The 43,675-nt window shown below is 43.2% G+C and carries 33 protein-coding genes; 19 read left to right on the top strand and 14 right to left on the bottom strand.

The window, feature by feature from the left end:
* Positions 1-602: 602 nt before the first annotated feature.
* From trpE to V7K41_RS10340, 3 genes are all read right to left on the bottom strand, one after another.
* Positions 603-2,132 (bottom strand): anthranilate synthase component I, encoded by a 1,530-nt coding sequence (trpE, locus tag V7K41_RS10350; protein WP_334847789.1) that lies wholly within the window; start codon positions 2,130-2,132, stop codon positions 603-605.
* A 99-nt stretch (positions 2,133-2,231) separates the two neighbouring features.
* Positions 2,232-2,657 carry a photosystem I reaction center subunit II PsaD gene (locus tag V7K41_RS10345; protein ID WP_334847788.1) on the bottom strand — a complete coding sequence of 142 codons (426 nt, stop codon included), beginning with the start codon at positions 2,655-2,657 and terminating at the stop codon, positions 2,232-2,234.
* A gap of 214 nt (positions 2,658-2,871) precedes the next feature.
* Entirely contained in the window at positions 2,872-4,881 is a 2,010-nt protein-coding gene (locus tag V7K41_RS10340) for a DICT sensory domain-containing protein (protein ID WP_334847786.1), read from the bottom strand.
* Positions 4,882-6,105: 1,224 nt separating this feature from the next.
* Between V7K41_RS10340 and V7K41_RS10335 the strand changes: the two genes are divergently transcribed.
* Positions 6,106-8,397: an amylo-alpha-1,6-glucosidase gene (locus tag V7K41_RS10335; protein WP_334847784.1), complete on the top strand. Its 2,292-nt coding sequence runs from the start codon at positions 6,106-6,108 to the stop codon at positions 8,395-8,397.
* A 73-nt stretch (positions 8,398-8,470) separates the two neighbouring features.
* Here V7K41_RS10335 and V7K41_RS10330 read toward each other — a convergent pair whose 3' ends face one another.
* The 4 genes from V7K41_RS10330 to V7K41_RS10315 all read right to left on the bottom strand — a co-directional run bounded on the left by V7K41_RS10330 (position 8,471) and on the right by V7K41_RS10315 (position 10,245).
* On the bottom strand, positions 8,471-9,151 hold the full coding sequence (locus tag V7K41_RS10330) for a hypothetical protein (protein WP_334847782.1): 681 nt from the start codon (positions 9,149-9,151) through the stop codon (positions 8,471-8,473).
* Positions 9,151-9,564 carry a RusA family crossover junction endodeoxyribonuclease gene (locus tag V7K41_RS10325; RefSeq protein WP_334847780.1) on the bottom strand — a complete coding sequence of 138 codons (414 nt, stop codon included), beginning with the start codon at positions 9,562-9,564 and terminating at the stop codon, positions 9,151-9,153. Before V7K41_RS10325 ends, V7K41_RS10330 begins: the two co-directional genes overlap by 1 nt.
* Before the next feature lie 98 nt (positions 9,565-9,662).
* Positions 9,663-9,959: a hypothetical protein gene (locus V7K41_RS10320; protein ID WP_334847779.1), complete on the bottom strand. Its 297-nt coding sequence runs from the start codon at positions 9,957-9,959 to the stop codon at positions 9,663-9,665.
* On the bottom strand, positions 9,949-10,245 hold the full coding sequence (locus V7K41_RS10315; protein ID WP_334847777.1) for a BrnT family toxin: 297 nt from the start codon (positions 10,243-10,245) through the stop codon (positions 9,949-9,951). The genes V7K41_RS10320 and V7K41_RS10315 overlap by 11 nt, the downstream gene beginning before the upstream one ends.
* A 386-nt stretch (positions 10,246-10,631) precedes the next feature.
* Here V7K41_RS10315 and V7K41_RS10310 point away from each other — a divergent pair, with 386 nt between their 5' ends.
* The 4 genes from V7K41_RS10310 to V7K41_RS10295 all read left to right on the top strand — a co-directional run bounded on the left by V7K41_RS10310 (position 10,632) and on the right by V7K41_RS10295 (position 14,425).
* Positions 10,632-11,690 carry a chlorophyll a/b binding light-harvesting protein gene (locus tag V7K41_RS10310; protein ID WP_334847775.1) on the top strand — a complete coding sequence of 353 codons (1,059 nt, stop codon included), beginning with the start codon at positions 10,632-10,634 and terminating at the stop codon, positions 11,688-11,690.
* An 83-nt stretch (positions 11,691-11,773) separates the two neighbouring features.
* Positions 11,774-13,297: a chlorophyll a/b binding light-harvesting protein gene (locus V7K41_RS10305; RefSeq protein WP_334847773.1), complete on the top strand. Its 1,524-nt coding sequence runs from the start codon at positions 11,774-11,776 to the stop codon at positions 13,295-13,297.
* Between the two features lie 605 nt (positions 13,298-13,902).
* Positions 13,903-14,178 carry a hypothetical protein gene (locus V7K41_RS10300; protein ID WP_104905417.1) on the top strand — a complete coding sequence of 92 codons (276 nt, stop codon included), beginning with the start codon at positions 13,903-13,905 and terminating at the stop codon, positions 14,176-14,178.
* A 46-nt stretch (positions 14,179-14,224) separates the two neighbouring features.
* Entirely contained in the window at positions 14,225-14,425 is a 201-nt protein-coding gene (locus V7K41_RS10295) for a DUF7219 family protein (protein WP_334847771.1), read from the top strand.
* A gap of 260 nt (positions 14,426-14,685) precedes the next feature.
* On the opposite strand, the gene V7K41_RS10290 is transcribed toward V7K41_RS10295, so the two are convergent.
* Positions 14,686-15,015, bottom strand: coding sequence for a DUF2973 domain-containing protein (locus V7K41_RS10290; protein WP_104905415.1), 330 nt, complete (start codon positions 15,013-15,015; stop codon positions 14,686-14,688).
* 307 nt (positions 15,016-15,322) lie between these two features.
* Positions 15,323-15,640 (bottom strand): DUF2605 domain-containing protein, encoded by a 318-nt coding sequence (locus V7K41_RS10285; RefSeq protein WP_334847770.1) that lies wholly within the window; start codon positions 15,638-15,640, stop codon positions 15,323-15,325.
* A 549-nt stretch (positions 15,641-16,189) separates the two neighbouring features.
* On the opposite strand from V7K41_RS10285, the gene thrS reads away from it, so the two are divergent.
* Positions 16,190-18,025: a threonine--tRNA ligase gene (gene thrS / locus V7K41_RS10280; protein WP_334847790.1), complete on the top strand. Its 1,836-nt coding sequence runs from the start codon at positions 16,190-16,192 to the stop codon at positions 18,023-18,025.
* Positions 18,026-18,492: 467 nt separating this feature from the next.
* Positions 18,493-18,990, top strand: a complete 498-nt coding sequence (locus V7K41_RS10275) for a hypothetical protein (protein ID WP_334847768.1) — start codon at positions 18,493-18,495, stop codon at positions 18,988-18,990.
* 499 nt (positions 18,991-19,489) lie between these two features.
* On the opposite strand, the gene V7K41_RS10270 is transcribed toward V7K41_RS10275, so the two are convergent.
* Positions 19,490-22,804, bottom strand: coding sequence for a HEAT repeat domain-containing protein (locus V7K41_RS10270; protein ID WP_334847767.1), 3,315 nt, complete (start codon positions 22,802-22,804; stop codon positions 19,490-19,492).
* Positions 22,805-23,117: 313 nt separating this feature from the next.
* Here V7K41_RS10270 and V7K41_RS10265 point away from each other — a divergent pair, with 313 nt between their 5' ends.
* A complete protein-coding gene (locus V7K41_RS10265; RefSeq protein ID WP_334847766.1) occupies positions 23,118-23,738 on the top strand; it encodes a DUF4351 domain-containing protein in 621 nt (206 codons plus the stop codon).
* A gap of 165 nt (positions 23,739-23,903) precedes the next feature.
* Here the strand turns inward: V7K41_RS10265 and V7K41_RS10260 are convergent, their stop codons facing one another.
* The gene (locus V7K41_RS10260; protein ID WP_334847764.1) at positions 23,904-24,242 is read right to left on the bottom strand and encodes a hypothetical protein; all 339 of its coding nucleotides are present in this window, start codon (positions 24,240-24,242) and stop codon (positions 23,904-23,906) included.
* A 230-nt stretch (positions 24,243-24,472) separates the two neighbouring features.
* Positions 24,473-27,022 (bottom strand): sigma 54-interacting transcriptional regulator, encoded by a 2,550-nt coding sequence (locus V7K41_RS10255; RefSeq protein WP_334847762.1) that lies wholly within the window; start codon positions 27,020-27,022, stop codon positions 24,473-24,475.
* A 614-nt stretch (positions 27,023-27,636) separates the two neighbouring features.
* Here V7K41_RS10255 and V7K41_RS10250 point away from each other — a divergent pair.
* Positions 27,637-27,852: a hypothetical protein gene (locus V7K41_RS10250; protein WP_334847760.1), complete on the top strand. Its 216-nt coding sequence runs from the start codon at positions 27,637-27,639 to the stop codon at positions 27,850-27,852.
* On the opposite strand, the gene V7K41_RS10245 is transcribed toward V7K41_RS10250, so the two are convergent.
* On the bottom strand, positions 27,845-28,492 hold the full coding sequence (locus tag V7K41_RS10245) for a response regulator transcription factor (RefSeq protein WP_334847758.1): 648 nt from the start codon (positions 28,490-28,492) through the stop codon (positions 27,845-27,847). The genes V7K41_RS10250 and V7K41_RS10245 overlap by 8 nt on opposite strands.
* A 3-nt stretch (positions 28,493-28,495) precedes the next feature.
* Complete coding sequence (locus V7K41_RS10240; RefSeq protein WP_334847757.1) at positions 28,496-29,716, bottom strand: sensor histidine kinase; 1,221 nt, start codon at positions 29,714-29,716, stop codon at positions 28,496-28,498.
* A 543-nt stretch (positions 29,717-30,259) separates the two neighbouring features.
* On the opposite strand from V7K41_RS10240, the gene V7K41_RS10235 reads away from it, so the two are divergent.
* The 10 genes from V7K41_RS10235 (at position 30,260) to V7K41_RS10190 (ending at position 43,461) form a co-directional block, all read left to right on the top strand.
* Positions 30,260-30,643 carry a hypothetical protein gene (locus tag V7K41_RS10235; RefSeq protein WP_334847755.1) on the top strand — a complete coding sequence of 128 codons (384 nt, stop codon included), beginning with the start codon at positions 30,260-30,262 and terminating at the stop codon, positions 30,641-30,643.
* A 104-nt stretch (positions 30,644-30,747) separates the two neighbouring features.
* Complete coding sequence (locus tag V7K41_RS10230; RefSeq protein ID WP_334847753.1) at positions 30,748-32,028, top strand: S41 family peptidase; 1,281 nt, start codon at positions 30,748-30,750, stop codon at positions 32,026-32,028.
* A gap of 110 nt (positions 32,029-32,138) precedes the next feature.
* A complete protein-coding gene (locus V7K41_RS10225) occupies positions 32,139-33,047 on the top strand; it encodes a hypothetical protein (protein WP_334847751.1) in 909 nt (302 codons plus the stop codon).
* A gap of 20 nt (positions 33,048-33,067) precedes the next feature.
* On the top strand, positions 33,068-34,051 hold the full coding sequence (locus V7K41_RS10220; RefSeq protein ID WP_334847749.1) for an RNA polymerase sigma factor, RpoD/SigA family: 984 nt from the start codon (positions 33,068-33,070) through the stop codon (positions 34,049-34,051).
* Between the two features lie 339 nt (positions 34,052-34,390).
* Complete coding sequence (locus V7K41_RS10215; RefSeq protein ID WP_334847748.1) at positions 34,391-35,947, top strand: efflux RND transporter periplasmic adaptor subunit; 1,557 nt, start codon at positions 34,391-34,393, stop codon at positions 35,945-35,947.
* On the top strand, positions 35,944-39,066 hold the full coding sequence (locus V7K41_RS10210) for an efflux RND transporter permease subunit (protein ID WP_334847746.1): 3,123 nt from the start codon (positions 35,944-35,946) through the stop codon (positions 39,064-39,066). Before V7K41_RS10215 ends, V7K41_RS10210 begins: the two co-directional genes overlap by 4 nt.
* A gap of 92 nt (positions 39,067-39,158) precedes the next feature.
* On the top strand, positions 39,159-39,482 hold the full coding sequence (locus V7K41_RS10205) for a DUF433 domain-containing protein (protein WP_334847745.1): 324 nt from the start codon (positions 39,159-39,161) through the stop codon (positions 39,480-39,482).
* A gap of 14 nt (positions 39,483-39,496) precedes the next feature.
* Positions 39,497-39,805, top strand: coding sequence for a DUF5615 family PIN-like protein (locus V7K41_RS10200; RefSeq protein WP_334847743.1), 309 nt, complete (start codon positions 39,497-39,499; stop codon positions 39,803-39,805).
* 107 nt (positions 39,806-39,912) lie between these two features.
* Positions 39,913-43,035, top strand: coding sequence for an efflux RND transporter permease subunit (locus tag V7K41_RS10195; RefSeq protein ID WP_334847741.1), 3,123 nt, complete (start codon positions 39,913-39,915; stop codon positions 43,033-43,035).
* Positions 43,036-43,311: 276 nt separating this feature from the next.
* Entirely contained in the window at positions 43,312-43,461 is a 150-nt protein-coding gene (locus V7K41_RS10190; protein ID WP_334847287.1) for a hypothetical protein, read from the top strand.
* The last annotated feature ends 214 nt before the right edge of the window (positions 43,462-43,675 follow it).

Raw genomic sequence — 43,675 nt, 5'->3', positions numbered from 1 at the left:
CAGTATATGGTTTCTGTTTTGGCGGCGGCTCTCCCTAACTCAACTCTCTCATAGAATCCATTTGTCAATAGGGTTTGAGACGCGCTAACCCTGAGCCAATTAGGATGAGCAAGTTTGTTCATTTCTAGTGTGTAGTAACTTCAACAGAGGTCTTGGATTTGCATACCAGGACTTATTTGAAATTTTCAATAAGTTTAAAAAACTCTATTTAGCTTTGGAAAAAGTTTGATGTTAATTGGATTTATAAAGCTTCCCAATTTGTCACGGTATTGTGGATACGTGGGCTTAGAAGTAGCACAAATTGTTTCCAAACATCTTGCTGTTCAAAGTAAAACCTATGTAATTCAAAATAGGAGGGTATTGGTACATCAACTTTTAAAGTCTGGTCTGGATGCTCATACCGCAGATCGAACTGTTACTGTACTTATATCAAGCCCGATTTTACAATTAAGCAACAAAAACCAGTGTGCAATTAATTGTATGCCAGAGTAACTATACAGGCAGAAAAAGGGACTAGGGATTGAGGATTAGGGACTGGAGATGAGGGAGTAGGGGAGAATAATTACTGACTACTAACTATTGACCATTTCCCAGTCCCCAGTTCAACGCAAACAACGAATCGCCTCTAATAGACCTCTAGCTTTATTCAGCGTCTCTTCGTATTCTTTTTCTGGCTCAGAATCAGCTACCAAACCTGCACCAGCTTGTACGCTGACCGTATTATCATGTACTACCATTGTGCGAATTGCGATCGCAGTATTTAATTGTCCTTCAAAATCGTAATATCCATACACACCCGAATAAACACCCCGACGACTAGACTCTAACTCATGGATAATTTCCATCGCCCTAATCTTGGGTGCGCCGCTTACCGTACCTGCTGGGAAGGAAGCTTTCAGTAAATCCCATGCTGTTTTACCAACTGCTAATTTACCCACAACATTGCTAACAATGTGCATCACATGGGAGTAGCGTTCAACCACCATTAATTCATCAACTTTGACGCTACCACTTTGACAAACACGCCCCAAATCATTCCGCCCTAAATCTACAAGCATCACGTGTTCGGCAATTTCTTTGGGGTCTTGGAGTAAATCTTCAGCAAAGGCCGCATCTTCCTTAGTGGTTTTACCTCGTGGACGCGTCCCAGCAATTGGGCGTACCGTCGCTATTATTCCACCATCTGAATCGGTTTCGGCTTTCACCATCACTTCAGGACTGGAACCGATGATTTGCCAATCTTGGAAGTTAAAGTAAGCCATGTAAGGCGAAGGATTTATCTGACGTAGGGAGCGATAAAGGGCAAAAGGATCGCCTGTGTATGTTGTTGATAGTCGCTGAGAAATTACTACTTGAAAAATATCACCTGCTTTAATATGGTCTTTCGCCTTTTCAACACTGGCACAAAAATCAGAACGGGTAAAATTACTCTTATACTCCTCTGCTCCTCTGCTTTCCTGCTCCTCTGCTCCTCTGCTCCCTGGCGGTTTCCATTCCAATCGAGTTTTTTCCGGCGATAAAGGTAGAGATAGCTTTTCGAGCATTTGGGTGACGCGATCGCCAGCTTGTTGATATGCTGCTTTTAAATCTACATTCGGGTCGCGTAAATCAGCATAAGCGATCGCCCAAATTTTTCGCTTCACCTGGTCAAAAATCAACAGGTGGTCTACCTGCATCCACAAACCATCAGGTATATTTCGCTCATCTGGTGGATAAATTGGCACACGCGGCTCAATCCACTGAATCAATTCATAGCCCCAAAACCCAAATAAACCGCCAATTCCTGGCGGTAGCTGTGGTAATTTTACTGGGTGATAAGGTGCTAAACATTCGGCTAAAGCTGTAAAAGGGTCGCCTGCAAAAACCACCTGCGAACCATCGCGGTTTTTCTGAGTCGTGCGATCGCCCCTTGCTTCCAAAACCCACACCGGATCGCAGCCCACTAAACTATAGCGTCCCAGCTTTTCACCACCTTCTATCGATTCCAACAAAAAGCTATAGGGCTGACCTGCACAGACCTTATACCAAGCAGATACGGGCGTATCTAGGTCTGCTACCCATTCTTGATATACCGGCACGAAGTTGCCTTGTTGGGCTAGGGTGCAAAACTGGGAGAAATCCGGAAAAATCATTATTTTTCAAAGATAATTGCTAATTGGTAATGGGTAATAGGTAATTATTTTTATTACCAATTACCCATTACTAATTACCCATTAGGTAGTAACAGTTAGTTAGGGAGCGTCGTAGGTAGTAACACCACTAAACTTAAGTTTAGCTGGACTGAGGTTTTGTCCGATCCGACGGTCTACATAACGTACTTTGTCACGACCTGGATTCACCTTTTCGGGGAATACACCGTCGGCTGGGTGAAGTAAAGTGGTTTCTCCGTTGGGTAAAATCCGGTAAATTTTGTAATCTGTAATTTTGAGTTTACGGAGTTGCTGACCGCCCAAAAAGATGCCATATTCTTTACGAGCTATATACAGCAGGTTTTCACCTTTCCGCATAGTAGCAGCACCACCTGTAGGCAATTCAAATACTTGCTCTTTCGGGCTAGTCCAAGTGATAGCGTACTTTTCTTCCACTTGTGCTTTGCTGAGCAAGCCACCGGTGCTGCCAGCAAATAGTGGGGTTTGTCCAGAGAGTGTTTCTGCCATAAAATGTTCTCTCAACGTTTTTAGGGAATCCTAACACCGCAACCAGGATCATATTGCGATCGCGTCATAGACTGTAACAGTTTTTAGTCATTTGTCCTTTGTCATTTGTCCAATTGTTAAAAATTAATGCTCCATGCCCCATGCCCCATGCCCCATGCTCAATGCCCAATAACTAATGACTAATGACCAATGACTAATGACAAAGGACTAATACCTATTTACTCTTGACTTTTGTCCGCTTTTCCTCTTGGCTACTCTGAACAATCGGGATGGTGAAGTGAAACTGACTACCCCGATCTTTACCAGTTGACTCTGCCCAAATTTGCCCACCCCAGCCATTAACAATTTGACGGCAAATTGCTAAACCAAGTCCAGTTCCGCCAGTGGTGCGGCGTAGCGCTCCCTCTTCTTGATAGAAGCGATCAAAAACTACTTCTAAACGATTTGGTTCAATGCCGCGTCCAGTGTCAGATACAGTTACCTCGACCATTTGACGGCTGTTGTAAATCGCTGTAATCGTGATTTCTCCTTGGGGTGGCGTAAATTTCAAAGCATTGTCCATGAGTTTTGCTAGTACCTCGACTAGCCAGTCACCGTCAGCTCTGACCAGAGGTAGATTTTCGGCAATTTGAGTCTTGATTTGGGGCGGTTTTTCCATTGAGGAACGCGTGCGATTTCGGCTGAGTGCTAAATCTACACATTCTTGTAAGGTGAGAGATTCTGGATGCCATTCCACCCGGCCGCTTTCCAAGTTGGAAAGTGTAAGAAAATCTTGTACCAGTTTTCGCATCCGTTCCGAGTCGGAAAGAGCTGTGTTGAGCATGACCTGCTGCAACTCCAAGGGCATATCCGGTTCGCTAGCGAGACTTTCCAGGCACACTTGAATTGTGGATAGGGGGGTACGCAGTTCGTGTCCGGTGATGGCTATGAGGTTGCTGCGGGTGCGGTCTAGAGCTTCTAGTTGCTGGTTAAGTTCTTCTAGATTAGCGTAAGCTTCCGCTTGGATGAGAGCTGCTCCTACTTGGGTAGCGATCGCTTCTATCAAATCCAATTCTCCAGGTTGGCACTCGTGCGGTGGCATCCGGCAGTAATGTAACTCCACAATCCCCAATAATCGCCCCTGATAGAATACTGGTTCCATCAGCCAAGAACGAATGGCAAACTTTTTGGCGATGGTAGAAAGTCCTGACGATTTGGTAACGCGAGGGTCACTCAGCGTATCGCTGACACAAACACCTTCGCCTTGTTCCACGATGTCCCGAAATAGAGAATTTTTCTCTAACTCCCATGTTTGCCCACAAACAGATAAAATTCCGGGAGTCAAAAACTCGTGTTCAATAATGGCTTGGCTATCTGTGGCTTGAGCGCGGTAAATTAAACAGCGACAAGCTTCTAGGTGTTGCCCTAATTCTTGTGCCGCCACCTGGAGAACTTCGTGAGGATCGAGCGATCGCCGAATGGCAGTACTAATTGAGTTGACTAATCGTTCTTTTCGTGCTTGGGCAATAATAGAACGGTAAGCTTTGTGCAATTTGTACTGACTAGCTTGCAAATAAGTTACTAAGCGCTGCACAAAGGGATCTGTATCAATGTCACAGGCATACTCGTTTACCTGTTCGGATCCAGAGTGGTTTCGCGGCTCCCCGATGCCAAACCTCTGACGTGCCTGTTGAATTTTACTTGTCAGTTCTGGTCTGTAAACCAAAACCCTATCTAACAGCAATTCGGCTGCTTTGAGGCTAACTCCTCTTTCCGATGTCCAAATTCCCTCAAATCTTCGGGCTGTGTCTATATCCAGATTAGGGCTTAGTTCCGGTAATTGCTTGTTTTTAGCAAGAGAACCAAGGTTTTCTCGGCAAACCAGACAAGTAGCATAATTGTCAGCGATCACTACCAAATGCCACTCCTGACTTAAGCCATCCGTTGGCTCAAAAGCCACTTTTTCGTAGTGTTCCGAACTGTTGGTGAAATCCGTTTCTGGAGCAGATAATACGTATATTTGGTTACTCCGCAAGGCTAGTCGCAGGTAGCGATGAGCTTCTTGGCGGTAGAATCGCTCTCGCTGGAAACTAGCAATTACAAGGGGTTGTGCTAAAGTCGCAGCCAAAACTTGATCTTCCATCGCGTGGGAGAGCGCTGTTAGTGAAGCCTTAAAATATAGCTGGGGTCGCAAGTAGGGTAGGGACTTTAGCAGATCACTCAGCACAGAAGTCGAAATGCTCATGAATTATTGTTAAACGCTCAACCTGGATCAGATCCACGTCACAGCTGCATTGTACAAATTCCAAGGGACTCTCAAATTAAATAGACAGCTGCAATATGTAAAGAACGCTAAAAAGCGCTTTTCACCAAAGCAGTCGCAACACTTTGTTACCAACTAAGGGGCGTGGGTACACTTGATTTGTTGATTGACAACCTATTACGCCCAATATACATTCTCGACAACTAATGCTTTTGCTTGCACAGGTAAAATCTTTCAGGAATAAGTACTAAAACATTAATTATTGTATGGTTTTAACTACTGTGTTCGCTAATAACCACAGACGATCGATTTACAGTCCATGCATCGGCAAAATAGCCTGTTGTAGACATCGCCTACTTTGCCGACGTTGATTTATGCTAACTAAATAAATTTTCTTACCCAAAAATCATGACTGTGATATTCACATAACTTAATCAATAATTCGTGATTAAACTTAATCAATTAATTAATTAATTCTCATAAATTAGTCTAATCAAATACCAAAGATATCTAAGACAAAATCGTATTCTAGTAAAGAATAAATTTTCTCTATGTCCAACAAAAACCGTAAGCTTCACATTTTCACTGAGTATACTATATACCTTGTGTCTTTGAAAATTCAACGGCTAATAAATTATCTCAAAACCCTCAGTTTTCAGTCTTGACCTCACACTTATAAAATATAAATTTATCGACAAAGGCAGTTCTTGCTGAGGAAGTCTGCCTCCTGCCTCCTTTAATAAGATTTGCTTATGCTTATATGGATATGAGCGCTGCTATTTTGTCAGCAATATGTCAGGATTATTTTGGCTCGAATAGCTCAAACGAGTTTTAAAGAGCGTCTTTTTTCGGAAGTTGTGAGGATGAACAAGAAGCAGAGAGGATGAGGCAAAGAGAAAACCGCATATTTACAGAGGTTTTCAGGTATTTAGACCAAAACTAAGACAAGGAGTAGGGAGTAGTGTAGTTCAATTACTTGAAAAGCGCTGTAAAAGCAGGGCAAGATTGCTAATCTGACTCCGCACTTTCTGTCTCTCTACGATACGCTGTCCTTTGTTTAAACTACGTGTCTCGACACAAATCTTTCTTTTTGCGACGCTCTGTCTCAAAGCAAAAGGGTATTTATTCTTTCCCTCTGCCTCTTGGGTAAGAGACTTCTACTCAAAAGACCACAAAAATATAGACCTGTACACGGAACTTTGTCTAATGACACCGGATACGCTAATCACCCCAGAAAAAATTTTTCTGGATGGAAAAACTTTTATTCCTGCCGAACAATTACCGATCCCGGAGTGGCCTTGTGTTGTGGCTGAAAGATCGCAACCGACACTAACGGTTAAAGATGATGATTTATTTTTTGTGACAGATACTATTGGGAATATTTCTGGCTGTTCCCTCAACGATGGCAATCCCAGTATGGGACTGTTTTGTTGTGATACGAGATTTCTCAATCGCTTGGAGTTACAAATTGAAGGGCGATCGCCTGTACTCCTCAGTAGTACTGCCGAAAAAGGGTTTTCACTCTCAGTTTTGTGTACTACCCCCAGAATCGACGAACGCCTGAAAGCCGAGACTATCGGAATTCGTCGAGAAATCGTGCTGAATGGGGCACTATTTGAAGAAATAGAAGTATCTAACTACAGCACAACAACCGTCAATTTTGAACTAACCATCAGCTTTGATGCGGATTTTCTTGATTTATTTGAAGTCCGGGGCTATGACAGAGAAAAACGAGGTCGGCTTTTACGCCTAGTAGAACCGACGACTGAGGAAGGAACATTTTCTCACGTCGATGGTATTGCACCAGTACCTAAAGAGCCATCTGCTTCTAGAGAAGAATCCTTAACACTCGCCTATCAAGGTTTGGATGGCTCAGTGATGGAATCCCGGATTTTATTCCAGCATCGGCAACCAGACTATTTCAAGGGTTACACTGCGGTTTGGCAGCTAGAGTTGGCTTCTCACGAAACTCAAAAGCTGGGCTACCGAGTGAATATGTTGAGGAATAACCAGTCGAGTTCAACCGTGAGCGCCGCCACTACCTTAGGACAGGCGAAAGCTGCTGAGTGGATGGAGGAGCAACACTGGGTACAACAAATTACCCGCATTAGCTCAGATAAGAGTACCTTCAATCGAGTGATTGAGCGGGCTGAACAAGATATGTATTTGTTGCGCCAGTCTTTTGGTAAGCATAAGACTGTTTCCGCTGGAGTACCTTGGTTTTCAACATTATTTGGGCGAGATTCGCTGATTACAGCTTCTCAAAGCCTGATGTTAAACTCGCAAATCGCCAAGGAAACCCTGGTATTACTGGCGACATATCAAGGTAGAATTGATGACGAATGGCGCGAAGAAGAACCAGGTAAGATTTTGCACGAGTTACGTTTGGGAGAAATGGCTCGTTGTCAAGAAATTCCCCATACGCCCTACTACGGTACGGTTGATGCCACTCCCTTGTGGCTGCTGCTTTATGCCGAACACTATGCTTGGACTCACGATCGAGAACTTCTAGAGCAACTTTGGCCCAATGCTCTAGCTGCAATGGAGTGGATCGATCGCAATACCAAAGAAACCAGCTACCTCAGTTATTTCCGTAAATCCAAACGCGGTCTTGTTAACCAGGGTTGGAAAGATTCCGGCGACTGTATTGTAGATCGCAAGGGAGAATTAGCCAACGGCCCAATTGCTCTGTGTGAGGTGCAAGCTTACGTCTATGCTGCAAAAATGCGTCTAGCAGAAATAGCTAGGATGAAGAAGCGGCTTGATTTAGCAGATCGTTGGCAAGAAGAGGCGAGAAATCTTAAGGTTCGTTTTAATCGAGATTTTTGGGTGGAAGACCAAGATTTCTGCGCTCTGGCTTTAGATGGAGAAGGCAAGCCAGTAGACAGTATTACCTCAAATCCTGGTCATTGTCTGCATTTGGGACTCTTCACAGACGAAAAAGCTCATAGTGTAGCAGAACGGTTGCGGGCACCAGATATGTTTAATGGTTGGGGCATTCGGACTTTGAGTAGTTTGTCACCCGCTTATAATCCGATGGGTTATCACATTGGTTCAGTTTGGCCCCATGATAACGCTCTGATTGCAATGGGATTGCGATCGCTCGGTCTGATCGATCAAGCCTTAGAAATATTCCAAGGTTTATTCGACATGACTGAGCAGCAACCCTATCAACGTCCTCCAGAACTTTTTTGCGGCTACGAACGGAACGGTGATAATGCCCCTGTGCAGTATCCAGTTGCCTGTACTCCCCAAGCTTGGGCTACAGGCAGTATCTTCCAACTACTGCAAATGATGGTCAACTTAGTACCTGATGCTCAAAATAACTGCTTGCGAATCATCGACCCCGCTTTGCCAGAATCGATTAATCGCCTGTCATTTCATAATTTGCGAGTCGGCCCCACCATCCTCGATTTGGAATTCGAGCGTTCTGGGACTACGACTGCTTGTCGCGTTGCGAAAAAACGGGGTAATTTACGGGTAGTTATTGAAGCTTAAAAAGAGAGTAGGGAGTAGGGAATTTCCCACTCCTTTTTTTCTGATTAGTGCCATCCACTCCAACAACCCAGTGTTAGCCTGCTTCATCGCCAGTGTGTAGAGTTCTCAAAAGCTCCTCTGTAAGCTCGATCAATTCAGATACAGAATTTTGTGTAAGTTGTGTAGTTTTAAAGCCATGAGCAATAGAATTACGTAATAAGAGTGCATTCATTAGTAACTGATACTCAGATTTTGAAATTACACCTTCAATTGCTAATTGCTTCACTAAGTAGAGTGGATCAAATCTTTGTAAACTTAGCTCTTCCTTTTGGGCAATAAGTCTCAAAGTTGCTTCTACCAAAGACCAAGAATATAAGATAGCTGATTCTGGATGTTGCGTTGTAAGTTGCTTTGCTACTTGCAACTGTGATTCTATTTCATGTTCTTGAAGAGAACCCTCTGCTTTCAGAGAATACATTATATCCTCTGGGTTGGTCATTACTAATTCAAATCTCCAACCAGGATGTTTTTCTACCGCTTGAGCTAAATTACGTAAGTCTTGATTAGAAGAAGAGTTAAGTGAGGAGCGTGACTTGACTTCAATAACTACATTTTCTTCTCCCCGATGTACTACCATGTCAGGGCGATAGTTATTAAGGAAGTCAGGCAAGTCTTCTGGATTTGGATGAAAAAAAACTTCGTAACCCTTCTGGCGATACTCCTCTGCTAGTTTCAGCAATCGCTCTCTTTCTAAGTTTGTGGTTGAAGTTGTCATCAAATAACTACCTCCTGGTTAGGAGCATCAATTACGACAATATGTAAGAACTCATTGCCACGAGCAAAGCCTTCCGCCAATGTCAGGGTCATGTCTTCTATTCTAAAGTTACCTAACAAATTCCTCTTTCTAACTAGGAGATCGCTTACTTGACGATCATCGACGTAGGCTAGTTTTTTTATTGCATCTTGAATAGGCTTCACTATATTGTCTACATCCATTTGATCAGAATCATAGAAATAGGTTATCTGGAGCATAACCCACCCAGTAGCTGTTTTTTGTTCCGAAGACCAGTATTTTTCAGCTTCTTGTCGCACTGTCTTTTTCCAATCTTCAAGTCGATTGCCCTTACCACGCTTACGAGTCTGTTGTGATATTGGTGGCCCATCTACTATGAACTCAAATCTGGTCAATGCACTTTTAAATAATAGATCATAGGTTATTTTATGTTACTAACCTCGAATACAAGCAGATAACCCCCGCTACTTATGACAGAGGAATACTGCCATTACTAACTGTTGCTGTGTTGCCCAGTAGCTTCGCTGAGTGCTTCACGAATTATCTCATCACTCACACCATGCCGCTTTAGGCTGGCAATCAATGTAGAAACAGTATCACCATCAAGTCGCTCAAGATCAGCTCGGAGTCCTTGTCCGATGTAAGCGCGAACTAATGGCTGATAACCAGAAAACCCTAACAATGGTGCTACTCGCTTCAAATCCTCAATCACATCTTCGGGAATACGAATTGTAATTGTTGTCATTGGACGATTTTTATCGAGTCGCTTTCTTAAATCTTCAGCTTTCATAGTATTCACGTTCCTTGCGCGTCGCTTTCCGAGCCGATATGAGCCTAATCATGTCGTTTTCACGCTCAATATAGACGACGTACAGAAGATTCCATCGTCTGTCCAAGCCAATCACAGCATCTCGCTCCTCATCATTGCGGCTTGCATCAACCACTACTAGAAACGGATCCAAGAAAGCTTCTACGGCTTGCTGAAATGTTATGCCGTCATGATTGCTGGGATTAATCCGAGCTTTCTCCTCGTTCCAAACGAAGGTGACACCATTAAGCACGAAAAACACATCCATCCCTCATAGTTTAGGCAAGATGTATTTACGTTGTCAATACACTTTCTTCTAAAAGTTTACAATTACAATTCAAGACTGAATCTTGATGTGTGTCAGAACCTTGCAATGCTTATCTGTTTGTTGTCTTCCTCAACCCAATAAATAATCCGATAGGCAGTTTAAGCACTATTACTTATTGACAAATAATCCATGATGTCAAGTGTCACGGATAGGGTTTGGGGGAATCTTCCAGAGTCAAATATCATCAACACCAAACCGATTGAGATGTAAGTAATTTTTCATTTGCATCAAAATTCTTAATGAGAGTTTGTTTCATTAATTGAGATTTTAGTGTAGAATTTTTTTAAACCTATTGAATAATATTCTCAATAGAGGATAGATATAAAATGACAACTTCTACAAGTCCGCTGTCGGTGGAGCAAGACCTTACTGACTCGCCTTGGTGGGCAGGTAACGCCAGACTCACTAGCTTATCAGGGAAATTACTAGGCGCTCACGTCGCTCATTCTGGTCTGATCGTTTTCTGGGCAGGAGCTATGACTTTATTTGAGCTAGCCCACTTTAATCCAGCAGAACCGATGTACTCGCAAGGCTTAATTTTGTTACCTCACCTAGCTACACAAGGTTGGGGTGTAGGTGCAGAGGGTGTAGTTTTGGATACTTATCCCTACTTTGTAATTGGAGCTTTGCATCTAATTTCCTCAGCCTTTTTGGGTTTCGGAGGAATCTTTCATTCCGTGCGTGGCCCGGAAAAATTGGAAGGTAGAGTTCCTTTCTTTGGCTACGACTGGTCAGACACGGGTAAAATGACCACAATCCTTGGTATACATCTGGTTTTACTGGGTTGTGGTGCATTCTTGTTAGTCGCCAAAGCAATGTACTTTGGGGGTTTGTACGACCCAAATGTTGAAAATGTGCGGGTAATTACAAATCCGACATTAAATCCAGTCGTCATTTTTGGTTATCTGTTTGGCGCAATTAGGAAATTCTGGATTGCTGGCGTTGACAACCTTGAAGATGTGGTTGGCGGACATATTTGGGTTGGTGCAATGTTGATTATTGGTGGACTTTTCCACATAGCTACTAAGCCCTTTAGTTGGACGCATCCAATATTTGTTTGGTCTGGAGAAGCTTACCTTTCTTACAGTCTGGGCGCTTTGGCATTGATGGGCTTTATTGCAACTCTCTTTGTATCGGTAAACACCACTGTTTATCCTGAAGTTTTTTATGGGCCGGCGCTTGTAGTTAGACAGAATATCGTGCCGTACTTTTCATCACCTGACCCTGACCTTGTAACTGCCCGGACTTGGTTAGCTAATGCCCATTTTTGGTTAGCTTTCTTCTTTCTCCAAGGTCATATCTGGCACGCCTTGCGGGCGCGTGGGTTCGATTTTCGCAAAGGTAGGGTGAGTCAGGAGGCGGTAATTCCGCAACCAATTAGCTAAATTCAAGTTAATGCAATAAATTTGCAATTACTTTGAAGTAGAAACTCAACAAAATTGCTAAAAATTCTCAAGGAGTACTAGAAATGACAGCAGTAATTGAAGATAGCCCATATAAGCAACAGATACCTGATGTTGGTTGGTGGGCTGGTAACTTTCGTCTCACTAATTTATCAGGAAAATTACTAGGCGCTCATGTTGCCCATTCTGCATTGATTTTGTTATGGGCTGGAGGGATGACGCTGTTTGAATTGTCGCGCTTCAACCCTAATGAGCCAATGTATGAGCAAGGGTTAATCATACTGCCTCATCTAGCGACTCTAGGTTTGGGTGTCGGTGCTGGTGGGCAAGTTATTAGCACCTATCCCTACTTTGTAATCAGCGTCTTACATCTGATACCTTCAGTGATTCTGGCAGCTGGTGGTATTTACCACTCCCTGCTGGGGCCAGAGGTGTTACAAGATAATCCTACTTGGGCTGGCTTTTTTGGCTACGACTGGAAAGATAAGGACAAGATGACTACCATCTTGGGCATTCACCTAACGCTTTTAGGTTTAGGTGCTTTGGCTTTAGTTGCTAAGGCGGTGTTTTGGGGTGGACTGTTTGATCCTTGGGCTGCTGGCGGTGGAGATGTCAGGGTAATCAATCATCCGACACTTAACCCATTGCGCATTTTTGGCTACCTATTTGGGGCTTGGGGACCAGAGGGATTGGCTGCTGTTGATAACTTGGAAGATGTTGTTGGCGGTCACATCTGGGTTGGTTTGATGTTAATTGGCGGTGGTATTTTTCACATCTTGACTAAGCCATTTGCTTGGGCACGCCGAATTTTGATTTACTCAGGGGAAGCGTATTTATCTTACAGCATTGGTGCTGTAGCATACATGGGCTTTTTAGCAGCATACTTTGCTTCAGTCAATAACACCGTCTATCCCGAAGTTTTTTATGGCCCAGTTAAAGCTATAGAAACTTCTGCTGGTATAGTTTCTGCTCGTGGTTGGTTGGTAACTTTCCATTTTGTCCTAGCGCTCATATTTCTGTTAGGTCACATTTGGCACGCTCTCCGCGCTCGTGCGATCGCAGGCGGATTTGATTTTAAAAATGGTGATATGGTTCAGCCTCCACGTGTAGAGCGCCAAACGAGGAATCAAGTAACCGTAGTCAATTCTTCCGATCTGACGCTAAAGTTTCTGAAATACTTGCCAATTTATCGCCCTGGTATATCTGCTTTGTGGCGAGGATTAGAAATTGGCATGGCTCATGGTTACTGGCTAGTTGGTCCCTTTGCGACATTAGGTTCATTGGGTTTATTACGCAATTCTAATGTGGGCAGCTTGGTCGGTTTACTAGCCACAGGCAGTTTGATTATCATCCTGACAATTGGCTTTTCGCTTTATGGCACTACTAGCTACGAAAGACAACAGGAAATTTATTCACGACCAGTTTCGGTTGCAACAATTGCCAAAGTGCCGCAGAGCATCAATACTGTCGCCGAATGGAGTCAATTTACTGAGGGCTTTTTGATTGGTGGAATTGGTGGAGCAATCTTCGCTTATTTGCTATTGACTAGTGTTGCTTTATTCGGTGCGATCGCAATTAACTCGATTTAATCATCTAGTGATTTAATACCCATGATGTAAAGACGTAGCATTCTACGTCTTTACTATAAATTAGAGCAAGACTTAGATTGCTCGCACTCGCCTCACTCCTTGTTTAAACGGCTACACGTGCCGAGCTATCCTGTACCTTTACCTTTAAAAACGCGAGGTTCTGCAAGGATGGCGACCTTATCAAGGAAGGCAGGAGGCAGATAGCGCAGCGTTAGCGAGTCCGCGACGCCTTGGGAGCAGGGGTTTAAGACCGTTTATACGGCGCAAAAAAAAGGGAGGGGTCTGAATCCTCTTCCAATTGTTCCAACTGAGCCTCCTGCCTCCTGCCTCCTGCCTCCTTCAATTAATGGAAGGCGATCGCTATTGGGAATCTGAGCTAAGTTCTTCCTTGGTGTATTGGCGTTCACAGATTAAGGTTTGGCATTCTTGGCGCTCATTGCGTCAAGTTAATAATTAGATTACTTAGGCAATGACATATTGATCTATGTCTACCTACTGACTCAGTTAATTTAGTTTCACTCAACACCAGCTAAATAATATTTCATGCCTGCGGTTAAAAGCAGTTGACTGCGGGCACTTTTTTCTAATCTTTAGGAGGATAACTTATGCTGGCTACAATTTTTTGTGCTTCATTTGCTTGGGCCACTTTGATTTTCTTTATTTTGAGTATCTGGTTTACCTTAAAACAAGGGATAAATCATTTAAAAAAGCTACATGAAATTCCTTGTCATGCTTGTGAATATTTCACCAACGACTATCGCCTTAAGTGTACTGTACATCCAATTAAAGCTTGTTCTGAGGAAGCGTTCGGCTGTCTTGACTTTAAACCTCAAACTTCTTTCTGTAATGCTTGTCAAAAGGGTCGGCAAAAGCTTTGTTAAAATTTTCCAATTAGATAATTTCTAATCCGTAATACTCTAAATACTTATGAACCGACAATCTGATTTGCTATCCGAACTATGCGATTTTCTATATCATCGTAGTCCATATTATGGGCAATTTAAACCAGAGTATCTAGTATTTAACGCTAATCTTCAAGATTTTTCTCAACGGGTAAACTACATTTGCAGCCTCCAAACTAGTGGTATTTCCCCAGAAGAGGCTTACAAACAAATTCACATTCTCTGAAGACAGTTGAAAAGTGCCAAAAAAAAATTGGAAATTCGTTAAATAGAAAAGGATGTAAAAACAACAATAATTTACACCCAAAGTCCTAACAGACGCAATCAATCGCGTCTCTAAACTGATATGCGTCTAGATTGTACATTGCAATTGTTAAGACTGTCATGCAGTCAATGGTCATCTGTCCTTTTAAATACAAATGACTAATGACAACTCTCACGAGTAAATATAGAATTTAAATGCGTAACAGCTTACTCCTAATTTTGTTATGCTTCTTCTGAATTTTCTCTCTTATGTCCTGGGGATGCTTCGTAAAGTGCATCGAGATGTTGACGCGCATCTTCAACGTTAATCGAACGCATTACCAAAAGTGGCTCTTTTATTAAGTTTCCAGCACTATCTAATAATTCTGGATGGGGTACAAACTGTTTTTTTGATGAATAATAACCATAGTTGCCTTGGTTATTCATTGGCGAGGAATTTGTCGGATAAGTTCGCTCCCGATCGAAACTGAACATAATCAGGTTACGAATTAAGTTGCCAACAGCTATAAATGCAAGGATTGTAAAAGCAAGAATGTAAAGCAGATGTAACATTGGATTTTCCTCCAGAACAGCAATTTTTAAAACTTTATTTTGTAACGCTTTGTTTCGCCAATACCGTGACTCACAGTTAAGACGACTATTCTACGCATTTTTCATGCGCTTACATTTATATAGGGCTATTTGTCAACCGTTATTCCACTTACGGTAGCATAGGATACATTATTTTGCTAATCCAGTTAATGTTAAGGAATTGTTAAGAATTTTCTACTATCTTTTTAACGACTGATTTACCATCTTGCGTAGACGCTTGCTTGGTAATTCAAGAGACATCACTAAGTAGTCTGCCGAAATTTAGCGCTTAGACTTCACGTCCTTGACGAAAGCGCATTGCGACATTCCAGCATTCTGTTACTAATTCATGCCAAGGCATTAACGTTGCCATATCAATCCCGACTTGTTTATCAGTTGCATTAAATAGCATCTTCGCCGTATTTAGTTCATCTTGCGCTTGCTTAACCCGCAAGAGCAAGTCAGATTGCTCTTGGTCACTCATAAATGATAGTTCCTGAGTTTCGAGTAAATGGCGCGATCGCGTAAACCAATGCTGAAAATCTTCCAGCAGGGGATCTAAAACCGTTTTCAGCAACTCAGTCCCTGGTAAATTTGAGTCTGGCATAAATAAGAGGCATATTTCAAACTTGCTTACTAATATTAACGTTATTTACGTTTCTTAACACTTTTTTGGTTTCTCTCAGAAATTTCAGATGTAAAAAATTGTAACAAAGATTACAAAATTAATTATATATTCTTGATATCCGGTTTGTACAGAGCCTTTGGAGAGACGACTATAGGTATATATAACACCGAGTTGCAATTCATAAAATAATTTAGCGATCGCAGGCAATCCTGAATTTGACACTCAGGTAAAAAAGCAAAAATTTATCTTTATCTTTGGATTGAAGAAGAATTCAGGACTCAAAATCAAAATAGTGGGGAATTCAAACCCGCCACCTAGAAACACCATTAAAGAAAATATATTTAGCGGAGTCTTAAACCCCTTTATTTATTACGCCAGTCGAATTCAAATTTATTCTGACTTTTGACTTTGCGAGTTCTTTGTTAGATAAAGCTTAACTGGCAAAAACCAAAGTCGTTATAGTTGAATAAGCCTACAGATTTAGATAAATCACCTTTTGTAATCACTTCGCCAACGGTTCAGCAGCCAATGTCGCTAAAATCATCGAATCAGTCCGAACAGTCAGAACAAGTTGAAAAAATTTATTTACCGCGTACCAGCGAATCGGAGAACTTAAAAAAGATTCGCCACACTGCTTCCCATGTTATGGCAATGGCAGTACAAAAGCTGTTTCCCAAGGCACAAGTTACAATCGGCCCTTGGATTGAAAACGGTTTTTACTACGACTTCGATAATCCAGAACCATTTAGCGAAAACGATCTCAAAGCCATCAAGAAAGAGATGGCAAAGATTATCAATCGCAAACTGGCAGTAATTCGGGAAGAAGTCACCCGCGAAGAAGCCGAACGCCGGATTCAGGAAATTAAGGAACCTTACAAGCTAGAAATTCTGGCAGATATCAAAAACGAACCAATTACGATTTACCATCTGGGGAATGAATGGTGGGATTTGTGTGCGGGGCCTCATTTGGAAAATACCAGTGAATTAAACCCGAAAGCAATTGAACTAGAAAGCGTTGCTGGCGCTTATTGGCGCGGAGATGAAACTAAAGCCCAATTACAACGCATCTATGCCACCGCTTGGGAAGGCCCAGAACAACTCACTGAATATAAGCGACGTAAAGAAGAAGCGCTACGGCGAGATCATCGGAAACTAGGTAAGGAACTGGGATTATTTATATTTTCTGACCAAGTGGGACCGGGTTTACCTTTATGGACACCTAAAGGCACTTTGTTGCGGAGTACTTTAGAAGACTTCCTCAAGCAAGAACAGATCAAACGTGGCTACCAGCAGGTTGTCACCCCTCACATTGGCAGAGTGGATTTATTTAAAACCTCTGGACACTGGCAGAAATATAAAGACGATCTGTTCCCAATGATGGCAGAAAATGAGGAAGCTGCTGCACAGGAACAAGGTTTTGTTCTCAAAGCCATGAATTGCCCCTTTCACATCCAAATATATAAGAGTGAGTTGCGTTCCTATCGGGACTTACCGATGCGGCTTGCAGAATTTGGTACTGTTTACCGCTACGAACAATCAGGGGAATTGGGCGGTTTAACACGGGTGCGGGGTTTTACTCAAGATGATGCCCACATATTTGTCACCCCAGAACAGTTAGACAGCGAATTCCTCAAGGTAGTCGATCTAATATTGTCAGTGATTAAGACTTTGCAATTGGGGAATTTCAAAGCACGACTGAGTTTCCGCGATCCAGTTAGTGATAAGTATATTGGTTCTGATGAAGCTTGGAATCAGGCTGAGAATGCTATTCGCCGTGCAGTTGAAACCTTGGGGATGGAACATTTTGAGGGAATTGGGGAAGCGGCTTTCTACGGGCCCAAACTAGATTTTATTGTCAGTGATGCCCTACAACGGGAGTGGCAATTAGGAACTGTACAAGTAGATTACAACTTGCCAGAACGCTTTGATTTAGAGTACGTTGCTGAAGATGGTGTTCGCAAACGTCCAGTAATGATTCACCGTGCGCCTTTTGGTTCGCTGGAACGGCTAATTGGGATCTTAATTGAAGAATATGCAGGTGATTTTCCTTTGTGGTTAGCGCCAGTGCAAGCTAGATTACTGCCAGTGGGTGATACACAGCTAGACTTTGCTAAAGATGTGGTGACAAAAATGAAAGCGTTAGGCATCCGTGCAGAAGTTGATACCAGTGGCGATCGCTTGGGTAAACAGATTCGGAATGCAGAGAAAGAAAAAATACCCGTAATGGCTGTGGTGGGAGCTAAAGAAGTGGAAACCAACACCTTGAGCATCCGTACCCGCGCCTCTGGGGAATTGGGAGTTATCCCTGTAGATGAAGTGGTAGATAAGATGAAGGATGCGATCGCTAAGTTCGAGAATTTCTAAAATCTAACCGCAGACGCACACTAATCACAATTGGTGTGCGTTTTGTTTAGTAGATTAGAGCATTGGCTTGCTGGTAGGTTTTGGCAAAGGTGCGATCGTAACGTATTTAATATCAAAGACTCATTAATGGAGTTCAAAGGCTCATTAACGGAGTTCAAAGACTCATTAACGAGTATTTGATGCTCGTTAACGGAGTTCAGAGGTGGATTCATCCAGTTCAAATACTCGTTGACGGAGTTCAGAGGTGGATTCATCCAGTTCAAATACTCATTTTAATTTTAACTTTTCATAGGATTTGGAAGATCAGAAAGTATCACAGATAACAAAAGTTTTCTCAATCACCGCACCCAAGAAAACTTTTCGAGTTATTCAAGATTGATAAGATTGATTTAAAGACTTGTGGAATCTGCTCTTCCTAAACAGACTAGACTTGCATAAATTACTATCAACAATTGTTGATTCACATCATGAACCGCTTTACCTCTATTTTGCTAGCTGGCTTGATAGCATCTGCTTCAGCTTTGGCTATTTTTCCAAAAGCAGATGCTAATACACCAGTGTCTTATCTTGCTGGGTTAGATAGCTACGGCTATCAACACAACGATGATGGTAACTACGAACGTCATAGTCGTCACTACAGAAATGGTGATTATGACCGTCACAACAACCTTCGCAACATTCGTAACGATAACGATCGCCGCTATGAGCGCGACAATAATCGCCGTTATGAGCGCGACAACAATCGCCGCTATGAGCGCGACAACAATCGTCGCTATGACCGTGACAATAATCGCCGCTATGACCGTGACAATAATCGCCGCTATGACCGCGACAATAATCGCCGCTATGACCGTGACAATAATCGCCGCTATGACCGTGACAATAATCGCCGTTATGACCGCGATAATAACCTTCGCAACATTCGCTTTCGCTATGAACGCGATCGCGACTGGGGTCGTGGTTAATCCCTGTGCCTATTTATTAAGCTTAGTTCCAAGTGAACTGAGCATTGATTCTACTTGGCGCTAGGACAGACACAATCTCTTTTTCCACTGATTTCAATATCTGACTTTTCACTCTTATCTAGAAAACCTCGTTTCTATTCCCTAGTAAGGAAACTTGTTCAGGGATTAGGTTTAGCGTTAGCTTTTGTACATGACGTGAAAAGTCAGATTTTTATCAAATCAAGAATTTACCCTTAGCCTAAACTCATTAATGGAGTCCAAAGACTCATTAATGGAGTTCAAAGACTCATTAATGGAGTTCAAAGGCTCATTAATGGAGTTCAAAGGCTCATTAATGGAGTTCAAAGACTCATTAATGAAGCTAAAAGACTCATTAATGGAGCTAAAAAGCTCATTTTAATTAAATCAAAAATTTCGCCTCAGACTATAAGTCTCTTTCTTAAATTACGAATTACGTTAGCGTAGCGAGGCGTAGCCCATTACGAATTACAAATTCATCTCACGACCTTGGTCGCAACAATTGCACAAAGATATCACTCACAGTATGGTCTTTGGTATCGGCGGCGTATTGAACTAATTTTTCCTTCAGTTCTTTAGCAGCATCTAAAGGTAGTAAGTTGACTAGCAAAAAGTACACACCCCGAAAACGGGAGTCGCCCATGTGGTCAATCAGCCGATTTTTTGCTTCATCACTTTCGCCCAGAAAGTTCTGCACTAAAAAGAAATCCATAATCTTGTCGTGGCGGAAATACCATTCTCTCTTGGCTGCACCTGCTTCGTTTTGCCACTGACGGCTGACGACCATTTTATATTTCTCATCTTCTAAAGACTGTACTATCTGGTAAAATTCATCCGCAGGTAGCGCCTGTTCATCGTTCAGCCGCATTTGATAAACAGCATCGGAGAATTTTTTTAAGGGAAATTCCTGGTTCCACTCTTGCAGGTATTCTGCTGCCATCAAATTATATTGCTGTTCTTGCAGGTGAAACAGGTCGGGGTATTCGCCTTGGGAGATCATTAACGCCACAACAGTTAAATCCATTGGGTTAGAGAGAACCCTTTGATTAGCAGCTAATTCCTCAGATGATTGCTGGTTGCTGAGGGCTTGAGCTAAGTAATTATTGCAGGCTTGTTTGTAATCACCACTTTGTACTTTCGCATCTTTGGGCAATCGTGGCTGACGGGTAAGCAAAAATTGCTGAATTTGGGCTTGCTCAAGGGGCTGTAATTTATATATCTTGGCTGTTGAAGGTGGTATCCACTCTAGGGGCTGGGTGGTCATGATGATGTTACCCCGGAAATAGCTTTCGACAAACTGGCAAATTTTAGCTCTGGTGTCAGCTGTGACTTCGTTGAGTCCGTCAATGCAGATATCTAACGCACCACTGTAAATTAAATTCTTGAGAAAATCAGCATCTTGTGCTTGCCCGTGCAGCTTGGCTTGAATTGCTTCAATTACCCCCTTGTCGCATTTGCGGGCTGGTAGATAAACCACAATGCGCGGTGAGGTTTTCACCAAATGGCGGAGAAACATCGACTTACCCAAGCCGGAATCACCTTCTAGAACAATTTGCCCAGTGATGCTGGGTAGCACCTGGGTAATTACTTGGGGTTCTTCTGCACTGGGAACTTTCACTTGAGATTCTGGGAAGTATGTTTGGGGGTTAAAATTATCTAACCCGGCATCGGCTAACAGCGAAGGCTTGAACGGTTCAAATAACTTGCGGCGGAAAAAGGGAATCCAAGCGAGGAGAAAGCCGACGTAGCCCACGCCTAAGATGCGCCTTACCCAAGGGTTCCAGAAGAAGATGGCTTGAACTTGGGGAAATTTGGGATAAGCGAAGATGAGGAGAAGCCAAAAAGCAGCATGAATTAAAATCGTCATTCTAGCGTTGAAAAACCACTGCCAACCCTTGAGGTTAACTATTATCGATTGCAGTGAATCAGCTTCGTTGTATCCGGCGTTTTTGAGATTGTTGTAGTGAGTATTTAAGATGCCAATATCTTGTGGTTGCCAAGAGAGTTTTCTCGCAACTACAGCGATTTGCTTTGCTAAATCTTCTCGTAATCGTTCCAAATCTCGACTCGGTTCCCAGGCTTGAGCAAAGATTTTAAGAGTTTTATCACCGCGATCGTGGGTTAATTGATGAGGAATCGTTTTGGTGTCAGGAAAACCCAGCCATGTAAGCAGTGTTTTGACTTCATCAGTGCCGCCACCCAGGAAATAGCTTAAAAACCGCCACTGTTCAAATTCTGATTGACCTGCATAATAGATGCTATCCAGAATTACAACAACATTATTCAGATTGAGTTGTTCTATCTTTCCCAATGCCGATGCTGCACTGTAACGAACATCTTTGTCAACGGTTTTATCCTTGAGGAAGTCGAGGATGTCTTTGATGTAGGATTTGGCTGTCTCTCCCAGATTTCCCAATGCTGATACTGCAATGGAACGAACATTTGAGTCAACGGTTTTATCCTTGAGGAAATCGAGGATGTCTTTGACGTAGGGTTTGGCTGCCTCCCTCAGATTTTCCAATGCTGATGCTGCACCGTAACGAACATATTTGTCAGCGGTTTTATCCTTAAGGATTTGAGCGATGTCTTTAACGTAGGGTTTGGCAGTTTCCCCCAGATTTCCCAATGCTGATGCTGCATCGGAACGAATATAGGGGTCAACAGTTTTATCCTTGAGGAAGTCGAGGATGTCTTTGACGTAGGGTTTGGCAGTTTCCCCCAGATTTCCCAATGCTGATGCTGCACCAGAACGAATATAGGGGTCAACGGTTTTATCCTTGAGAATGTCAGCGATGTCTTTGACGTAGGGTTTGGCAGCCTCCCCCAGATTTTTTAATGCATAAGCTACACTGGAACGAACATCTTTCTCAACGGATTTATCCTTGAGGAAGTCGAGGATGTCTTTGACGTAGGGTTTGGCAGTTTCCCCCAGATTTCCCAATGCTGATGCTGCACCTCTACGAACATTTGAGTCAACGGTTTTATCCTTGAGGAAGTCGAAGATGTCTTTAACGTAGGGTTTGGCTGCCTCCCCCAGATTTCCCAATACCACTGCTGCATCTCTACGAACATATTTGTCAACGGTTTTATCCTTGAGGATGTCAGCGATGTCTTTGATGTAGGGTTTGGCTGCCTCCCCCAGATTTCCCAATGCCGATGCTGCACTGAAACGAACAATTAAGTCAACGGTTTTATCCTTGAGGAAGTCGAGGATGTCTTTGACGTAGGGTTTGGCTGCCTCCCCCAGATTTCCTAATGCCGATGCTGCACCTCTACGAACATTTAAGTCAACGGATTTATCCTTGAGGAAGTCGAGGATGTCTTTGACGTAGGGTTTGGCTGCCTCCCCCAGATTTCCCAATGCCGATGCTGCACCAGAACGAACATTTGAGTCAACGGATTTATCCTTGAGGATGTCAGCAATGTCTTTGACGTAGGGTTTGGCTGCCTTCCCTAGATTTCCCAATGCCGATGCTGCACCGGAACGAACATCGGATTCAACGGTTTTATCCTTGAGGATTTTGGCAGCTTTCTGAGCAATATCTTCCGATTTCTTATCCAGAAATTTTAAATCTTTGAGATCATATTCAACTAATTTGTTGAATGCATACCCCTTTACTCCGTTATGTCCATCATCAAGGGCAGCAACGATACCGTTAATCTGCCACGCTTCTGGCTTGGGCTTAGGCTGTTCTTTCGCGCTTACCCAAAGCAGGGCGAGGAGGAGAGTCAACAGCAGGATAAAGGGAAAAATGAAAAAGGGCGACGATCGCTTTTTAATTATGGAAAGATGCATTAGTATAATTGATAATTTATTTATAAATAAAGGCTTTTTCTGCCCTTTGTTTGGTAAAGAAAGAAAAGGGAGTTAGGTTTTTTACTAGTCAAACAGGAACCGCTACAGTTATCTTTTTACCGCCTGATAACTCAACCTAGCTAGAAATGGAATATTAATGTAAATACTACAGGAATTTAAAAAGATACGCCCAGAGTATAGTATTGGGTTTCCCTGACCAATGGTGCGTAGGCGTAGCCCGTCGTAGACATCGCCTATTCAAACCACTGCACGAGATAATAACAATACCTCGTTCAATTGTTGGCGATCGTCAATGTCCTTTGATAACCTCTGCAAACTACTGTCCGAAAAACATCCTGCTACCTTTGCCAGTTGGGTATTAGGAACACCACAAACTTATGTCAAAGTTCTCAAAAACGAATTGAGCATTGAACTGATTCGCGCTGATTATGTCACATTTTTACAGCTACAAGGACGCATTCTCTACCTGGAATTTCAAACCAAACTAGAATCTACGCTACCCCAAGCTTTGTTGCAAACAGTTGTAGAAAAAGTTAATCAACTTGAGCCAAGACAACGACCAGAAATTCCCGCTTACACCCAAATCTTAGCGGGGTTAAAATACAATCAAGACTTGATTCGACAATTATTTCGGGAGGGTATGATGCGCGAGTCAGTAATTTATCAAGAAATTCTCGCTGAAGGCGAACAACGCGGCGAACAACGAGAAAGAGCGCTCATTCTCCGTCAACTCACTCGCCCTGTGGGAGAATTACCCCAAGAGGTGCTAGACCGGATTGAAACTCTTTCCTTAGAAGAATTAGAAAATCTCGGTGAAGCATTGTTAGATTTTCAGGCGATGCCTACGGCGGTAAACTACGCGGATTTAGAAACCTGGTTTAGGACATTAGACGTAGGAGTGAAAATGACGTAGATACAATTTATGAATTATGCCTACCAAGGATTTTGGGCAACGCATAATTAATTTCACTCCTATGTCTATTAGATGAATTTTTCCATTTGAGCCAATGTCTAATGGCGCTAGGGGAAAAATAGTTTTAAAAGAACAAAAGCGAGTTGAGCTTGTCAGATTGCCACATTAAAGCTCAATTAACTTGAAGCCCCAAGGTTTCAAAGCTGCTAGAGCTATTTCTTCACTTACGCCTTCATAAGCCTCCCATTCCAAGGGATGCTCTTTAGGATGTCCGTCGCCGACATTACCTGCAACTTTAATGATCGGACAGTTGGCGATGCGATCGCGTTCCAGCCCTTTTGGAACTACTAGTTGGATTTTGTGACCAATAAATTTCGCTGTACTTTCTTCAGCGACAGATTCACGAATTAAACAAATATCACCAGCAGTCCCCCAAGTAGTTTGGTAGATGTGGAGGAATGATATATAGGTTGCTGGTTTGATCGCTCTTTTTATAACGTGCATTATCTGTAATCCTTACACTATGAGTCAAAAATCATAAATCATATAAGTATTTTCTATCACGTTCGTAGGGAAGAATGTTCTTAACTCACATTTTGCACCTAGCCCAGGCGATTAAAAACCGCCTGGTGGAAGATGTAATACCATTTCACTTTAAGGTTGATACATTTAGGTAAGCAGGGGGGCAGAGGAGAAAATATTTGTATCTTTCATTTGGTGAAATGGTATAAAGCTCAAAAGACGATAATTGCCCACATACTAACTCCCAACCCAATTGCTGCTAGGTGTTGCCAAAGGAGCGATAGTTTCGCTAACCCCTTTGGTATACCCACTGATTGCTTGGCAATTTTTTGCGTTAATAACATAGTCAGCAATACGGAGAAAATTATCGTTGTACCTTGCAAAAAGGCAATCACAGCTGGGTGAGCAACTAATATTGGCAATTGTTCGCCACTCAAACCAAGAGTCGCAAAGGTCACGGGTAAAATCCGCCCGCCTTCGCCTAAGCCCAAACGTAGATAGTGAGCCAAGTTGCCTCCCAATACTAATGGTAGGTAGCCGTAGGCGAGTTCTACAAACGATCGCGGCTTACGGTTAAAATTGAACACTTGGATCGAGCCATAAACCGCGAAGGTAAAAGCCGCTGGAATAATTAACACTAGCAGCGATAATCCCAAGTGCTGCCAAAACTCAGTTAAATCTAGTTGCAGCCCCAACCAAGATTGCAATTCTGGTAAACGATGGAGATATATACCACCCAACAGCAAAAACAATAATGCTACTTCATAAGTGCGGGGTACATGAGTTGTCCACAGTTCAATACCAGGGGGACGCAAGTTGAACTCAACGGAACGATGAGGACAGGCTTTGAGGCAAGTCATGCACAGTACGCAATCTCGGTTATCTTCTAACTGCGCTGGGTGTGAGTATAAAGGACATCCATTCGTTTCTAGCCCTTCGCCTTTTTGCGGCCCACCTTTATAACACTGATAAGTGGTGCAACTGGCAGAACAAATACCTTGCTGTGCCCGGAGTTCCGTCATTGAGAGTTTGGCAAATAAACCATTCATCCCGCCGATGGGACACAGATATCGACACCAAAACCGTCGCTCAAAAAGAGCCGAGAAAATCATCGCCCCAGCAGTAATTAACAGCAGCAAACAAGCGCTGAGATAAGCTGTATTTTCTAAATGCCAGAGTTCTTCCCATAAGAAAATTAGGGTAAATAACCCAAACATAAACCATCCGCCCCATTTCTCAGCTTGTTCTCTCGGCCAGCGTTTGAGTTTTCGAGGCCACAGCCACAGAGATAACTTTTGGGTAATTTCCCCATAAATCATGAACGGACAAACAGAACACCAGACACGACCCAAAAAGGGAAAGAGAAATAAGAAGAAAGGCCACCACCAAGCCCAAAATAGATTTAATACGAAATTGCGATCGCGGGTTTGCGGCCCAATAAATAATACTGCCACAATAATCGCAAAAGCCGTTGCAGTAAAACCATAATTAATGCGATCGGGCCACCAGGGACTACGTAAAAACCACCGTAAACGAGGAGAGGCATTTAACAGATTTACCCGAAATCGTTTTTTCTTCGTTTCGGCTGGCCAGAAAATTTCTTCTGTTAATTCATTCGCACCCTCCGCTTGCGCGATCGCTCTTTCAACCAGATTTTTCAATTCTTTGAGGTTCCCAGGAAAATCATAAGACTGGAGGCGACGCACAGCTTCTGGGGTAATGTGCGGTTTCGGAACGCCTCTAGCCCGAACGTAGAGACTTGTATAATATTCAACCTGTGTCTGAATATCGGCTTTCCGTACTCGTAGCGGTGGGACTTTAATAATGTGACCAATACAGCGTTCAATTGTCGGCTGAGTTTTTTCTGAAACAATCAAAATTCTGGCTTTACTGGGGCGAGGTTCAGGTGCTGGTTCTGCAGAACGAGCCACGGGGGTATATGTGCCAGTTTTGAGCAACTGCGTCATGGGAGGTAATAATTCTTCGGGCAATTCTTGGATGTTGTTGAGAACTAAAGTGCCTTCCCCCAACCATTCCAACAGTCCTGGTTTGCCGCCAGCGCGACCAAATAAATCTGCACCGCTAGTTTGGAGAATACCACAATTTACTTTAATAATTGGTTCTCGTCGTTTGGGAGAACCAAAATGGATCAGGGCTGCTATATTGTCTTTTTCTAACCCTGGTTCTCCGAAAATATCCACTGATTTGCGGTCAGCGGCCGCTTCTCGAATATGCTCCCGCAGCCGCACAGCATAGCGACTTGTACCGACAATTCCCCGTTGCGCCTTGGTGACTAAATATGGCCGCAAGGCAATAGAACGTTCTTGTTCATAGCCAAGTGCAGATGTTACCTGAGCTAATTCTTGAGCCAATTGACGCGAAAAAGCCTGAGCAATTTCGGGGTATTGAGTGACTAATTCCCGAAATTTAGCAGCAGGTACAACCCACAAGTGACATTCGGTTACTGTAGTAATTGTGAATGGAGTTAATTCTTCCAACAGCAATTCTTTGAGTTCAATCACTGCACCGGGGAGAAATCCACAATCTAAAGCTGGGTTGCTTTGATTGGTGGTTTTGCTTTCGAGTTGACCTTCTACAAGAATATAAAGGGCTTCTGGAGAATTGCCTTCACTAACTAAGTCAGTTTCGGCACTCACTACTTGTTCTTCAATTACTTGAGCGATCGCATTTAATACTTCAGGTGAGAGTATTCCTAAAGCCGTCCGTTCTTGTAGCCATATAACCGTTTCTGGAGATGTCATATTAAGTTCTCCCTGTAGCCTGCTGTATAACAAGAATTATCCCTGAAAGGGTATGTCAAAATATCTATATAGCAATCCTAAATGAGATTGTGAAAATTTTTATTATGGTCGTCCTTGGTCAAAAGTCCTCTCTTACAAAGTTCTGATGCCTACGGGGGGCTACGCCAAGGAAGGAAACCTCCGCTCAGACTTTGCGTTTTGTCATTTGTGACTACAACGGACAAATGACTAATAGACCTCTTGCACGAATACAAAACTAGCCCTCATCCCCCAACCCCTTCTCCCAAAATTGGGAGAAGGGGAGACAATTTCAAAGTCCCTCTCCCAAGCTTGGGAGAGGGATTTAGGGTGAGGGCTTTTGATTCATGCAAGAAGTCTAATAACTAATGACAGCCAACTCCAAAAATATTTCACAAATGATTTAGGACTGCTATATTCAGTTCTTGTGCATTAATACACAATGTGCAATAGACTTCTTGCATAAATCACAAATAAAAACCCCACCCCTTAATCCCCGATTTATCACCACATCTTTCAAAACTGCGCTTGTGCAGAGGAGCAGGGAGGATTGACTTTGACCAAGAGTTTGAGCCTTAACTGAACAGTACTGTCTCTTGACCTGCAATGGCATTGCATCGACTGACAATGGCATTGTATCGACCAACAATGGCATTGCATCGACCAACAATGGCATTGCATTGACTAACAATGGCATTGCATTGACTAACAATGGCATTGCATCGACTAACAATGGCATTGTATCGATTGCGTTTCCCAGCTTATTTGTCTTTATAGTGAACGATACCCTTGCTCAAGTAGACTCTACTTAAGTCCACTAAACAACGAATGGGCAAACAAAGCGGCTTGAGTGCGATCGCGTAAACTCAAGCGACTGAGAATATTAGTAACATAGTTCTTAACAGTGTTTTCTGAAAGAAACAGCGATTCGGCAATTTCACGGTTATTGGCTCCACAAGCAATTAACCGCAATACATCTAATTCTCTGGGTGTGAGTTGCGCTAATTCTGGAGGGGGTTGCACAGATGGGACAGGTGCGGCAATCGGCGTGAGTGCTTTCTCAAACAATCCCGGGCCGAGTAGGGTTTGTCCCTTGTAGACAGATCGAATTGCCAACATTAATTCATCTGGTTCGGTGTCCTTGAGCAAATAGCCCTTTGCACCCAGCCGCATCGCCTGGAAAACATACTCATCATCATCAAAGGTGGTGAGGACGAGAACCTTAATGTTGGGATATTGTTGAGCGATCGCTTTTGTGGTGGCAACTCCATCCATTATGGGCATTCGGATATCCATTAGCACGATATCGGGTTGCAATGCGGCAATCTGTTCGAGTGCCCGTTGCCCATTCTCCGCCTCACCAATTACCTGCATCTGGGCATTCGACTCAAGCATACTCTTAAGTCCCTGGCGAATCAGATGCTGATCGTCAACTAATAAAATCCGAATCATAAGCTAAAACACCAACAGCTTTGAGAGTGGCAAAGAAACAGAAATACAGCAACCTGTTCCTAGTTGACTGTGGAGATTCAACTGCCCGCCCAGTGCAACCGTCCGTTCTCGCATCCCTTGTAATCCAAACCCGGTTGTATTTTGAGTGGGGTTAAATCCTTTACCATTATCTTCGATTGACAGATGAATCATTCCAGCGTAAGCCAGAAGTTTAACGGTGACATTCGTCGCCTCGGCATGTTTGCAAATATTTGTCAGCGATTCTTGCACAATGCGGTAAAGGGCGGTGTTTACTTCTGTTGGTAAAGTGTACGGGAGATCAATTTTACAGGATGGTTTAATACCTGTGGTTTGCTGAAAATCTGTCAACAGCTTTTCAATGGATGATTTGAGAGATTGCCCTTGCAAAGGATTTGAACGCAAAACCGAAAGCGATCGCCGAATTTCTAGCAGCGCCTCAGCCCCCAGTTCTTTTGCCTGTTTGAGAAATGTCAATGCTTTGTCATTATTTGATTGCCAAAACAACAGAGTATTATTAATTTGAATGGTTTGAGCGGCGAGAGTGTGTCCTAACCCATCATGAATTTCGCGGGCAATTCGGTTGCGTTCCTGCAAGGTTGCCTGATCTTCAATCCGTAGTGCATACTGGCACAGTTGTTGATTGGTGATCTCTAATTGCTGATGAGCAATTTCTAACTGCTCTCGACTTTGGCGTTCTGCAAGCAGGGCATTAATTAACAATAAAGCGAATACTAACGTTAAGCTAAACAATAATATATTACTTAATCGCCAATCCCAGGACATGGCGATCAGCTTATCTGGCATAAAATTCTCAGGTACAATCGGTCTTGACAAAAGCAGTGTTCCATAAGAAAGCAGAGATAAAATCAAGACAGCCAACTGTCCCGATCGCTTAAATATGAGACAACTCCGCATCACCAGTACCAGACACAGCAGGAAAACGGAGCGAGTCGATAAAATATGTTGAGTTGCTGGTAGCAAAATTAAACCGAATTCCAGGGCTGTATAAATTAATTTGCTTTCCAGCTTAACCATTGGTAGCCTCAAACCCATCAAGCTGAAAGTGGCGATCGCCAGAACTCCTAGCGGCAAAGACCAGGATAACTGAAACGGCAGCAGAACTTCCATGAACACTGCCGTGGCTAATAACAGCCACTCTAAGTAAAGCAACAGACGGAAAGATGGGTAGGTCAAGCTAACCATAGAACTGTTCCAACTCAATGGTCTTTGTAACAAAACCATAGGTATTTTCACTATTTTAGAGAGAAATATTGCATTGGGGGCTGGGGATTGGGGATTGGGGATTGGGAAGATTTGAATGGGAATTCAGATTTATAGGGAAATATTGTACTGGGGACTAGGGGATTGGGGACTAGGGATTGGGGATTGGGGATTGGGAAGATTTGAATGGGAATTCAGACCCCAATCAAATCTTACTCATATTTTCTTCCCCAGTACCCAGTACCCAGTCCCCAGTCCCTAATCCCCATTACTCCTCTATATAACGAATCTCTCTTTAGTCTCGATAGAGCCGTTCCGACTAATTAATTATTTCTAAATTAGGAAAAAAGTCACAATAAATTGAGTACTTTTTTACTGGTCAGGTTAGGAATTCTAGCTCATGTGCAAACTCATTCCAACTTCTAAGATTAGCTGGTGTGAGTAAAGCAGCAACTTTTTAAACATCTTCTCACCGAAATTGAATTAGAACAGTCCGATTACACACAGCAAAAACAAGAGGAGTAAATGATTAAAAAACAGATAATTTTACCAACCCTACTACTTGCAACTATCCTAATTGGAGGAATGACAGGTTGCAGCAGTTCTAAATCTCCAGATGTCTCTCAAGGGAACGATTCTGGCACAAAGGTATCTGATACTTCTACAACGAACTCTCCAGCAGCGAATACGCCAGAACGCGCTCATAAGCGCGAAGAAATTCGCAAGCAAGTTGAGGCCGTTCTCACCCCCGATCAGGTAAAGGAATTGTCAACAAAATTACAAAAAGGCGAAAAAATGCGTAAAGCAGTATTCAGCCTGAATCTTACCGCTGAACAAAAGACTAAAATTCAGGATATTTTTAAGACTGCCTATCCCCACCGTAAAGGAAAATCTCAAGATAATTCCTAGTAGTTTTATCAAAACAGAATTCAGAAGGAATTATTTGTTACTGAGGTATTCAGCCTTTCATTGATTGGATTCTGAATTCTAGATTATTCTTCAATAATTAAAGTATGTTTAAACAAAAATTGCTCGTCAATATAGAACTGGCTGTTATAGCCGCAATCCTTGCAGGAACTAGTTTATACACTTCTAAAGCTTTAGGTAAACCACAACCTAGCTCTCAAAAACTGGTGGATGAGGTATGGCAAATCCTAGATAAAAATTATGTTGATGTCAGCTTTAACCATCAAGATTGGCAAGCAATTCGCCAGCAGTATATTAGCCGTTCCTATAGTTCCAAGAAACAGGCTTATGGAGCAATTCAAGAAATGGTGGCGAAATTAGGCGATCGCTACACCGAGTTTTTTGACCCACAAGAATTTAAAGCCCTAAATAACGATATTTCTGGCAATCTCAGTGGTGTAGGGCTGGAACTGGCAGAGAATCAAAAAACTAAAGCCTTAACCGTTGTCGCCCCTATTCAAGGAACCCCTGCTTTTAAAGCGGGTATTTTGCCGGACGATGTAATTGTCCAAATTGACGGTCAAAAAACTCAGGGGATGAAAATTGATGATGCGGTGAAGCGGATTCTCGGCCCGGTGGGAACCAAGGTAGTACTCACGATTCAACGGGGTAGCCAATCGCAAACTTTCAAACTTACTCGCGCCAATATTGCGATCCATCCTGTAACTTACAACACGCAAACCACAGCAGCAGGTAAGATTGGTTACATTCGTTTGCCAGAGTTTACGCAAACTGCCCCCGCACAGATGCATCAGGCAATTCAAGCATTAGAAAAACAACAGGTGCAGGGTTACGTTTTAGATTTGCGTTCCGATCCAGGTGGACTGCTGGAAGCGAGTTTGCAAATTGCCAGTATGTGGTTGAAGCAAGGGGCGATCGTATCTTTGGTAAATCGAGATCGAGTGAAAGAAAGCTACGATGCATCGGGACATCCTCTTACCGACAAACCCTTAGTGATACTGGTTGATAAGGGATCTGCTAGCGCCAGCGAAATTCTGTCGGGAGCGCTGCAAGATGACAATCGTGCCACCTTAGTAGGGACTCGCACCTTCGGTAAAGGTTTAGTTCAAGCCGTAGAGCCACTAGAGGATGGTTCCGGGCTGAAACTAACGATCGCTAAATACTATACACCGAAAGGTCGAGATATCAATCATGTCGGCATTGCCCCAGATATTAACGTGGCATTAACCGAGGCACAGCAGAAAGCTTTAGTGCAAAACCAAACTTTGGGGACATTAGCCGATCCTCAGTATGCTAGCGCCGTTGCTGACCTGAGCAAATTGATTCAGTCTGGAGGCAATCATCTGAGTTTGCAGCGTGGGGAATAAGTACTGTCGTCAACAAGTCATCGTAATTCGTAATTCGTAATTAAATTATGATTGCAACTCTGAATTAATCGAATCACGAATTATTCTGTCAGGAACTGTAGTTTTCTATCATGCCAACCCGCAAAGCCCAACGACTTGAAGTTTGTGAACCAGTCCCAGGTCTGCAAATCCTAGTTCAACTTAGTAACACTCCTTTAGTACGGACAGTCATAGCTGTTGTTACCCACCATCAGCTAGCGATCGTTGGGTTTGTATTTGTTACCACCTTGGTTTTTTCGATCCGGGAAAACGCCCCCTGGCTGACAGTACCTAAACAGGTAGCGATTGAATTCTTTTCTGCTGTATCCCAGTCCCTAGCTGCTTTATTGGGGGTGTTAATTGTTTTCCTCACCTTTACTAGTCAGTTGATCGCTCAAAGGAGATATGAAGACTACTATACACTTCAGATTCAGATTGACCAACTTATTCGTCTAACTCAGTCTCTTCCCCCGGAACTCAGTAATTTTGATAAAACTCTGATCGCACTGATTAACTATTTAGTTCCCTTGCATTTAAAAGATTTCCCAATCTGGTCAACTAGCTCTCAGGTGCTACCTTGGGACAAACTTTTAGATAATTTCAAGAATGAACATGAATTGACGCAAGTGCAGCAACAATGCTCTTTAGCTACCCATCTGCACCAACAACAAATTTTACTGGTCATCAATAACATGGAAGAAATCCTGGAAAGATTTTCCAGGCTTTACAATCGCATCCTAGAGATGAGCCGTTTCATTCTTGCGATTATCAAGTTGTCTTTTCTGTTGGGAGTTTCTCTCGTGTTTTTGCTGTTATTTGGCATTATCGATTTGCAAAGGAAGTTTCCCGATCTCAGCCTACCTGTAATTGTTTCTCTAGCAATTTGGGTATTGATTGCTCTTTTGGAGCTAGTACTTGATACCTGGTTTTTTTATAAAAACCTCTATGGCTCATCGAGTCACTATCTGCGTTTTTTCCCAAATAAAAAATATCCTAATTAATAAGCAGAGGCTAACTTACCATGAGTAACTTAACATTCTTAGACACTAAATCTAGTAACACCACCAAAGCATCTCAATTTACAACTGATACAGTACGTGCTTATCTTCAAGAAATTGGGCGGATACCTCTATTAACCCAGGAGCAAGAAGTTTTTTTTGCCCAACAAGTTCAGCAGACGATCAAAATACTTGCTGAATCCGAAAAACTGACTGTTGAATTAAAGCGGACACCTACACTGTCAGAATGGGCTGACCAGATGCAGTTAAGCGAACAAGAACTACTTCAAAAGCTAAATCAAGGGAAAAAAGCCAAGCAGAAAATGATGGCGTCTAATCTCCGGCTTGTGGTGTCAATTGCCAAGCAATATCAAAGACGTAACTTAGAGCTGATGGACTTAATTCAAGAAGGTACTTTGGGTTTGGAGAGAGGGATTGAGAAATTCAATCCGGCTCTAGGATACAGATTTTCAACTTACGTTTACTGGTGGATTCGTCAAGGAATTACCAGAGCGATCGCCCAACAAGGACGTGCAATTAGATTACCCATTCATATCAATGAGAAGTTAAATAAAATTAAGCGCGTTCAGCGAGAATTATCTCAAAAACTGGGTCGCGTTGCTACCACTACGGAAATTGCTCATGCACTTTCTTTAGAGCCTAGTCAAATTCGAGAATATCTAACTTTGGCTCGTCAAACTATCTCTCTCAATCTCCAAGTTGGTTCAGACAGAGATGTAAAGTTAGAAGATTTAATCGAAGATTACAGATATTCAGAAAATGGCTATACCACTGAGCAATATCTCAATCAGGAAGTTGAAAGCTTGTTATCAAGTTTGTCTAAACAACAACAAGAAATCTTAAACTTACACTTTGGTTTGATAGATGGAAATAAACTTTCTCTAGAACAGATTGGTCAGCGCATGGGTATTAGTCGCGAACGAGTCAGACAGATAGAAAAACAAGCTCTCCAACTTCTATATGGGCAGCTAAAAAGTAATAAGTAAACACAGGTAATACCAATTCAAAATTCAAAATTCAAAATTAAGAAAGCCAGACATAACAAAGGTATGTCCGTATGTATCTGTCGCATTCTTTTTTCAAATTGGTATAAAAAACCAAGTATTTAATTAAGATTATAAAATATTTTGCATATGATTACTTAAAAAATATTATTTGTTTGATTTGAAATCGACAAAATCATCATTATTTGACAAGGCAGATCGAGCAAACTGTAAAAAACTAATTATTCAGATGTGCCTTTTCAAATGAAATTAGTATCAGCTAGAGTTGAGGTGTAAAGGATTTCACGGTTTTTAATTAACTAAAATGCATTGGGGGTTCTGATGAACCATGATATTTCTAACGATTTGACTGAGAATAGTATAAAACCAGAGCTACCGCGATCGCCAAAAAAGAAAAAGATTCGTTTGGTCCTTTTGGGGGTGATATTGCTGGCTGGGCTGGGTTTTTTGGGTATTTATACAGGTGCAGCCAAATCAGACAAAGCTGAAAAATCTGGGCGTAATAAACAGCAAGTAACACCTGTAACTGTGGCAATGGTGACACAAAAAACGGTTCCGATACAATTGCAAGCGATCGGTAATGTGCAATCGGGGTCTACGGTAGCGATTACACCTCAAGCTAGCGGACGGATTATTGGAGTTTATTTCAAGAAAGGTCAAGATGTGAAAAAGGGACAACTTTTATTTACCTTGGATGACCGATCGCAAGCTGCTGCAATCCAGCAAGCCCAAGGAATTGTAGCAAAAGACCAAGCCTCGGTACAACAAGCTAGAGATACATTAACTAGAGATTTGGGTCAGGTAGACCAAGCTAGGGCGACTTTAGTCAAAGACCAAGCCTTGGTGCGACAAGCCCAAGCGACCTTGGCCAAGGATCAAGCCCAAGCACAATTTGCTCAAGGACAGAGCGATCGCTATAGTGCGTTGTATAAGAAGGGCGCTATCAGTTTAGATCAAGCACAGCAATACGTTTCCAATAGCAAATCGGCGACAGCAACACTACAAGCAGATCGAGAAGCGATCGCTAATGCTGAGGCTGTTTTGAAAAGCGATCGAGTGGCGCTGACTAATGCTGGTGCTGTCGTTAAAGGGGATCAAGCTGCGATCGCTAATGCTCAGGCTGTTGTCGTTTCAGACCAGGGAGCATTAGACAATAGCAAAGTGCAATTATCTTACGCCAAGATTTATGCGCCGATTGATGGTCGCGCTGGCAATATTCTGGTGACTCTGGGCAATGTGGTGCAAGCTAATAGCACGACTCCACTAGTAACCATCAGCCAAATTCGCCCGATTCAAGTTGCTTTTTCCATTCCCGAAACAAATCTACCCCAAGTACAAAAGTATATGCAGAATGGCAAGCTGAAGGTAGATGTGACGTTCCCCAACGATCAAACTCATTCCGTGCCAGGTACTTTGACATTTGTCAATAATACGGTCGATAACACCACAGGGACAATTCAACTAATTGGCGACTTTGACAACACTCAGGGACATTTGTTTCCCGGTCAATTTGTGAACGCAACGCTAACGCTGACGGAACAACCGAATGCAACGGTTGTTCCCAGTCAAGCCGTGCAGAATGGGCCGGATGGACAATTTGTTTTTGTAGTTAAGCCAGACATGACGGTGGAAAATGTTCCAGTTACAGTTAGCAGCACCATTAATGGACTAGATGTGGTTGAGAAAGGGCCGCAACCAGGCGATAAAATTGTCACCGATGGTCAAGCGAATCTGGTTTCGGGGAGCAAAATCCGCGTCAAAACAGCCGGCAATAACCCTAATGCAGGTGAAAATTCCTCGAAGTCTAGAAGAGAAAGGGGGGCAGGGGGCAGGGAGCAGGGGGGAGAATCCCCGAAGTCAGGCGGAGGTGAATCATGAACCTCTCAGAACCATTTATCCGCCGCCCAATCATGACGACTCTGGTGATGACGGCGATTTTGATCTTCGGTTTCATGAGTTATCGCTTGCTGCCAATCAGCGATTTACCAAGTGTAGATTATCCGACAATTCAGGTAAGTGCCGCCCGACCGGGAGCCAGCCCGGAAACAATGGCAGCATCGGTTGCCCGTCCTTTAGAAAAGCAATTTTCCAGTATTGCTGGACTCGATTCGCTCAACTCAACTAGCACTCTGGGACAGACTCAAATTACCCTGCAATTCAACCTGAGCCGCAACATTGATGATGCAGCGCAAGATGTGCAAGCCGCGATATCGGGAGCATCGGGGCAAATTGCGACGGATTTACCCAATCCTCCGACTTACAGTAAGGTTAACCCCGCAGATCAACCGATTCTCTACCTTTACCTAGACTCTCCCACGCTGCCCCTTTCCCAGGTAGATAATTATGCCGAGACTTATCTGGCGCAAAAGCTATCTACAATCAATGGGGTGGCACAGGTAGCCGTCTATGGTTCCCAAAAATATGCAGCTCGAATTCAACTCGATCCGCAGCAATTGGCAGCACGCCAAATTGGGCTAGATCAGGTGGCAACGGCGATTCAACAAGGTAACGTCAATTTACCCACCGGCAGTCTTTCGGGAAATCACAAGAATTTTACAGTCCAAACCAACGGGCAACTTGAGGATGCGGCTGCTTATCGCCAGTTGATTGTGTCTTATAAAGATGGAATGCCTATCTATCTCAATCAACTGGGTAGGATCGTTGACAGTGTAGAAAATGACAAGGTAGCAAGCTGGTACAACAATACTCGCGCCATTATTCTCACCATTCAAAGACAGCCCGGAACCAATACAGTACAAGTCGTAGACACGATTAAGAAATTACTCCCAAATTTGCAAGAGCAGATTCCGGCATCCGTGGAAATTGGGATTCTCTATGATGCTTCTCAGTCAATTCGAGATTCAGTAGATGATGTCAGATTTACATTGATTCTGACGATCGCTCTAGTTATCTTAGTGATTTTCCTATTTTTGCGGAACCTATCAGCGACGGTGATTCCCAGTTTGGCATTACCCGTTTCGCTGATTGGCACTTTTGCCGTGATGTATTTGCTGCACTACTCACTAGATAACTTGTCACTGATGGCGTTGACCCTTTCGGTGGGCTTCGTCGTGGATGATGCGATCGTCATGCTAGAAAATATTGTCCGTCACATGGAAATGGGGGAACGTCCGTTAGAAGCGGCGTTAAATGGGTCGAGAGAAATTGGTTTCACAATTTTATCGATGACCCTTTCTTTGGTTGCAGTGTTCATCCCGATGTTGTTCATGAGTGAAGTACTGGGACGATTATTTCATGAATTTGCTGTAACGATCGCAGTTGCAATTCTCGTATCTGGTTTTGTGTCTTTGAGTCTGACTCCGATGTTGTGCAGTCGTTTTCTGCGTCCTGTAGACCATGCTAATCAAAGTCGGTTATATCAAGCTTCCGAATATGTCTTCGATCGCTTCCTGGCTCTGTATGATTGGAGTCTCAAAAAAGTCTTAAAATATCACCGTACCACGATGATTTTATCTGTCTTTTTATTGGCGGTGACAGTTGGGTTGTTGGTGGTAGTTCCCAAAGGCTTTATTCCTAGTGAAGATACCGGACAAATTACAGGTATTACCCAAGCAGCCCAGGATGCATCCTTCGATAATCTTGTCCAGCATCAGCAGACAGTTGCTAACCTGATTCGCCAAGACCCAAATGTAGATGCGGTCAACTCCAATATTGGGGCAGGAGCGAGTGCTAGTGGCAGTGGGGCAGCAGTTGCAGCCAATTCCGGGAGTTTGTTTATTCGGTTAAAACCGCGATCGCAGCGCCAACTTGGGGCTGACGAAATCGTGCAAAATTTACGAACCAAACTCGCCACTGTTCCAGGCATCCAAGTGTTCTTACAAAATCCCCCAGCGATTCCCATTGGCGCTCAACAAAGCACAGGACTTTATCAAGTTGCACTCCAGAGTTCTGATGTCAAACCCTTACAGAAGTATGTTCCCCAACTTGTGATCAAGATGAAGGAAATGACAGAACTCCAGGATGTCAACAGCGATTTACAATTTGCTTCCCAGATTCAAATTGACATTGACCGCGATAAAGCCTCAACTTATGGGATTACTGCCGAGCAAATCGAAAATACCCTGAGAAATGCCTACGGTTCTTACCAAGTGTCAACCATCTATGCAGCGACCAATGAGTATCAGGTGATTTTGGAATTAGCACCCCAGTATCAACAGGATATCAACGCTCTGTTGACATTGTACATTAACTCCAGCACAGGAGTGGCAGTACCACTGAAGACATTCGCCAAACTTTCTCAGGGAGTCAGCCCGTTAATGGTCAATCATAACGGTCGGATGAACGCCGCCACTATTTCCTTTAACCTCGCTCCCGGTGTTTCCTTGGGAAATGCCAACCAAAAAATTGCAGAACTAATCGATCGGGTGATTCCTGCCAGCATTAGCACCAGCTTTCAGGGCGCAAGCCAGGTATTTCAAAGTTCACTGCCGAGTTTGGGTTTATTATTAGCGATCGCCATCTTAGTAATTTATCTGATTTTGGGCGTTCTCTATGAGGATTTCATTCACCCGATTACGATTCTTTCCGGTTTGCCTTCAGCAGGTTTTGGGGCATTGTTAACGCTGATATTATTCCATGTCGAACTCAATGTTTATTCCTTCATCGGCATAATTCTCTTAGTGGGCATCGTCAAGAAAAACGGGATCATGATGGTGGACTTTGCAATCGTTGCCCAGCGAGAAGAATTGAAAAAACCCTCTGAAGCAATTTATCAAGCCTGCTTGGTGCGCTTCCGCCCGATTATGATGACGACGATGGCAGCATTAATGGGAACCTTACCCATAGCGATCGGATTTGGGGCTGGTTCCGAATCCCGCCGTCCTTTAGGTATTGCAGTTGTAGGCGGGCTAGTGTTTTCTCAGATATTGACCCTGTATTTAACACCCGTGTTCTATATCTACATGGAATCATGGCGGAAAAAGCTCAGTCAAGTTAAATTCCGTCGGATATTTTCATTTTCAGATGAGCGATCGTGATGTTTAACAAGCAATATAGCCTTACGAATTACCAATTACAAAATAGCAGCACACTAAAATTTAGATATTAGCGTTTCTGGAATAATTAGACTATGACTTTAGCAATAGAACAAGAAATTCCTCCCTTAAGTGAAGATGCAACAGGTGCAATTCGAGTAGGTAAGACAAGGGTTTTGCTAGAACTGGTGATTCGTAGCTTTCAAGATGGTGCATCCCCTGAATCTATTGTTGGGCGTTACTCATCCTTGTCATTATCCGATGTATACCTGACTATTGGCTATTACCTTCGACATCGAGATGCTGTAGAAGCATACCTCGATCGACGTGAACAGTTAGCTGAATCTGTTCATCAACGTTTTTCAAATATTCAACCTGATTTGAGCCTAATTCGTTCTCGCTTATTAGCCCAGCAATAATATTAAAAATGTCAATGTTGAAGTTATTGAGCAATGAAAATTTCAATGGCGATATTGTGCGAGGACTATTTCTGCGTCAACCGAATCTTGACTTACTTCGCGTTCAGGATGTTGGTTTGCAGGAAGTAGATGACCCAGCAATCTTAACTTGGGCAGCAGCGAGCGATCGCATACTCCTCACTCATGACCCAGAGCAAATGTTGAGTTTATTCGTAGTGAGCGATCGGATGCCGATTAGACAAGCAATTAACGAATTGCTGTTGCTGGTTAATTACAGCGATCAGTCTGAGTGGAAAGGGATTGTCCTATATTTGCCCTTATGAAATATAAACCCAAAACAAAATAGTTAAGCATTTCTTTCTTCTCTCTGCGTTCTCTGCGCCTCTGCGGTTCGTCACATCCCCATCACATTTCTGGGAGAACAAAACTCATGAACCTTTCAGAACTCTTTATCCGTCGTCCAGTCATGACCACCCTGGTAATGATGGGTATCCTCATTTTCGGTCTCATGAGTTATCTACTGTTACCCATCAGTGCCCTACCCAACGTTGAATATCCTTTTATATCTGTCTCTGCTAGTCTCCCTGGTGCCACCCCCGAAACAATGTCATCTTCCGTCGCCGCACCCCTAGAAAGACAGTTTACCGAAATTGGCGGACTCAATTCCTTCAATTCCACCAGTTCCACAGGCAGCACCAACATTTCCCTACAATTTGACTTTAGCCGCAGAGTGGAAGATGCCGCCAAAGATGTGCAAGCAGCCATCTCCGCCGCCGCCGGACAACTACCCGCCGGAATGCCTCACCCCCCCACCTACCGCAAAGTTAACCCCTCTGTCTCACCGGTTCTCTACCTCTATATGTATTCTGAGACACAGCCAATCTCGACAGTAGATGAATACGCAGAGGTAACAGTTGGTCAGCCCATCTCGATGATTGATGGTGTTGCTCAGGTACAGGTCTATGGTCAACAGCAATATGCAATCCGCGTCCAGCTCGATCCGCGAGAGTTGGCATCGCGGGGAATTGGTCTAAATCAGGTGAAAACTGCAATTCAACAGGGAAATGTCAACTTGCCAACCGGCAGTCTCTCTGACACTTATAAAACCTATACGATTCAGGCGAATGGTCAACTCACCGATGCTGCCAGCTATCGCCAGCTAATTGTAACTTACAAAAATGGTGCGCCCGTGCGGCTCCAGGATTTGGGTCAGGTAATTGACAGCGAACAAAACGTCAAAGTCTCGAATTTGTATAGCGATCGCAAGGTGACAAACCGCCATTCTGTTGTTCTGGCTGTACAACCGCAACCGGGAGCCAACACTGTAAATATCGTTGATGCCATCCAGGAACTTTTACCTACACTCCGCGAACAAGTTCCCAAATCCATTGAGATGGGGATTATGTACGATCGCTCCCAAACAATCCGAGCTTCTGTCAATGATGTGAAATTTACCTTAGTTCTCTCGGTTTGTCTAGTTGTCTTGGTAATTTTCCTATTCTTGCGTGACATCACTGCTACCCTAATTCCCAGTTTGGCGCTACCTGTAGCGATTATTGGCACTTTTGCTGTCATGTATCTGTCGGGCTTTTCCCTAGATAACCTCTCCCTGATGGCGTTGACCCTTTCTGTAGGCTTTGTGGTGGATGATGCGATCGTTGTGTTGGAAAATATCGTTCGTTATCGGGAAATGGGCGAATCTCCCCTAAACGCGGCATTGAAAGGATCGAGGGAAATCAGCTTCACAATTTTATCAATGACCCTCTCCCTAGTGGCGGTGTTCATCCCGATTATGTTTATGAGTGGAATAATCGGTAAATTATTTCATGAATTTGCCGTGACGATCGCTGTGGCAATTTTGGTTTCGGGTTTTGTTTCCCTCAGTCTCACCCCCATGTTGTGCAGTCGCTTTCTGAGTTCACATCAGCAAAGACCAAATCTGCTATATCGAGTCTCAGAAGGGGCATTTGATTTACTACTGCGGGGATATGATTGGACGCTCAAGCCCGTTTTAAAATACCGCCTGATGACATTGATTGGTTCTGGCATTCTGCTGGTAATGACCGTTTATTTGTTCGTCATCGTTCCCAAAGGATTTATTCCAACCGAAGACACCGGACAACTAATGGCGAACACCAAAGGAGCGCAAGATATTTCTTTTGATGATATGCTGCGTCACCAGCAAACGGTTGTTGACATTATTCGTAAAGATCCCAACATTGAAGCAGTTGACTCAATTGTGGGTGCAAGTGGCCCGAACGGTTCAGTCAACGGTGGGCGAATTACGATTCGGCTTAAACCACGTTCTCAACGTCAACTGAGTGCTGACCAAATCATTCAAGAACTGACCCCCAAGTTGAGACGTACAACTGGGATTAAGACATTTCTCCGCTCTCCGTCAGCCATTCCCATCGGTGGTCAACAAACCAATTCTACTTATCAGTTCACGTTGCAGAGCTTGAATTTACAAGACTTGCGCCAATACGTTCCTAAACTTGTAGATAAAGTCAAAACCCTACCAGGACTCCGGGACGTTGACAGCGATTTACAACTCAGCACTCCCCAAATCCAAGTCCAAGTTGACCACAACAAAGCTGCAACCCTTGGCATTACCGCCCAACAAGTTGAACAAACCCTCAGCGCTGCTTATGGTTCTAGCCAGATTTCCACTATCTATACTCCAAATGACCAATTCTATGTAATCTTAGAAGTGAAACCGGAGTTTCAGCGAGATCCCAACGCTCTATCGCTACTATATGTGCAATCGAGTACTGGGAAACTGGTTCCTTTGAGTGCGATCGCTAATATCACTCAAAATGTCGGCCCTCTCACTGTCACTCACGTTGCTCAACTCCCCTCTGCAACTATCTCTTTTGATACGCTCCCAGGAACATCTCTAAGTCAAGCTACAGATACTATCAAACAAGCAGCCAGGGAGGTGTTACCCTCAACAATTACCCCCAGCTTTCAGGGTTCAGCCCAGACTTTTCAACAGTCCTTCAATGATTTAGGCGTGCTGTTGTTGGTGTCTATTGTAGTCATCTATTTGATTCTCGGTATTCTCTATGAGGATTTCATTCACCCAATCACCATTCTTTCCGGTCTGCCTTCAGCGGGTTTTGGCGCATTACTAACGCTGCTGATTTTCCAGGTTGATTTAAATCTTTACTCTTTCATCGGCATTATTCTGTTAGTGGGCATCGTCAAGAAAAACGGTATTATGCTGGTGGATTTTGCCATTGAAGCCCAGCGAAAGGAAGGAAAAAATTCCTTTGATGCCATTTATACTGCTTGCTTGATTCGCTTCCGTCCGATTATGATGACGACGATGGCAGCTTTGATTGGAACACTCCCCATTGCTTTGGGAACAGGAGTAGGTTCAGAAGCGCGTCGTCCTTTAGGGATTGCGATCGTGGGTGGATTGCTGTTCTCTCAGATATTGACTCTCTATCTGACTCCAGTGTTTTACATTTACATGGAGACATGGCGGAAAAAGCTGAGTATGCAAAATCAAAAAGTTAAAAAAAAGCATCTACCAGCAGTTAAAAGTTAATCATAGTTTTTGATAAAACCGAGCATGAGTAAAGCGATCGTTTAGCTCGACTTTATCCATTTTCCCTTTGGGCGATCATAAAGGTACGCGATCGCTAAAAAATGCGGGTTTTGCTGCATACATAATATCAATTTAAAAAATGATTGCTACAGATGTAGGTTGGGTTTCGTCCCTCAACCCAACATTTCAAAGTCTTGTATTTGTTGGGTTAAACGAAGTGAAACCCAACAAATACATCTGTTTCATTCTTTTCTGGAATTGGTATAGGACTCATATTTGATTTCTGAAATACACGTAGGATGCGTTAGCCTTTGGCGTAACGCACCAGTTAACGATTTAGGTGCGTTAGGCTACGCCATAACACAACGCCAGTCCGCTCAAGTCGGGAAACCCGCCCACGCAGCTGGCTCCCCTACAGATACTTAGATTTTTTCATAAATCAAATCTGATTCCTATATAACATTTACAGCTATTTTCAGGTAAATAGACGACGCGGTAGGGGCACAGCATTGCTCATTGGTGTCAACTTAAGAAAAAATCTGCTTTGAGTGGACGTTTTGCCCTCATCCCCTAACCCCTTCTCCCAAGTTGGGATTCGGGGAACTAGAGAATTTGCTCCCCTCTCCCAATTTTGGGAGAG

The organism is Nostoc sp., assembly GCF_036917415.1.
Classification (GTDB): Bacteria; Cyanobacteriota; Cyanobacteriia; order Cyanobacteriales; family Nostocaceae; genus Nostoc.
This window is presented reverse-complemented; position numbering and strand designations above follow the sequence as displayed.

What these genes read in the sequence shown, in the direction of transcription:
- trpE (WP_334847789.1), bottom strand. Translation starts at nt 2,132, where the DNA reads ATGATTTTTCCGGATTTCTCCCAGTTTTGCACCCTAGCCCAACAAGGC.
- V7K41_RS10345 (WP_334847788.1), bottom strand. Translation starts at nt 2,657, where the DNA reads ATGGCAGAAACACTCTCTGGACAAACCCCACTATTTGCTGGCAGCACC.
- V7K41_RS10340 (WP_334847786.1), bottom strand. Translation starts at nt 4,881, where the DNA reads ATGAGCATTTCGACTTCTGTGCTGAGTGATCTGCTAAAGTCCCTACCC.
- V7K41_RS10335 (WP_334847784.1), top strand. Translation starts at nt 6,106, where the DNA reads ATGACACCGGATACGCTAATCACCCCAGAAAAAATTTTTCTGGATGGA.
- V7K41_RS10330 (WP_334847782.1), bottom strand. Translation starts at nt 9,151, where the DNA reads ATGACAACTTCAACCACAAACTTAGAAAGAGAGCGATTGCTGAAACTA.
- V7K41_RS10320 (WP_334847779.1), bottom strand. Translation starts at nt 9,959, where the DNA reads ATGAAAGCTGAAGATTTAAGAAAGCGACTCGATAAAAATCGTCCAATG.
- V7K41_RS10315 (WP_334847777.1), bottom strand. Translation starts at nt 10,245, where the DNA reads ATGGATGTGTTTTTCGTGCTTAATGGTGTCACCTTCGTTTGGAACGAG.
- V7K41_RS10310 (WP_334847775.1), top strand. Translation starts at nt 10,632, where the DNA reads ATGACAACTTCTACAAGTCCGCTGTCGGTGGAGCAAGACCTTACTGAC.
- V7K41_RS10305 (WP_334847773.1), top strand. Translation starts at nt 11,774, where the DNA reads ATGACAGCAGTAATTGAAGATAGCCCATATAAGCAACAGATACCTGAT.
- V7K41_RS10300 (WP_104905417.1), top strand. Translation starts at nt 13,903, where the DNA reads ATGCTGGCTACAATTTTTTGTGCTTCATTTGCTTGGGCCACTTTGATT.
- V7K41_RS10295 (WP_334847771.1), top strand. Translation starts at nt 14,225, where the DNA reads ATGAACCGACAATCTGATTTGCTATCCGAACTATGCGATTTTCTATAT.
- V7K41_RS10290 (WP_104905415.1), bottom strand. Translation starts at nt 15,015, where the DNA reads ATGTTACATCTGCTTTACATTCTTGCTTTTACAATCCTTGCATTTATA.
- V7K41_RS10285 (WP_334847770.1), bottom strand. Translation starts at nt 15,640, where the DNA reads ATGCCAGACTCAAATTTACCAGGGACTGAGTTGCTGAAAACGGTTTTA.
- thrS (WP_334847790.1), top strand. Translation starts at nt 16,190, where the DNA reads ATGTCGCTAAAATCATCGAATCAGTCCGAACAGTCAGAACAAGTTGAA.
- V7K41_RS10275 (WP_334847768.1), top strand. Translation starts at nt 18,493, where the DNA reads ATGAACCGCTTTACCTCTATTTTGCTAGCTGGCTTGATAGCATCTGCT.
- V7K41_RS10270 (WP_334847767.1), bottom strand. Translation starts at nt 22,804, where the DNA reads ATGCATCTTTCCATAATTAAAAAGCGATCGTCGCCCTTTTTCATTTTT.
- V7K41_RS10265 (WP_334847766.1), top strand. Translation starts at nt 23,118, where the DNA reads ATGTCCTTTGATAACCTCTGCAAACTACTGTCCGAAAAACATCCTGCT.
- V7K41_RS10260 (WP_334847764.1), bottom strand. Translation starts at nt 24,242, where the DNA reads ATGCACGTTATAAAAAGAGCGATCAAACCAGCAACCTATATATCATTC.
- V7K41_RS10255 (WP_334847762.1), bottom strand. Translation starts at nt 27,022, where the DNA reads ATGACATCTCCAGAAACGGTTATATGGCTACAAGAACGGACGGCTTTA.
- V7K41_RS10245 (WP_334847758.1), bottom strand. Translation starts at nt 28,492, where the DNA reads ATGATTCGGATTTTATTAGTTGACGATCAGCATCTGATTCGCCAGGGA.
- V7K41_RS10240 (WP_334847757.1), bottom strand. Translation starts at nt 29,716, where the DNA reads ATGGTTAGCTTGACCTACCCATCTTTCCGTCTGTTGCTTTACTTAGAG.
- V7K41_RS10235 (WP_334847755.1), top strand. Translation starts at nt 30,260, where the DNA reads ATGATTAAAAAACAGATAATTTTACCAACCCTACTACTTGCAACTATC.
- V7K41_RS10230 (WP_334847753.1), top strand. Translation starts at nt 30,748, where the DNA reads ATGTTTAAACAAAAATTGCTCGTCAATATAGAACTGGCTGTTATAGCC.
- V7K41_RS10225 (WP_334847751.1), top strand. Translation starts at nt 32,139, where the DNA reads ATGCCAACCCGCAAAGCCCAACGACTTGAAGTTTGTGAACCAGTCCCA.
- V7K41_RS10220 (WP_334847749.1), top strand. Translation starts at nt 33,068, where the DNA reads ATGAGTAACTTAACATTCTTAGACACTAAATCTAGTAACACCACCAAA.
- V7K41_RS10215 (WP_334847748.1), top strand. Translation starts at nt 34,391, where the DNA reads ATGAACCATGATATTTCTAACGATTTGACTGAGAATAGTATAAAACCA.
- V7K41_RS10210 (WP_334847746.1), top strand. Translation starts at nt 35,944, where the DNA reads ATGAACCTCTCAGAACCATTTATCCGCCGCCCAATCATGACGACTCTG.
- V7K41_RS10205 (WP_334847745.1), top strand. Translation starts at nt 39,159, where the DNA reads ATGACTTTAGCAATAGAACAAGAAATTCCTCCCTTAAGTGAAGATGCA.
- V7K41_RS10200 (WP_334847743.1), top strand. Translation starts at nt 39,497, where the DNA reads ATGTTGAAGTTATTGAGCAATGAAAATTTCAATGGCGATATTGTGCGA.
- V7K41_RS10195 (WP_334847741.1), top strand. Translation starts at nt 39,913, where the DNA reads ATGAACCTTTCAGAACTCTTTATCCGTCGTCCAGTCATGACCACCCTG.